Below are 54,173 nucleotides of genomic sequence, written 5' to 3'. Positions count from 1 at the left end.
ACACAGCGTGATCTCTCATTGGCCTATTCGCCTGGTGTCGCCGTTCCGGTCAAGGCGATCGCCGCCGATCCCGCCACTGCCTACGACTACACGACGCGCGGCAACATGGTGGCCGTCATTTCCAACGGTACAGCCATTCTCGGTCTCGGTAATCTCGGCGCTTTGGCGTCCAAGCCGGTCATGGAAGGCAAGTCGGTGCTTTTCAAGCGTTTCGCCGATGTCGATTCCATCGATCTTGAAGTCGATACCGAGAATGTCGACGAGTTCATCAATTGCGTCCGCTTCCTCGGCCCGTCCTTCGGCGGCATCAACCTCGAAGATATCAAGGCGCCGGACTGTTTCATCATCGAGCAGCGCCTGCGCGAGCTGATGGACATCCCGGTCTTTCACGACGACCAGCACGGCACCGCGATCATCGCCGCCGCCGGCCTGATCAACGCGCTGGAGCTGACCGGCCGCGACCTGAAGACCACCAAGCTCGTCTGCAATGGTGCGGGTGCCGCCGCGATCGCCTGCGTCGAACTCATCAAGGCGATGGGCTTTGCGCCCGAGAATATCGTGCTCTGCGACACTAAGGGCGTGATCTACCAGGGCCGCACCGAGGGCATGAACCAGTGGAAGTCGGCCCATGCCGTTAAGACCAAGGCCCGCACGCTGAAGGAAGCGATGAAGGGTGCCGACGTTGTCTTCGGCCTGTCGCAGAAGGGTGCCTTCTCGGAAGACATGATCCGCTCCATGGCCGATCGGCCGATCATCTTCGCGATGGCGAACCCGGATCCTGAAATCACCCCGGAAGAAGTCGCCCGCATCCGCGACGACGCGATCATGGCGACCGGGCGCTCGGATTATCCGAACCAAGTGAATAACGTCCTCGGCTTCCCCTATATCTTCCGCGGCGCGCTCGATGTTCGCGCCACGACGATCAACGACGACATGAAGATTGCCGCCGTCAAGGCGCTCGCCAGTCTCGCCCGCGAGGATGTGCCCGACGATGTCGTTGCCGCTTATCAGGGCAATCGCCCGCGCTTCGGCGCGCAGTACATCATCCCGGTCCCCTTCGATCCGCGGTTGATCTCGGCGATCCCGGCCGCCGTTGCGGAGGCTGCGATTGAAAGCGGCGTGGCCCGCAAGGTCATCACCGATATGGAAGGCTATCGCCGCGAGCTCTCCGCCCGCCGCGATCCGATCGCCTCGACGCTGGCAAGCCTCTACGAGCGCGTCCGCCGCCGTCCGAAGCGTGTGGTCTTTGCCGAGGCGGAAGAAGAGCAGGTGATGCGCGCAGCACTCTCCTATGCCAACCAGCAGCTCGGCACGGCAATCCTGCTTGGCCGCGAGGACCTGATCAAGGCAACGGCCGAGCGCGCCGGCATCGATCTCAACCGTCCCGGTCTGGAAATCGTCAACGCCCGCATCTCGACCCGCGTCGAAGCCTATATCGACTATCTCTATGCCCGCCTGCAGCGGAAGGGCTACCTCCACCGCGATGCACAGCGCCTGATCCACAACGACCGCAACCATTTCGCGGCAACCATGGTGGCGCTCGGCGATGCCGACGGCATGGTAACGGGCATTACCCGCAATTACTCTACCGCGCTGGAAGACGTCCGCCGCTGCATCGACGAGAAGCCCGGGCACCGGGTTATCGGCGTATCGCTGGTGCTCGCCCGTGGCCGCACCGTCTTCGTTGCGGATACCGCCGTCCATGACATGCCGACGGCAGAGGAACTTGCCGATATCGCCGAGGAAGCCGCTGGCCTCGCCCGCCGCATGGGCTACCAGCCGCGCGTCGCCATGCTCGCCTATTCCACCTTCGGCCACCCCTCGGGCGAACGATCCGAGCGTGTGCGCGAAGCGGTCAAGATCCTCGACAAGCGCCGGGTTGATTTCGAGTATGACGGCGAAATGTCGGCGGACGTGGCGCTGAATCGCAAGGCGATGGAGCAGTATCCGTTCTGCCGCCTGTCCGGCCCGGCCAATGTGCTCGTCATGCCAGCCTTCCACTCGGCCTCCATCAGCACCAAGATGCTGCAGGAACTCGGCGGCTCCACCGTCATCGGCCCGATCCTCGTCGGCCTCGACAAGGCCGTCCAGATCACCTCGATGGGCGCCAAGGACAGCGACATCGTCAACATGGCGGCAATTGCCGCCTATGCGGCCGGGTCGTAAAGCGAACAGCAATGACAAGGCGGAATAGGCATGTCCGCTTTGTCATCAGTCTGTCCTCAACCCGCGAACATGATCAGGTTGCCATCGGGATCGCGCACGATGAAAGTGCGCGCGCCCCAAGGCTCCGTTTTCAGGCTCTGATAAAATGGAACGCCGGCCGCCGTATATTCCAGAAATAATGCCTTCACGTCGTCGACAGTGATCGTTGCCGAGAGCGCATCGATTTCTTGGCGCCGAAATTCAACGCTGAAGGCTGGGCTATCGACGTGCCTGATATTCAGCTTCGCAGCATCGCGGGCGACCTGGGCATAGAAGGGCGGATTGCCGTAGGCGAAGGTGGTTTCGAATTTCAGCTTATGGGCATAAAATGAAAGCGATAAATCGATGTCCCTCACGAACAGCTGAGGCTGTGAATCGATCATTCGAGGCGTTGATGCAGATTGCTGCTTGGCTGCTGAACTCATTTCGCTAAGTCCCTCTTTCAGCGCGGCCCAGCTTTCAAAGCCCTCCATGGCGGCAACCAGCTCTTGAGCATCAACCAGCTTGAACTCGGCGTTGAGGATAGCCTTGTCGTCAAGGTGCCTGAAGCGCGGGAGCCAATATCCAATTTCCGCAGCAACAGGATAATAGCGATCCTGATGCCAGCGTTTGAACTGCTTGGCTTTTTTCTTGAGGTTTTCGAAATTGGGCATGGCGCAACGTTGAAGATCGTAGGCGGGCATAGCCCAGCCGGCACCATGCCGATGCGCCCTACTGAAACGCTGACTTCAGGATGAATGTCCAACCGGGCGCCGTCAAGAGTGACGGCGCCTGCCCACTGCTATCAGCTCGCAAAACGTCCGGCGTCAGCGCCGTAGTAGTTCAGATAGCGGTCCGAGATGCTGGAGATCGGCAGGACGATCAGCACGTCGGTGGTGTTGAAGGCGTGGTCGACGACGGCGGTCGAGCCGACCATGGCGCCGAGGCGCAGATAGCCCTTGATCAGCGGCGGGAGCGCCATCAGCGCCTTCTTCGGATTCACCGCTTCCGGCGGCATCAGGTCCATGGCGCGTGCCATATGCGGCAGGGCATCGACAGCCCACTCGTCCTTGGCAACGACCGTGTGGTGCAGGAAGGAAAGCGCCAGTGCATGGCTTTCCGGATAAACGCCCGGAAACGATGCGCAACCGAACATCGCGCTGACGCCATGCTTCAGGGCGTAGGCCCAGTTGCCCTGCCAGAGAAGCTCGACCGTGCGCTTGGTGCGGTAGGCGGGCAGCACGCAGGAGCGGCCGAGTTCCATGAACTTCTTGTCGGGGTGGCGGGCGAGCAGGTCGCCGATGGCGAATTCGGAAGCCGAGTAAAAGCCACCATTCGCCATTGCGACGTCCTGCCGCAGCAGGCGGTAGGTGCCGACGATCTGGTCTTCGCTGTCGCCCTCGATCGAGCGGTCGAGAACGAGCAGGTGGTCGCAGAAGGCGTCATAGGCATCGACATCGCGCTCGCGGCGCATCGTCTCAGCCGGAAGCTGCGCGCCCATTTCCTCGACAAAAACGCGGTAGCGGACATGCTGCGAAGCGTCGATTTCGCTTGCAGTGCGGGCCAGCCGGGTTTCGAGGTTGCCGATGCGGCCGAGAACGTCGCTTTCTTTCGGCGGGGCCGAAGTTGCAGGCCGTGTGGCCTCCACCAATGTCTCACGATTCAAGGTGTCGATATCCATTGACGATTCTCCCGTTGCCGGCTCATGAGCTGCCATAAAACACTAATGTGCGACAGGAAAGTGACATCAATGTTACGGAAAAATGCAGCTGGTGTCACTCATCATCAGAGTGCTTCGGCGCGTCTTGCGGAGAGCGCGGCGACGGCCTGAACCTCGGTCAGTAGCCGGATGGGATCGATGGGCTTGATCATGACGCGGTTGGCCCCGGCGAGCAGAACTGCGCGGCGCGACTCGTCCCGCTTGTCGGCCGTCAGCACGATGACGGGCACCGGCAGCAGATCGAGCCGGCGCTCGTGACCGCGCAGGCGGCCGATCATGTCAACGCCTTCGCCACCCGGCATGGTCAGGTCGCTGATGATGATATCAGGCCTGCTGCCATTCTCCGACAGGGCGCCATCGAGCAGCGCTTCGAAGTCCTCGACATGGCGGACGGTGTGGCCGCCCTTCTCCAGCATCGCACGCACAAGCATCGCGTTGATCGGATCGTCTTCGCCAAGCAGGATATTCAGTCCGTGCTGCTGGCTGGCTTCCGGGATCGAGGCGCTGAAGCCTGGCTGATTGTCGTTCAGAGCGTCGCGCTTTTCCATGCCGCGCATGCGGCCGCGCAGTACGTCGATCAACGACTGCTCGCGCAGCGGCCGGATCAGCCAGGCGTCGAAGAGATCGAGCGCATGGGAATTGCGTTCTTCCGGATTGACGAGCAGGATCTTGCGCAGGCCGAGCACTGCAATGTCGGCGCGATCGGCAAGGTGGCTGGAGAACTCGGCCGATAGCCGATGATCGATGATGATGTCGGTCGGGCGTTGTCCGCGGCCGGCCATGTAAAGCAGCGTTTCGCGGGCGGTCTCGCCGTCTTCGACGAGGTGGCAATCGCCGCCGAGTGCGGTCACCGTCTCGGCAATCGCGGCCCGCGCCGCACCTGCCGGTGCGAGCAGCAGCACGGTGTTTCCTGCCAGCAGCCCCTTGCGCCGTCCGCGGCTTTCGTCGGTCATGCCGGCCGGGAAGCGGATGGTGAATTCGCTGCCTTTGCCTTTTTCGCTGGCAACCGTCAGCGAGCCGCCGAATTCGCGCATGATGCGGGCGGAGATCGTCAGCCCAAGCCCCGTGCCGCCGCTCTTTTCCATCATCGTTCCTCCCTGTTCGAATTCGGCAAAGATCCGCGACTGCTCCTCCGCAGTCATGCCGGGTCCGGTGTCGGTTACGGTGATGACGAGTTCGTCGTCCGTCAGGGCGGCGCGGATGAAGACGCCGCCGGCCTGGGTGAATTTCACCGCGTTGCCGATGACGTTGAACAGTACCTGGCGAAGGCGGGCCGGATCGAAGCTCATGAATTCCGGAACATCCGAAGACACTGTCGCGCCGATCTCGATATCCTTCTCATGGGCGCGATGTGCCAGCATTTCGACGACGCTTTCCAGCAATTGCCGGAGCGATTCCGATCGCGGCCGCAGCTGAAAACGGCCGACTTCGATGGTCGAGAAATCGAGCAGGTCTTCAACCAGCTGCGTTAGCGCATGGCCGGATTGGCGGATGCCGCCGATATAGTTCTGCTGCTCCTGCGTCATCTGCGCCTGGGTGAGCAGATGCGTCATGCCGAGAATGCCGGATAGCGGCGTGCGGATTTCATGGCTGACGGTGGCAAGCAGACGCGACTTTGCCGCGCTGTTGTATTCCGCCTTCTGCCGCGCCTCTTCGCGGGCCTGTGCCGTCAGGCGCTCGGCGGTCACGTCCCGGGCAACGCTCTGGATCAGCAGATTGCCGCTCGTGGGGTCGCGGGTGACGACGTCGTTCCAGACGAAGATGCGCTGTCCCTCGGGCGTCGAGATCTCGACGTCGAAGCGATGCGGTTCGGCGCCGGGGCGGAAGGCGATGCCGATTTCCTCGCAGGTCTGTCCTTCCGGTTTCAGCCGCCCGGTGAGACGCCGGAACGTCGCGTTGGCGCCAAGAATGCGCCGGTCGATGCTGCGGGTAACGGTGATATCGCCAAGCACGTCGTGGATATTGGCAAAGAGGTCTGCTGCCTCGCTTGCCGGCGCGCGTTCGTGTCCGGTCTTCGTTGCCAGACGGGAATTCGTTCTGCGGCTCGACGTTGCCGCATAGGCGATCAAAACGACAGCAATGAAGGCAAGTCCGGCGGACAGAAACAGAAAGCCGCCCGCCTGTCCGAGAAAAATGAGGAGGCAGGCCGCAATCAGACCGGCGCCACCGAGCCAATATGACACAATGCTGCGAAGCGGCCGCTTCCAGTGTTCGGGCAGTGCGTCAGCCTTGGCTTGCAGGTTATCATCCGCCGTCCGCATTGCCTGCGGTTTGGCGGGACCGAATGCAGCGGTCAATCTTTCCTGCAGTTGAGCCAAGCTTTGCATGAATGCTGGCTAACATGGGCGCTCTTCCGAATGCCTTCAGGAAAAAGCTAAAATCTTAGCTTTCGGCCTTTTTCGGTTGCAGCAACTCGTCAAGAATCACGCATCCCGCGCCGACGGTGATAAAACTATCGGCAAGATTGAAAACTGCGAACGACCATGTTTCGGTATGAAACAGGATGTAATCGATCACGTGCCCGTAGAGAAAGCGGTCGAAGAGGTTGCCGAGCGCGCCGGCAATGATCAGCGCGAAGCCGGTATGCGCGATCCAGCGGTCCTTCGCTGTGCGGTGCCACATCCAAATCACGAAGATGACAATGATCAGGCGCATTCCCACGATGAACCAGCCGTCCATACCCGAGAGCATCGAGAAGGCGACACCGAGATTGTAGGTTCTATAGAGCGCCAGCATCGGAATGACCGGAACCATCTCCTGCAGCGGCAGATAGTGGTCGACGGCGATCTTCACGGCCTGATCGAGGATCACCGCCACCACGATGAACAGAAGGATCGGCAGCGGGCGTGAAAAGAGGGCCGGGCGCAGGAGCGTCTGTTCGGTCATTTTGCCTCGGATAATGAGAGAAGGTGGCGCCGGGCCTCGAAGAGCATCACGGCGCTGGCAACGGCAAGATTGAGCGAGTCGGCGAGGCCCTGCTGCGGAATGCGGGCGAGAGCATCGGCCTGGCTGGCAAGCTGATCGGGAAGGCCGGATTGCTCGTTGCCCATCAGGATAACAACGGGCTTCTTCTTGTAGTCGATCGTGCGGTAGTCCACCGATCCGGCAAGATGCGTTGCGACCACCGAAACACCGGCCGTCTTCTTCCAGGCAATGAAGTCCTCTGGCGAAGCGCGGGTGACCGGCACGGCAAAGACCGAGCCCATGGTGGCGCGCACGGTCTCCAGCGAGAAAGGATCAGTCGTTTCACCGACAAGGATGACGCCGGAGGCGCCTGCCGCATCGGCGGTGCGAATGATCGTGCCGAGATTGCCGGGATCGCGGACGCGGTCGAGTGCGATCCAGGTTTCGCCCTGCTGGGGATGGATATCACGCAACGGCTTCCAGCGGGTCTCGAAGATGCCGACGACCATTTGCGGATTGTCGCGGCGCGTGACAGAGGAAAGCACTTTCTCGCTCACCTCGAGCACCAGCCCGCCCGAGGCGACGGTCTTTGCCGCCATCTGCTCGACCAGAGGCTTGCCCTTCGTGGCCTTGGCATAGACCAGGGTGCGGATTGTCCAGCCGAGCTCGATCGCGTCGATCACCAGCTTCAGGCCCTCGGCCATGAAGGTGCCGCTCTGCTCGCGGGTCTTCTTGTCGCTGAGCGCCTTGATGTCCTTGATGATCGGATTGGCAAGCGAGGTGACTTCCTTCACCTGGCCGACCCGGCGGGGTCCGCGATCGTGGTATTCGTTCATTTCGGCACCCAGCGCGAGAAGAGAGACGTAGAAAGCGCGCGGCCCGGCGTCTTGCCGTCGAGACCGCCTTCGCGGATCACCAGTTCGCCGGATTCGACGACGCCACCGGCGCCGCGCATCGTTTCGCGCATCAGTTCATGGATCGAATAGAAGCTGGCGCGGATCGAGTAGGCAGTCAGCACTAGGCCGACGGCCTTCGGCGACAGGATGCCGCGGCAGATGTCAAGCATCAGAGGCAGATGCTCGAAGAGGTGCCAGACCTCGCCATTCGGCCCGCGGCCGAATTTCGGCGGATCCGTCAGGATGATGTCATAGGTGTTGCCGCGGCGTTCCTCGCGCAGGATGAACTTCATCGCGTCTTCGCAGATCCAGCGGATCGGCAGCTTTTCCATCCGTCCGAGCGCTTGGTTCTCACGCGCCCAGCCGATTGCCTTCTTCGAGGCATCGACATGGGTGACTTCGGCACCGGCTGCAGCCGCCACCAGCGAGGCGACACCGGTATAGCCAAAGAGGTTCAGCACCTTGAGCGGCCTGCCGGCCTGCTCGACCTGTTCCTTCATCCAGGCCCAATGGACGATCTGCTCCGGAAATACGCCGACATGCCGGAACGACGTGAAGCGGCCGAAGAAATCGACGCCGAGCAAATGGAGTGGCCAGGTTTCGCCGAGCGCGTCCTTCGGAAAACGCCAGCGGCCGGTGCCTTCTTCATCGACGTCACCGGTGAAGGCGGCATCGACCTTTTCCCAGACGTGCTGGGGGAGTGACGGCTGCCACAGCGCCTGTCCCTCGGGGCGGATGATGCGATAGGGCCCGTATTGTTCGAGCTTCTGGCCGTTGCCGCTGTCGATCAGGTGGAAATCGCCGGCACCCAGCGATTCCAGAATGACAGGCACGCGCTCAGCCGACCGGTCGCCCGCCCGCGTCTGCAATGGCCGTTCGATAGCAGCGCTCGTGGCGGCTTCGCGCACTGTCTCGCGGGCAGCCGCGGGCTTTGCCGGGCGGTTGGGGCGCTCGTCGTTACGGCGGTGGCCGGAGGAACCGGAAGGCGTCTTTGCGCCCGGCCGGCGTTCTTTTTGTTTCAACGTGGTGTTCCGCGTCTTCAATTCGATAGAGCCCGTGCAAATAGCATTCCGTTTCACCTTGGCAAAGCGCTTTCCCGCTGTGATAAGTTTAGCGATCCGAAATGGGAGGATTTCGAATGGATATGACCGGAGAGGAACGCATCAATGCTCCGCGCGATGCCGTATGGGCCGCGCTCAATGATCCAGACATCCTCAAGCGCTGCATTCCGGGCTGTCAGGTGCTGGAGATGACCTCACCGACCGAGTTGGCCGCGACGGTCAAGATCAAGATCGGCCCGGTCTCGGCCACCTTCAACGGCGAGGTGACCCTGTCCAATATCAACGCGCCTGAAAGCTATACGATCTCCGGCGAAGGCAAGGGCGGCATCGCAGGCTTTGCCAAAGGCGGCGCCGATGTCGTGTTGAAGGAAGACGGCAGCGAAACCATCCTGCAATATGCGGCAAAAGCGCAGGTCGGCGGAAAGCTTGCGCAACTTGGCGCCCGGCTGGTGGACTCCACCTCGCAGAAACTGGCGCAGCAATTCTTCGCCGATTTCAATGCGGCAGTCTCGGAAAAGGCAGCGATCTGAGCCTCGGGCCATTGGCGGCTTGCGATGTCTAAGCTAAGCCTGAAGCATGAACGTGACGATCAGGACCCCGCAGCCTTCGGATCGCGAAGAGCTGGCCGACATTTATCTCCAGGTTCGCCGCCAGACCTTCACCTGGGTCGATCCGTACAAGTTCCGGCACGAGGATTTTGCGGCTCACACGCAAGGCGAACTCGTCTGGCTCGCCGAGGCGACCGATGGCACGATCGCCGGTTTTATGACGCTCTGGGCAGCCGACGATTTCATTCACATGCTCTATATCCGCAAGGAATGGCGGGGCAGGGGCGTCGGCACAGCGCTGCTTGCCGCACTTCCGGACTGGCCACGGCATAAATACCGGCTGAAGTGCCTGGTCAACAATGCCCAGGCGAAAGCTTTCTATCTATCCAGGGGCTTCGCCGTTACCAGCGGAGGTAGGTCGTCGGAAGGCGAGTATGAGGAACTGACCTTCGATCCGCCGCGCTGATTATCGCGATGGAAGCTGGCCTGCGATCTCTTCGGCGCGCGCCTTGTGGCGATCCGCCTCGCCCTGCCAGCGCACGGCCTCCTTCGCTTCGTTGCGCGCCCGCTTGCGGTGCTTGCCCTGGCTGAACCACGTGACGGCAGAGCCTGCGAACATGCCGATGATCAGCGCGATGAAGATGAAGACGAAGAATGGTGCCGATAGCGACAGGACCTGATCCTCGGGCCGGAAGGGATTGAAGGCCAGCGTCACGATCTGCCGGTTGGCGACGCAGAAGATGATCAGGATGATGCCTAGCGGCAGCAAAATCAAAAGGTTGGTGATCTTCTTCGCCATGGATGGCCTCCGCGCATTATCAGCGCCGCGTTCAAACGGCGCTTTCAGACTTTATGCAGAATAGGAATCGGCGGGCGAACTTCAAGCGCGGTTTCGCCGCAGGGCAGGTCTCAGTCGTCCTGATCGGCCTGGCCGGGGTTCAGCCGTTCGCGCAGTTCCTTGCCGGTCTTGAAGAACGGAACCCACTTCTCTTCGACGAACACGGTGTCGCCGGTACGGGGGTTCCGGCCGGACCGCGACGGGCGGTTCTTGACAGAAAAGGCGCCGAAGCCGCGCAGTTCGACGCGGTTGCCCGCCGCCAGTGCATCGGTGATCTCGTCGAGAACGGCATTGACGATATTCTCGACGTCGCGGTGATAGAGATGCGGGTTGCGCGCGGCAACTATCTGCACCAGTTCCGACTTGATCACGGTCGCCCCCTTAAATTATTGATTTCTTATCAATCGCGGCCAAACTGCCAAACTGAAACGAGCCCGTCAAGGAGCAACTTTTGTGGCAGAATGCCCTCAAGCGCTTGGCTTTTGACGAGGTCGCCGTAACCAAGAAGCGTCGCGACCTTTGAAAGCGCACCGGCGAGCAGGAAAGGCGTGTTGCTCTTCTTGTCCCAATCGACCACGGGCAGGTCCTTGCTGACATTCCGCTTGGCAAGATAGTCGCGAATTTCGGGGTCGCCGCCGAGCTGATCGACAAGCTTGACCTTCAGCGCCTGGCGGCCTGTATAGATTGTTCCATCGGCAAGCTTAAGTACTTCATCGCGTGGCATTTTCCGGCGATCGGCAACGAGATCGACGAACCAGGCATAGCTGTCCTGGACCATGCTGTTGATCATTGCCTTGGCTTCCTCGCTGGTGTTGTGGAAGGGCGAGGGCTCGGCCTTCAAAGGCGAGGACTTGATCTCTTGTAGCGAGACGCCGAGCTTGTCGAGCAGCGGCTGGATCTGGGGGTACTGGAAGATGACGCCGATCGATCCGGTGATCGAGCTCTCGCCGGCGACGATCGTATCGCCTGCCGTGGCAATCATATAGCCGGCCGAAGCGGCCAGTGTTCTGACATCCGAAACGACAGGCTTCTTGGCTGAAATCGCCCTGATCGCCTTGAAGATCTTTTCGCCGCCATAGGTCGTGCCGCCTGGTGAGGAGATCGAGATGATCACGCCCTTGACCTGATCATTCTCCTCGATTTTCTTGAGCCGCTCCAGCAGCTCATCGTCGTCTGTAATCAGTCCTGAAATCGTCACATGGGCGATCTGCGGCCGGCTCTGCTCGATATCAGCACGGAAGAACTGGTACAGAGAGAAGCCGAGTGCGACGAGAAGCAGCGCTGCGGCGATGCGCCAGAAGCCGAGGCGCCGGCGAAGTTTGCGGCGGTCGGCGATCGTCGAGCTGTCCATAAGTCCTCCAGGGCCGGCGGCGGCCTCATTCACTGCGGCATGAGATAAGGCGGCATAGTGTTGTGAAAATGCCGGTTTACCTCGTTTTCATCCGTTTGTTGCTTGTTGCAGAAAAAAATCCATATTGGCAAGCTAATGTAATAATGCGAAACGATCTGTGATCGACGGTAGTAGTTCCTATATAGGAAGCCGATCAACAGACACGGACAGACCGATGCTCAACACCATCAACAGCGGCGGGGGGGCTGCAATTGCCAGACCCGAGCGCAATGCCTATGGCGCTGCGTTGCATCACTCCGCGCGCGTCCGCCGCCTGAAAGTGCTGCTGCCGGTTACCGCCGTCATCATCTCGCTGATCTTCATCGCCGTCTCTATGATCCGGGCCTATCTGCCGGAGAATATCAAGATCGAAGGCGCCAAGATCGAGAACGGCAAGGTCGTCATGGCGAAGCCTGCGATCTCGGGCCGCAATTCCGACGGCATCAATTACTCCATGCTCGCCGAGCGCGCGCTGCAGGATATCAAGAACCCCAGCCTCATCACGCTCGAGACGATCAAGGCAGCCGTTCCCGTCAGTGACGGCCTGGTCGCCAGCGTCGAGGCCTCTTCCGCAGATTATGACCGCGCGACGGACAAGCTGGCGCTGACTTCGCCATTCACCGTTATCATGAGCAATGGACTGAAAGCCGATTTCAAGTCTGCAAAGCTCGATATCAAGGGCGGCAGCATGTCGACTGATGATCCCGTTACCATCACGAAAGAGGGAACTTCGGTTGTTGCGAACTCCCTCAAGATGGCGGATAAGGGTCGCGTGATCACGTTCGAGGGGAAAGTTCGTATGAACGTTGATCCATCCGCCATCCGCAAACAGGGCACCTAACAGCCGGGTTATTTAATGACAAAAGATTGTCACTCTTCAGTACGTAAGTTTGGCGCAGCAGCAACCGGCGGCGCTCTGGCACTTCTGATGATCGCGGGAGCCGCGTTTGCGCAGGCGACCACCAGCCAGATGGATGGCCTCAAGCTCGACAAGAACGAGCCGATCCAGATCGAGAGCGACAAGCTCGAAATTCATGACCAGGAACACAAGGCCGATTTCACCGGCAACGTGAAGGTCGTGCAGGGCAAGACGACCCTGCAGGCCGGGCACATGACCGTGTTCTACAAGCCCAAGGCGGCAGCCGACGGACAGGCGACCGATGCAAAGGCGAAGCCGGATGCGGGTGCGGCGTCGATCTCGTCAGGCAATGCCGATATCGACCATATTCTGGTCAGCGACAAGGTATTCGTCAGCTCCGGAACGCAGACGGCGACGGCCGACAACGGTGCCTTCGACATGGCAGCTCAGACCTTCGTTCTGAAGGGCGACAAAGTCGTTCTCTCCGATGGCCCGAACGTCTTCACCGGCTGCCAGCTTACCGTTCACATGGAGACCGGGCAGGCGCAACTGGATAGCTGCGGGGGCCGCGTCCAGATCCAGCTTGATCCGAAGTCCCAGAAGAAGAACTGATCCGGCCCTCTCGTGAAACTTTTCTCGCTTCCCAAAATGTTCGGCCAGTCCGCGCCGCAGGCCGCGGACGGTTCCGCCGGAGACAAGAGCCGTTACCAGGGCACGCTGATTGCGCGCGGTCTGACCAAGACCTATAGCACCCGGCGCGTTGTCAACGGCGTGTCGCTGGTGGTTCGCCGCGGCGAGGCTGTGGGTCTTCTTGGGCCGAACGGCGCGGGCAAGACGACCTGCTTTTACATGATCACCGGCCTGGTGCCTGTCGACGAAGGTACGATCGAGATCGACGGCAACGACGTCACGACGATGCCGATGTATCGCCGTTCGCGCCTGGGTGTCGGCTACCTGCCGCAGGAAGCCTCGATTTTCCGCGGCCTGACGGTCGAGGAAAATATCCGCGCCGTTCTTGAAGTGCACGAGAAGAACAAGGCAGCGCGCGAAAAGAAGCTCGACGAGCTGCTCGAAGAATTCCATATCTCCAAGCTCCGCAAGGCTGCAGCAGTGTCGCTGTCCGGCGGTGAGCGCCGACGCCTGGAAATCGCCCGCGCGCTGGCGACCGACCCGACCTTCATGCTGCTGGACGAGCCCTTCGCCGGCGTCGATCCGATCTCTGTTTCCGATATTCAGAACCTCGTGCATCATTTGACGGCTCGCGGCATCGGCGTGCTGATCACCGACCACAATGTTCGCGAAACGCTGGGCCTGATCGACCGCGCCTATATCATCCATGCCGGTGAAGTGCTGACGCATGGCCGCGCGAATGACATCGTCAACAATCCCGAGGTTCGCCGCCTCTATCTTGGTGACAATTTCAGCCTTTGATTGGATTGAAGCCGGCGGAAATTCACCTTCCGCCATACTTGCGCTTGACCAAATAGAATAAAAAAGCAATTTTTGGGCCAACTGGATATCCGCGGCCCGAAATTCTTGTTTCGACGCGGTTTCCCGGAGGAAATGAACGGGAGTTTCGCGTCCGCCATGGCCCTGTCAGCCAATCTTTTCCTGCGACAGAACCAATCCCTCGTCATGACGCCGCAGCTGATGCAGTCCATTCAGTTGCTGCAGATGACGCATTTCGAACTCGTCCAGTTCATCGCCCAGGAAGTCGAAAAGAACCCGCTGCTGGAATTTCCGTCAAATGACGCGGAAACGGGCAGCGACCGTGACGGCGAAGATGAGGGGCACGCGCCGCATCAGGCCGAAGACGGCGATAGCGGCGACGCGCTCTCCGGCGACTGGTACGACAATGGCAGCGAGGGCCGTGTCAGCCATCTCGGCGACGAACTCGACGCCAATTATTCCAACGTCTTTCAGGATGACGGTGCGCCGCAGCGCGCCGATGCGCCGGAACTTCTCAGCCAATGGAAATCGATGCCGGGCGGCTCCGAGGGCGAGGGCTATGATCTCGATGACTTCGTTGCCGGTCAGGTCTCGCTGCGGGACCACATCATTCAGCAGATCCCTTTCATTCTGACTGACGCTGCGGACCGGCTGATCGGTCAGCATCTTCTCGATCAGCTGGATGAGGCCGGCTACTTTCAGGGCGATATTGCCGAAGCCGCCGAACGCCTCGGTGCTGCAATGGCCGACGCCGAACGGGTATTGGCCGAACTGCAGACGCTCGATCCTCCCGGCGTTTTCGCCCGCAATCTCGCTGAATGTCTGGCAATCCAGCTTCGTCAGAAAGATCGCTTCGATCCGGCGATGGAAGCCTTCGTCTCCAATCTCGAGCTTCTGGCGCGCCGCGATTTTGCGACCCTGAAGCGTCTTTGCGGCGTGGATGAGGAAGATCTCCTCGATATGCTGACAGAGATCCGCCAGCTGAACCCAAAGCCGGGCAGCGGCTTTGAGGCGGGCGCTTCAGAAGCGATCATGCCCGACGTCGTCGTGCGGCCATCGTCCGATGGCAGCTGGCTGGTGGAGCTCAATCCGGACACGCTGCCCCGCGTGCTTGTCAGCCAGGCTTATTTTGCGAATGTCACCAAGAATGGCGACGATCACGCCTTCCTCTCGGAATGTCTGCAGAATGCCAATTGGCTGACACGCAGCCTCGACCAGCGCGCCAAGACCATCATGAAGGTCGCGACCGAGATCGTCCGCCAGCAGGACGCCTTCCTGCTGCATGGCGTCGATCATCTGCGCCCGCTCAACCTGAAGACCGTAGCCGACGCCATCAAGATGCATGAATCGACCGTCAGCCGCGTGACGTCGAACAAGTACATGCTGACGCCGCGCGGTCTCTTCGAGCTCAAATATTTCTTCACGGTATCGATCAGTGCGGTGGAGGGTGGCGATGGTCATTCGGCCGAGGCGGTACGCCACAAGATCCGCGCGCTGATCATGCAGGAAAGCCCGGAAGCAGTGCTTTCCGATGACGATATCGTCGACATGCTGAAAAAGGGCGGCGTCGATCTGGCGCGCCGCACCGTCGCCAAGTACCGCGAAGCGATGAATATTGCCTCTTCGGTTCAGCGCCGGCGCGAAAAGCGCGCGCTGGCAAAGGTTGCCGGCTTCTAGGCGGACTCCCGCGGTTGGCGTTGACTTTTTGGTAACCTGCCTTTATTAGCCCGCCGCAATTGGCGCTGTGAAACAGCGTTCAGACTTATCCCCATCATCCTCAGGGCGCTTGAAGCACGAGACTTAAGCCGATCTTGCTTGAGTTTGCGTGAAGTGCTTGGATGAGAGGTAGGCTTGGCGTAAACTGGTACCGCAAACCACTATAAGAAGGGAAACTCCATGAGTGTGCGTGTATCCGGTAAACATATGGAAATTGGTGACTCGTTCCGTCAAAAGATCGAGGAGCAAATGGCCATGGCCGTCACGAAATACTTCGACGGGGGATATTCTGGTCAGGTGATCGTTGAGAAGTCGAGCTCGCGCTTCTCTGCGGATTGCAAGCTTCATCTCGATAGTGGGGTGGTGCTGCATGCTGCAGGAGAAGCAATGGATCCGCAGGTCGCATTCGATGCCGCCTCGGAACGCATCGAGAAGCGCCTTCGCCGCTACAAGCGGAAGCTGAAAGATCATCATGCCGGAAATCATCTGAACGGTTTTGCGGAAGTCGCCTATACGGTCATGGACGGCGTTCCTGACCACGAAGAAGAGGTTCCCGACGATTTTGCCCCGGCTATCGTAGCCGAGAGCACGAAGCAGCTGAAGACCATGTCCGTTGCGACCGCCGTGATGGCGCTCGACATGACGGACGAGCCGCTGCTTCTGTTCCGCAGCCCGGGCAAGGAACAGTTAAACATCGTTTACCGCAGGCATGACGGTAATATTGGCTGGATCGACGCAGCCAATATCAAGAGCTGAGATCGGGCGATGAGCGGCGCGTTGCGCCGCTCTTCCAATCACCCGGCTTTGGCGACAGAAGGAAAAAGAAATGGCATTGGCAGACCTGCTGCACCAAGATGCGATTATTCCCGCCCTCAAGGTAAATTCCAAGAAACAGCTGCTTCAGGAATTGGCGGCAAAGGCCAGCAAGATTACCGGCCTTTCCGAACGGGAAATCTTCGACGTCGTATTGCAGCGTGAGCGCCTGGGCTCGACGGGCGTCGGCAACGGCATTGCAATCCCGCATGGGAAAATTGCCAGCGTCCGCTCAATCGTCGGTGTCTTCGCAAGGCTCGAAAGCCCGGTCGATTTCGAAGCGCTGGACGATCAGCCCGTCGATCTCGTCTTCCTGCTGCTCGCTCCCGAAGGCGCGGGCGCCGACCATCTGAAGGCGCTGTCGCGTATCGCCCGTGTGCTGCGTGACCAGGATCTGGTTGCCAAGCTTCGCGCGACGGACTCTGCCTCGGCGATCTATGCTTTCCTCAACGAAGAGCAGGCCTCGAACGCCGCCTGAGATTTTCAAGTGTAGAAATGAAAGAGGCGCCCGGGATGACCGGGCGCCTCTTCTCGTTTGAGATGGGATAGCTCTCAGAACTCTTCCCAATTGTCCTGTGCGACTGCAGCCGAGCCATGGGCGACTGCGGCACGGCGCGGCGCCGGAGCGCGATAGGCCGGGGCAGGGGCCGCGGGAGCACGCATATGCTGGGCCGTTGCCCTGAGTGCCGCACTGTTTGCCTGGCCGGAGACGCGGAAGCGCAGCACGAGCGCCTTCAGTGTCTGTGCCTCGTCGTTGAGCGTGACACTGGCTGCGGTCGCTTCTTCCACCATCGCGGCGTTCTGCTGGGTCACCTGGTCCATCTGGTTCATGGCCTGGTTGACCTCCTTCAGTCCGATCGCCTGCTCGCTGGCAGAGGCGGAAATCTGGCGGATGAGCTCGTTGATGCTCATCACCTGATCGGCGATCTTGTGCAGCGTGCCACCGGCACGGCCGACGAGATCGACACCTTCCTTGACCTGGACGGCCGAGGTGTTGATGAGCGTCTTGATTTCCTTCGCAGCACTCGCTGAGCGCTGCGCCAGCTCGCGGACTTCCTGCGCGACGACCGCAAAGCCCTTGCCGGCCTCACCGGCACGCGCGGCTTCGACACCGGCGTTCAGAGCCAGAAGGTTCGTCTGGAAGGCGATCTCGTCGATGACGCCGATGATGCGCGACACTTCGGTCGAAGACTGCTCGATGCCCTGCATCGAAGCGATTGCCTTCTGCACGACTTCGCCGGACTTCTCGGCGTCCTCGCAGGCCAGGTTGACATTCTCGGCAGCAGTCCGGGCGTTCTCAGCGCTCGAATTGACCTGTGCAGTCAGCTCGTTCAGCGCAGCTGCGGTCTCTTCCAGGCTTGCGGCCTGCTGCTCCGTGCGCTTGGCAAGATCGGAGGCACTGTTGCTGATCTCGCTGGTGCCAGAGCCGATGTTGCCGACGCTGAGGTTCATCGTATTGATCGTTTCTTCGAGGCTGGCGAGTGCAGCGTTGAAGTCCTGCTTCAGCTTTGCATATTCGCCAGGGAACTCGTCGTTGATCCGGTGGCCGAGATTGCCCTGCGACAATTCGGAGAGACCGGCGCCGACGATGGCAACGATCTGGCGCTGGAGCGCGACCGACTGCTGGCGCTCGCTTTCGGAGCGGCTGCGTTCGGACTCAGCGGCACTGCGCTGGCTGTCGGCCTCGGATTCGAGGCGGCGCGTATCGGCAAGCGCAAAGCGGAAGCCCTCGAGTGCCTTGGCGACCGAACCGATTTCATCGGCACGCTCCTGACCGGCCACGGGCTGCTCGTATTGGCCATCGCTGAGCTTCTTGACGCCGGCGACCAGCTGGCCGAGCGGCTTCTGCACGAGAGAGCGGACGGCGAAATAGAGGGCCAGCATCACGGCGCCGAGCACCACGATGCCGCCGATGATCATCATGAAGGTCTGATCCTGCACCGGAGCATTGATGGCGCTGTGCGGCACGTCCACGAGGACGACCCAGGTGGCGTTGAGATCGGGAACGGCGAAAGGATAGACGACGCGATCGAAGGGCTCATAGCCGTCGAGCGAGAGATTCTTGACAACGCCAGGCTTCATCGAGCTCAGGGCGGACTTGACCTGGGCCGAACCCTCAGCGTCGCCGTAGGGCTTCGACATCAGCTCCTTCGTCGGCGCGACGATCCAGTTGCCGTTCTGGGCAACGAGCGTCACACGGCCGGAGCCGAAAGGATGCAGGGCCTGCAGCTTGTCGGTCAGCGATTTCAGCGAGATATCGACGCCTTCGACACCGATCATCTTGCCGCCGGAAACGACGGGATAAGCGATCGAGGTCAGCAGCGTCGGGACATCCGTGCCTTCAGCAAGGTAAGGCGTGGTGATGGCACCCTTGCCGCTTTCGGCAGCGAGCTTCCACCATTCGGCCGTGTAGTCGTTGTCGAAGGTCGAGAACTGGATCGCACCATCCTTGGTCTTTGACCAGTAGGGCGTGAACGCGCCAGTCTTGTTGGTGCCCTCGTCGAGCTTGTCTGCAATCTCGGTGGTCTTGCCGTCGAAGGCGCCGAGCTGTTCGCAGAACCAGCTGCCGAACGCGAAGGCGTTCTTCTCGAGATTGGCCTTCAGGATATTGATGATGCCCTTGCGGTCGAAGTTGCCACCTTCGTGGCCGCGGCCGACAACGCCGGACATCGAGCGCGCAGCGCTCGCCAGTTCGCCGACATTGGCGGCGATTTCGTTGGCGATAGCTTTTGCCTCAAGATTCGCCTGGTCCATCGTCAGCGTCTGCACGCGGCTGCGCGTCTGATCGATGAGGAAAAAGTTTGATACAAAAAGGACGAGCGCGATGGCGACGCCGGTGATGACAATGAGTTTTGCGGCAAGCGACTTCATGCGGAAGATGAACATGGTGCCTCGGCGGGGCGACTTGCCGGACGAACATTTCCGGCACAGGCGAGGGTGAGCCGCACCGTCATGGAGCAGCCGTGCAAAAGTCCAGGCGCCGTTAAAATTGAAGCCTGACGATCGCCGGAAAGATCGCCAGAAATCTCTTAAATTTGAATGAAACTGTACGAATTGAACCCCTGAATTGCCTTGGCAGCACAGGGTTTTTGTAGAGTGTATCGGAAACAGAAAAGTCTATAGCTTGTTTGCGACTTCGGCGCTGAGCGGGATCGACGGCTGGGCTCCCGCCTTGAGGCAGGCAAGGGATCCGGCAACGGCGGCGCGGCGCAGTGACGTGTCAAAATCGAGACCGTCGTCGAGGCTTGCGGCGAAATAGCCGCAGAAGGTATCGCCGGCACCGACGGTATCGACGGGCTCGATTTTCAGTCCTTTCGCCCGGACGAGCTCGCCATCGCGAATGGCAATTACGCCATCGGCGCCAAGTGTGACGATCAGCGTCTGTCCGGTTTCGCCGTGAAGGCGCTTCAAGGCGGCCTCGCGATCGCAAGCGGTCATGCCTTCCTGTCCGGCCAGAAGCTCGAATTCCGTCTCGTTGGCAATGACGATATCTGCTAGCCGCCCAAGGCGCGGCGCGTCGGCAATCAGCGGTGCGAGATTGAGTACGCTGCGGATGCCCTTCTTGCGGGCCGCATCAAGAGCCTTCTCGACGGCGGCCGGGGGAACCTCGAGCTGCAGCATGAGAATGTCTTTGGGTTGCATTGCCGCAACCGCGGCCTCAGCATCTTCGGGGCTGACGGTGCCATTGGCGCCGGGAACGACCGCGATCATGTTTTCGCCGTCGCCGCCCACGAGGATCAGGGCGGTGCCGGTTGGGCCGTCCACATGATTGACCTTGGAAAGTCCGGTACCGGCATCGCTAAGAAGCGCGATCGCGGGGGCGGCGAACTCATCCTTGCCGACTGCGCCGGCCATATTGACGGTGCTGCCCGCACGGCGCGCAGCAAGAGCCTGGTTGGCACCCTTGCCGCCGGCAGCAGTCGCAAAGCCTGTTCCAGCGACCGTTTCGCCCGGCTTCGGCAGGCGCGCGGTGGTGGCGATGAGGTCCATGTTGATGGAGCCGAACACAGTGATCATGGTAGATGTCCCGTCCTTTAATTGGCGCGACACTGCCCGAAGGGCTCACTCCTCGTCAACCACCCTGAGCTTGAGAAGGCCTGTCCGGCTCTCGACCGATTTCGCTGCTGGCTGGTCTTCGCGCTCTGGTTTGCCGGTATCGCCCGTCGCCTCGAATTCCAGAGCCTCGATCTTCGAACCGCGCTTGGTCAGCTTGTCGGCGGAGGTGACGATCATGTCGACATCCTTCTGCGCCATGGCGAAATGCCCTTGCAGCTTGCGCACACGCTCATCGAGGCGGCCGAGATCGTCCATGAGGTTTGCGACTTCACCCTGGATCACATGCGCCTGCGCGCGCATACGCTGGTCCTTGAGAACCGCCTGGATCACCTGGATCGACAGCATCAGCAGGGAAGGAGACACGATGACGATCCGGGCGCGATGCGCCTTCTGGATGATCGGCTCGAAATTCTCGTGGACCTCGGCAAAGATTGATTCCGAGGGCACGAACATGAAGGCCGTATCCTGGGTCTCGCCCTGGATCAAATATTTTTCCGAGATATCGCGGATATGCACTTCCATATCGCGCCGGAACTGCTGCGAGGCGATCTTGGTGGCATCCGGTCCGCCGGCGTCGCGAATGGCGTTCCAGGCTTCGAGCGGAAACTTGGCGTCGATGACGAGCGGCGGTGCACCATTCGGCATCTTCACGGTGCAGTCCGGCCGGGAGCCGTTGGACAGCGTCTGCTGGAAGGCGTAGGCGCCCATCGGCAGCCCATCGGCAACAATCGTCTCCATTCGCGATTGGCCGAAGGCACCGCGTGTCTGCTTGTTGGAAAGGATGGCCTGCAGGCCGACGACGTCCTTGGCCAGCATCTGGATGTTGTTCTGCGCAACGTCGATGACGGCCAGCCGCTCCTGCAGCTTCTGCAGGTTTTCGTGGGTCGATTTCGTCTGTTCGGTGATCGTGTGGCTGACCCGCTGCGACATGCCATCCAGACGCTGGTTGATCGCCTGATTGAGCTCTGCCTGGCGCGTGCCGAACACTTCCGCCATGGTCGAAATGCGGCCCTGCATCTCCGCCTGGATTTTCAAAAGCTCCGACATGCGCATATCGGCTTCCGCCGATCGGATCGCCGCTTCCTCATTCTGCTCGCGCCGCAAGTTGCTGCTTCTAAACAGCAAGAACACGAGGACTACGACCATGGCGGCGATGGCGCCGCCTGCGATGGCGAGAATGGCCGGATTGACGGCGGCAAGCGAGATGGTGAGCGAGTCGGCAGAATTGTTCATCCGGCCACCATAGCAAACTTCAAACCATTGACCAGATCAAAACGTGAACGAATTCACAGGTAGCTTTGGTATGATCAAAAGGCCGCAGTCCACTTTGGGAGAGGGACGACAAATCGTGGCCATGCTTAACGATTGCTCAACCATATTTTAGAAATGTCTCTGCCGAAACAGATCCTTACCGCGCATCGCGCAGACAGAGAACATCATGAGCAGCCAGCAATCGCAATCCGACCTCAAGCAGCGCCTCGACTTCATCGAGCTCGACGATGCTGCGCGCAAGACGATGAGCGAGATCAGGCCTGTCATCAGTTCGCTGGTCGGCGGTGCGCTCGACAAGTTCTATCAGAAGATCGCCAAGACCCCGGCCGTTGCCGGCTTCTTCTCCGACAAATCCCATATGGGCCACGCCAAGAAGGCGCAGGAGAACCATTGGGCCAATCTGGCTGGTGGCAATTTCGACGAAACCTACGTGAAGGGTGTCACCGCAGTCGGCCGCACTCACGCCCGCATCGGCCTGGAGCCGCGGTGGTATATCGGTGGCTACGCGATCGTCATGTCCGAGCTCGTTAAGGGCATCATGGACAAGCAGTGGCCGTCGATGTTCGGCCGCCAGCAGGGCAAGGTACTGGCCGAGAAGCTTTCCGCCGTCATCAAGGCCGGGATGCTGGATATGGACTATTCGATCTCCGTCTATCTCGAGGCATTGGAAGAAAAGCGCCGCAAGCTGGAGGAGGACCGCGCCAAAGCGGAGGCCGACCAGGCCATGGCGCTCGACCATCTGCGCCGCGGCTTGGAAGCGCTCTCTGCCGGCGACCTCGATGCCAAGCTGCCTACCGACCTTCCGGGCAATTTCAAGCATATGGCCGACGACTACAATCGCGCCGTCGCCGCGCTGCGCACGTCATTCGGCTCGGTTCGCAGCAGTTCGGCTGAAATCCTGCGGGGCACGGACACGATCTCCAAGGCTGCCGACGATCTGGCGCTTCGCACCGCACAGCAGGCTGCGGGCGTCGAAGAGAGCTCGGCGGCGCTCCAGCAGCTGTCCGTCAGCGTCGGGCTGACCGCCGCCAATGCCGAGAAGGCCTCGGATGCGGTGCGCGAAACACAGCAGCGTGCGAAGAATTCCGGCGAGCTTGTGAATAGCGCCGTTTCCGCCATGGCCGGCATCGAGAAGTCGTCGGATGAAATCGCCAAGATTATCGGCGTCATCGACGAGATCGCCTTCCAGACCAATCTTCTGGCGCTGAATGCCGGTGTCGAAGCTGCACGCGCAGGCGAGGCAGGCAAGGGCTTCGCGGTCGTCGCCCAGGAAGTCCGCCAGCTTGCCCAGCGCACTGCGGAAGCGGCAAAGGAGATCAAGAACCTGATCTCGCAGAGCTCTGCACAGGTGGACCAAGGCGTCGGCATCGTCAGCAGCACCGGCGAAGCACTGGGCGACATGATCAGCCGCATCGACATGATCAATCATGTGGTCGCTGAAATCGCCGCCGCCGCTCGCGACCAGGCGACTGGCGTAAACGAGGTCAGCGTTGCCATCCGCAACATGGATACGATCACCCAGCAGAATTCCGGCATGGTCGAGCACACCTCGGCCGAGACCCGCCGCCTGCGCGGCGAAGTCAACAATCTGATGGAGCTGCTGCAGCGCTTCGGTACCCGGATGGAAATGCGCAGCAGCGCTCCTAGCCGCCGTGCAGCCTGAGACGAATACGGCAATTTTCCGGAGGCGCGCATAAAAAAGCGCCTCCGGCACTTCCGGGATAATTCCCTCGCTTAAAAAGATAGGTTATGGGAACGCCATGACCATCAAGCCACTTATCATTCTTCCCGATCCCGTTCTCCGCCAGGCTTCCAAGCCGATCGAGCGCGTCGATGACGAGCTGAAGCGTCTCGCCGACGATATGCTGGAGACCATGTACGACGCCCCCGGTATCGGCCTTGCCGCGATCCAGATCGGCGTTCCGCGCCGCATGCTGGTTATCGACGTGGCGCGCGAAGGCGAAGACAAGCAGCCGCAGGTGTTCATAAATCCGGAGATCCTCAAGTCTTCGGAAGAGCGTTCCGTCTATGAGGAAGGCTGCTTGTCCATCCCGGATTATTACGCCGAGGTCGAGCGCCCTGCCGTCATCAAGCTGAAATATCTCGACCGTGACGGCAAGGAACAGACCATCGACGCCGACGGCCTGCTGGCCACCTGCCTGCAGCACGAGATCGATCACCTCAACGGTGTGCTGTTCATCGACCATATCTCGCGGCTGAAACGCGAAATGGTTATCAAGAAGTTCACCAAGGCCGCCAAGTCCAAGGTCCTCTGAAGGTCGTTGAAAAATAGGCGATCGAACACCATGATATCGCTGATATCATAGAAGGCGTCCGTGGGTGACTTGCTGATCCGAAATCTCGACGATGCTTTGAAGCGCGAGCTTCAAGAACGTGCGCGCGCCAATGGGCGCAGCCTCCGGATGAGGCTATCATGCGTCTTCGCAAATCGCTGGGCACCGCAGATCAGCAGAACCAGCTGGCTGGCGAGTGGCTCCGATCGCTTCTTTCTGAAGATACGTGGAGCGATGACGAGCTTGCCGACATCGAGGCAGCAAGGCGGGGGCTCGATCACGAGCCGCTCGCGTTTGGCAAATGAACATCCTGCTCGATACCAACGTTCTCTCTGAGCTTGAGGGACGGATGTACAGCGAGCGGCTGCTGAATTGGTTGAACGGATACAAGCCGGAAGAGCTCTTCATCAGTGCTATCAGTATAGCCGAGATACAGTATGGCCTTGCGCGGCTTCCTGAAGGACGGCGGCGCGCCGCCTTGACCGAGGCATATGCGAAGATCGAAGCTGGCTTTGCAGGTCGCATAGCGGCGTTCACTATTGACGCGGCTCATCGGTGTGGACTGCTCAGGGCCGAGCGGGAGAAATCGGGACGGCCGATAGAAACGAAGGACGCCATGATCGCGGCGATCTGCCTTTCCAACCGCGTTGCGCTGGCCACCCGCAACATAAAAGACTTCGAGGGGCTTGATCTCAAGCTCGTAAACCCGTTTGAAGACGGCTGATCGGTAAACGGCGGAATAGAATGTCACTTCGCATCATCTTCATGGGGACGCCCGAATTTTCCGTTCCGACGTTGCGCACGCTCGTCGACGCCGGGCATCGGATCGTTGCCGTCTACAGCCAGCCGCCGAGGCCGGGCGGCCGCCGTGGGCTCGACCTCCAGAAATCGCCAGTCCACCAAGCTGCCGAACTGCTGGGCTTGCCGGTCTTCACGCCTGTGAATTTTAGGGGTCCGGAAGAGCGCGAGAAATTCCGCGCCCTCGACGCAGATGTTGCTGTGGTCGTTGCCTACGGCCTTCTATTGCCTGAAGCGATCCTGACGGGCACGCGCGACGGCTGCTACAACGGGCATGCCTCGCTTTTGCCGCGTTGGCGTGGTGCGGCGCCGATCCAGCGGGCGATCATGGCTGGCGATACCAAGACCGGCATGATGGTGATGAAGATGGACAAGGGGCTGGATACCGGTCCCGTCGCGCTCACCCGCGAGGTCGAGATCGGCCCGAACATGACGGCCGGCGAGTTGCATGACAAACTGATGCAAACAGGCGCCAAGGCGATCGGCGAGGCGATGGTCGCGCTCGAATCCGGAAACCTGCCGCTGACCCCGCAGCCGGAAGACGGCGTGCTCTATGCGAGCAAGATCGACAAGGGTGAAACCCGAATCGATTTCGCCAGGGCTGCGGCCGACGTTCACAACCACATCCGCGGTCTGGCGCCGTTTCCCGGCGCATGGTTCGAGCTTGAGATCGGCGGCAAGCTGGAGCGCGTCAAGGTTCTCGGGTCTGAACTTGCCGAAGGCAATGGCCAGGCAGGCGAATTGCTGAGCGATGATCTGATCGTGGCCTGCGCGAGCGGCGCTGTCCGGTTGACCAGGCTTCAGAAGGCCGGCGGTAAACCTCTGCCTGCGGCCGACTTTCTGCGCGGCACGCCACTTTCGTCCGGCACAAGGCTCGCCTGATGCCGCGCTACCGGATGACCGTCGAATATGACGGGGCGCCCTATGTCGGTTGGCAGCGCCAGGACAACGGCCCGTCGGTCCAGGGCGCTATCGAGGCGGCGATCCTGTCACTGAGCGGCGAGACGGTTTCCGTACGGGGCGCAGGACGCACCGATTCCGGCGTCCATGCGCTCGGTCAGGTAATTCACGCGGATTTCTCCAGGGAATGGGCTGACTTCAAGCTTCAGAACGCATTGAACGCGCATCTGAGATTGGCCGGCGAGCGGGTGTCGATCATCGATGTCCGGGCCGTGCCCGAATTCTTCGATGCCCGTTTTTCGGCGCTTCGCCGTCACTATCTCTACCGGATCATCACCCGCCGCGCGCAGCTTGCGATCGAAGCGGGGAAGGCCTGGTGGGTGCCGAAGACACTCGACCATGAAGCGATGCATGAAGCGGCACAGAGGCTGGTCGGCAACCACGATTTCTCGACATTCCGGTCGGCTCACTGCCAGGCCAATAGCCCGGTGCGCACCCTGGACAGGCTGGATGTCACGCGCACAGGCGATCTGATCGAGATACGGGCGACGGCGCAGAGCTTTCTCCACAACCAGATCCGCTCCTTCGCCGGAACGCTGAAGCTGGCGGGTGAAGGCAAGTGGACGCCGGATGACGTGCAGGCAGCCCTCGAAGCTCGCGACCGCAAGGCTTGCGGGCCGGTAGCGCCGCCGGATGGGCTTTATTTCATGCAGGTCGATTATCCGGACGTGATTCCGGACAGACGCAAGGGAGCAGATAGCGATGACGGTGACAATCTATCATAACCCCGCCTGCGGAACCTCGCGCAATACTCTGGCTATGATCCGTCAATCAGGCGAGGAGCCCGTTGTCATCGAATATCTGAAGACGCCCCTTTCGCGGCACGAGCTTGCGGCGCTGATTACGAAAATGGGTGTTTCTGTGCGCGATCTGCTGCGCGAGAAAGGCACGCCTTACAGCGAATTGGGCCTTGGCGACCAATCCCTGTCCGACGGTCAGTTGCTCGATGCGATGGTAGAGCATCCAATCCTGATGAACCGGCCGATCGTCGTGGCGGCAAAAGGCGCAGCGCTTTGCCGCCCTTCGGAATTGGTGCTGGATCTTCTTCCCAATCCGGATATCGGCCTATTTACCAAGGAAGATGGCGAGGTCGTGCCCGCGCGGGGTCAGGCGGGATAGATCCCGAGAAACTTCTGAAGATATTCGGCAAGCATCATCGTCGGCACCAGCAGCGCCAGCGTCAGCGCCCCGACCATTAGCCCGTGTCCATGGAAGATCATCCGCAGGATGCGCGCCAGAATGAAGACCTGCGCGATCATCAGAATCAGCAGCAGGATCGAGACGACGCTCACCGTTCCCGGAATGAAGAAGACCAGAGCCAGCAGCAGCCCGTTGATGTAGGACAGCGGCACGCCCAGCCAGTTGACGCTGACGACGACTGCGGCAAAGCGGTTGCCCATCTTGAAGATCAGCAGCAAAAGCCCGGCCAGCACCAGCGGCGCGAACCAGTTCGCCACCTCCACCATTCCAAGACGGAGGTAAAAGGGCAGCCCGACATCGTAATGCGGTGGCATGGTCTGCAGGAAGGCCTGGCGCCACCAGAGCCAGGAAATGCCCATTGGCGGAAGGCACCAGACCATTGCCCAGAACGAACGGTTCACGCCCCTGTCGGAGACATCGAGGAAGCGGAAGCCGCGCGGATCCATACGGATCAGCAGCCAGAGCCCGGCCAGATAATATTGGACTTCCCTAAGCCCCGGCATTCTCGAACCAGCGCTCGATGAAGGTTTCGTAGATGACTGTCAGCGTCTCCAGATCGGCGACGGAAACGCGCTCATCGACCATATGCATGGTCTGGCCGACGAGGCCGAATTCAACCACGGGGCAATAGTCCTTGATGAACCGCGCATCCGACGTGCCGCCTGTCGTAGACAGCTTCGGCGCCTTGCCGGTGACGCTCTCGACGGCGGAAGACAGAGACGCGATCAGCGCGTTGTTGCGGGTCAAGAAGACATGGCTGGGACGATCAGCCCAGACGATCTCGTAGCGAACAGCATCACGGCCAGGGCGCAATGCGCCCTCGGCAGCGGCGGCATCGAGACGGCTGATGATTTCGGCCCGCAGCGTGTCGGCGGTCCAGGTGTCGTTGAAGCGGATGTTGAAGCTCGCCGTCGCTTTCGCGGGAATGACGTTGGTTGCCGGATTGCCGACATCAACCGTCGTCACTTCGAGATTGGAGGCCTGGAAGCTTTCAGTGCCGGTGTCGAACGGCGGATCCATCAGTGCCGTCGTCAGCTGCAGCAGGCCGCGAACCGGATTATCGGCGAGATGCGGATAGGCTGCGTGGCCCTGGACGCCGTGAACGGTGATCTTGCCCGACAGCGACCCGCGCCGGCCGATCTTGATCATGTCGCCGAGCGCATCCGGATTGGTCGGTTCGCCGACGACGCAGGCATCCCAGTGCTCGCCGCGTTCCGCCGCCCATTGCAGCAGCTTGGTCGTGCCGTTGATCGAAGGTCCCTCTTCGTCACCGGTGATCAGGAAAGAGATCGAGCCCTTGGGCGCGCCGTGCTTTTCGATATGGCGTGCAACAGCCGCAACGAAGCAGGCAATGCCACCCTTCATATCCACCGCGCCGCGGCCGAACATCTCGCCACCGGCGATCTCGGCGGCAAAGGGAGGGTGTGTCCAGGCGGCCTCATCACCAACCGGAACAATATCGGTATGGCCGGCAAACATCAGGTGCGGGCCATCGTTTCCGATGCGCGCATAGAGGTTTTCGACATCGGGTGTTCCAGCCTCTGTCGCCATCACCTTGTCGACCGTGAAGCCGAGCGGCGACAGCATGGCATCGAGCGCCGAAAGCGCACCGCCTTCAGCCGGCGTGACGGACGGGCAGCGGATGAGTGTCTGGAGATTGGCGACGGGATTGGTAGCGGTCATGACGGTCGAATTATCCGGCGGGGATGGCAAAGAAATGGCGAGGCGAATGCCGCCTCGCGTTAAAAAGAGCGCCGTCTGTTTACCGGATCGATGTCCGGCTGTCACTTCAAGCTTAGTCGCGTAGCAGCTCGTTGATGCCGGTCTTCGAGCGGGTCTGCTCGTCGACTCGCTTGACGATCACGGCGCAGTAGAGATGCGGCGCCGGCAGGCCGTTCGCCATGGTCTTGTTGCCCGAGGGCATCGAGCCTGCGACGACGACCGAATAGGGCGGCACTTCGCCGTATGTGACTTCGCCGGTGGCGCGATCGACAATCTTGGTGGACTTGCCGATATAGACGCCCATGCCGAGCACCGAGCCCTCACGGATGATGCAGCCTTCGACGACTTCCGAACGGGCGCCGATGAAGCAGTTGTCCTCGATGATCGTCGGGCCGGCCTGCATCGGCTCCAGCACGCCGCCGATGCCGACGCCGCCGGAAAGATGCACATGCTTGCCGATCTGCGCGCAGGAGCCGACCGTCGCCCAGGTATCGACCATCGTGCCTTCGCCGACATAGGCGCCGAGGTTGACGAAGGAGGGCATGAGCACGACGTTCTTGGCGATATAGGCCGAGCGGCGGACGATGCAGTTCGGAACGGCGCGGAAGCCGGCGTCACGATACTGGTTCTCGCCCCAGCCTTCGAACTTCGAGGGGACCTTGTCCCACCAGGTCGAGTTGCCCGAGCCACCCTTGACGACTTCCATGTCGTTCAGGCGGAAAGAGAGCAGTACGGCCTTCTTGAGCCACTGATTGACCGTCCAGGCGCCGTCAGCGCCGCGTTCGGCGACGCGTGCCTTGCCGCCATCGAGCAGTTCGAGCGCAGCTTCGACCGCATCGCGGATTTCGCCCTTGGTCGAGAGGCTGACGCTGTCGCGGTTGTCGAAGGCCGCTTCGATGGTCTTTTCGAGGGATGCAAGATCGGTGGCGCTCATGAGAATTCCTTAAACTTCGAACTTTATCCTGAAGGCTACAGGGCCTCCGGGAATTGTGATCGGCGGGATGCGATCTGCTCTATCGCATGGGCGCCCAAAATGGAATGATTTTTCGAACCAGATCGTTTCTGGATTCAAGGCGTTAAAGACGCGTTTGGTAAGGACTGAAAGGCATTTTTGAATGGCGAAGGGTAAGAATGGCAAGCTCCGGCGTAAGGATGGGGTCTGGGATCCGCTGAAGACCAGCGAAACGGACAAGGATCGCGCCCGCGCTGTACCGAAAACACCGCAAACGCTCTCTCCGTCCTATCGTCTTGCCTATGTCGACGAGGATTTCCTCTGCCGCGAGGAACTGCGGCCGATCCGCCTGCAGCTCGAGCTGCTGAAGCCGGAAATGCTGCTGGCCGAGCGCGGTATCAAATCCACAGTCGTGATGTTCGGCGGCGCCCGCATTCCAGCGCCCGGCCAGAGCGCGTGGGCGGCACGCAACGATGTGCAGCGGGTCAACCTGGAAGCTGCGTCGGTCTATTACGACGAGGCCCGCAAGTTCGCCCGTCTCTGCTCACGCTATTCGGCAGCGCATGATTTCCATGAATACGTGATCGTCACGGGCGGTGGACCGGGCGTGATGGAGGCCGGCAACCGCGGCGCTGCCGACGAAGGCGCACCGTCGATCGGCCTCAACATCGTCTTGCCGCACGAGCAGGCGCCGAACGTCTATGTGACGCCGGAGCTCAGCTTCAATTTTCACTACTTTGCGATCCGCAAGATGCACTTCATGGTGCGCGCCAAGGCGATCGCCGTGTTTCCCGGCGGTTTCGGCACGCTCGATGAATTCTTCGAGTGCCTGACGCTAATCCAGACCGGCCGCATGGAAAAGATGCCGCTGATCCTGTTCGGCGAAAAGTTCTGGCGGACGATCGTCAATTTCGAGGCGCTTGCGGAATTTGGGACGATCGCGCCTGACGACGTCAAGCTCATCAGTTTCGTGGAAACTGCCGATCAGGCCTGGAAAATCATCCAGGATTTCTACGAACCGCATGAATAAGAAAACCCGCCGCGTGAGCGGCGGGGCTTCCTGTTTCCTCCCTTAGAGGAAAGGGCGATCGGGCATGTCGTCGATCGAGATGAAGCCATCCTTGTTGGTATCCAGGCGGGTGAAGAGCCGGGTCATCGCATCTTCGGCTTCCTGCTTGGAAATCTGGCCATTCTCGTCCTTGTCGACGCGCCGCATCATCGAGGCGAACATCATGTCGCCGCCGTGGCGCTTGCCCCAGCGGTGGCCGTCCGGTCCGCCATTCTGGCCCTTGCCGTCGTTCTGTGCCATCTGCCGATCGTCGCCGCCATCCTTCTTGGCGTCCTTGTGTGCATCGCGCCAGGCCTTGAGCTGCGCCTGATGATATTCGCGAATTTCGCCCGGCGTCAGGCTGCCGTCATTGTTCTTGTCGGCGGCTGCGAAGATCTTGTCGACGCCGTCGATCGCTTCCTGCTTCGAGATCTTGCTGTCCTTGTTCTCGTCGAACTGCTTCAGCATGCGCACGAAGGCGATCTCGCGGAAAGCGGCGCCACGCGGCCCGCCCATCATCTCGCGATGGTGCTGCGGCCCATCGGGGCGATGGCCGGGAGCAGCAAAGCTCGCGCCTGCGGCACCGGCGATCAAAACGGCGGAGAGGCCTGCCAGGATAAGCTTGTTGCGGTACATGAGACTTCCTTTCGGTTCGTATCCCTTCACGACCAAAAGGTAAGGCTGCGGTTCCGGAAAACCCAATTAAACCTAGGTAAGCTGGATGAAACTTTCGTAAGTCAGCCGGTAATCTTGGCCAGGAATGCGGTCAGATCATCGGTCACGAAATCGATGTGATCCTCCTCGCCGCTGGTCTTTTCCCACCATTCGACAACCGTGTCTTCAAGGTTGTTCGGCACCAGGAGAACGGTGCTCATCCCAAGCGCCTTCGGCACAACGAGATTGCGCGGCAGGTCCTCGAACATCGCAGCCTTCTTCGTCTCCACCCGCTTCAAGGCCGTGAACTTGTCATAGGTCGCCTGCGCCGGCTTCGGCACGAAATCGGCGGCGACGATATCGAAGATGTCGTCGAAATGCTCAAGAATGCCGAGCGCACCCGCCGCCATCTCGGCATGCTTGACGCTGCCATTGGTGAAGATGAACTTGCGCCCCGGCAGCGCCTTGATTGCCTCTCCGAGCTCCGGATGCGGCGACAGCGTCGTATAGTCGATCGCGTGCGCCTTCTCCAGAAAGTCGTTCGGATCGATGCCGTGATGGATCATCAGACCCTGCAACGTGGTGCCATGATCGTAATAATACTGCTTCTGCAGCTTGCGCGCCTCATCCCGCTCCATCTGCAACAGCGCCGACACATAGGCCGTCATGTTCTTGTCGATCTGCGCGAAGAGATTGATGTGATGCGGGTAGAGCGTGTTGTCGAGGTCGAAGACCCACTCGCTCACATGCTCGAAGTCGGATTTTTCAGGGGTGCGATCGATCTTTGTCATGCGCGTCTTATGGCATGAGCCCGGGATCATCGACAATCGAAAATAGACGCCCGATTTCGGGCGGACGGCGGTTCGACGGGGTGGTAGAAAGGCTTCATGCTGTTCGATCTGCCCGATGATGACGCGCTTTACGACGCGCTGATTGCCCGAAGCTCCGATTACGAGGGGCTCGCCTATGCCTGCGTGAAGACGACCGGCGTCTTCTGCCGGCTGACCTGCCCGGCGCGAAAGCCGAAGCGGGAGAACACGCTCTTTTGCGGCTCGATCTCGGCCTGCATGCAATCGGGCTTCCGGCCTTGCCAGCGGTGCAGGCCGTTGGAGCAGGCGGGGCGGGAGCCTGTTGTCGACGATCTCCTGAAGGCGCTCGACCGTGATCCCTCCGCGCGCTGGACGGAGGAGCGCCTCGCCGATCTCGGCTACGATCTGTCGACGGTGCGCCGCGCCTTCAAGCGCGCGCTGGGGATGACCTTTCTCGATATTGCCCGCTACCGCAGGCTCGGGCAGGCCGCCAGGCAAATCGCCGATGGCTGCCGCATTATCGACGCACAGCTGGATGCAGGCTATGAATCGGCCAGCAGTTTTCGCGCCGCCTTTCACCGGATGATCGGCATGGCGCCTATTATCGTCCAGAACCGCGCGCTGCTCTTTGCCGATCTCTTCGATACACCGCTCGGGCCGATGATTGCGGTTGCCGATCAGACGCATGTGCATCTCCTCGAATTTCATGACCGCAAGGCGCTGCCGAAGGAGCTGGAAAGCCTGCAGCGCAAGACGCGCTCCACCGTTGCCGCCGGGCGTACGCCGGCAATCGAACGGATCGAGGCGGAGATGAAAGCCTATTTCGCGGGGCGGCTGAGGGAGTTCGAAACGCCGCTTGCCCTTGCCTTTGGAACAGCTTTCGAGCGGGAGATATGGTCGAGGCTGATGCGCATCCCGGTGGGCGAGACGCGCGCTTACGGCGACATCGCCCGCGACATGGACAATCCGCAAGTCGTAAGGGCCGTCGGCCGCGCGAATGGCGCTAACCAGATTGCCGTCGTCATCCCTTGCCACCGGCTGATCGGCGCGGATGGATCGCTGACCGGCTATGGCGGCGGTCTCTGGCGCAAGCAGTGGCTGTTGAAACACGAAGCAGAAATGCGGGCAACAAGGCCCGAAATGGAGGAAGCATCATGAACCAGGCGGATAAGGCAAAGGCATTCGAAGCGCTGCACCGGAAGGGAACGCCAGTCGTTCTTTACAATATCTGGGATGCCGGAACGGCAAAGGCCGTTACCGAAGGCGGCGCCAAGGCGCTGGCGACCGGCAGCTGGTCGGTGGCTGCGGCGCAGGGCTATGCGGACGGGCAGAAGCTGCCCATGGACGTGCTGATTGCCACGGCCCGGTCGATTGCCGCTTCGAGCGATCTGCCACTCTCCGTCGATTTCGAAGGCGCCTATTCGGAAGAGCCGGATGGCGTTGCCGCCAATGTTGCCAAGGTCATCGATACCGGGGCTATCGGCATCAACTTCGAGGATCAGGTGGTCGGCGGCAAGGGGCTGCATTCCCCGGAAACGCAGGCGGCCAAGATCAGCGCGATCCGCGCCATGGCCGATGCCCGCGGCATTCCGTTTTTCATCAATGCCCGCACGGATCTTTTCCTGGCAGAGAGCGATTCGTCGAAACACGCCGCTCTTGCCGATGAGGCAATCGAGCGCGGCAAGGCCTATGCGGCGGCCGGTGCCCGCGGGTTCTTCGTGCCGGGCCTTGCGGATGCCAGGCTGATCGAAAAGATCTGCGCTGCATCGCCGCTGCCTGTGAACATCATGATGCGGGCCGGCGTGCCTGACGTGAAGACGCTGGCAAGCCTCGGCGTCGGCCGGGTCAGCTACGGACCCGGGCCCTATCGGGCAATGATGGAAAAGTTGAAGGAAGCCGCGGCAGCGGTTTATGCCGCCGCGCCTTGACCGGTGATCAGGGCACGATCAGCGTGCCCGCACCATGTTCGGTGAAGATTTCGAGCAGGACGGAATGGGCCGTCTTGCCGTTCAGGATGACGACGCCCTGAACGCCCGCCTTGATGGCGTCGATGCAGGTCTCGACCTTCGGGATCATGCCGCCGGAGATCGTACCGTCGGCGATCAGCGCATGCGCCTGGGCGACGGAGAGTTCCTTGATCAGGTTGCCCTGCTTGTCGAGGACGCCCGGGACGTCTGTCAGGAACAGCAGGCGGGTGGCGTTCAGCGCACCGGCGATCGCACCTGCAAACGTATCGGCGTTGATATTGTAGGTCGCGCCGTCACGGCCAGGCGCGACCGGCGCGATGACCGGGATCATCTCGGAGCGGGCGAGCAGGTCGAGCAGCGTGCGGTCCACTTCGACGACTTCGCCGACGAAGCCGAGATCGAGAACGCGCTCGATGTTGGAATCCGGGTCCTTGATCTTCTTCTGCGCCTTTTCGGCGAAGACCATGTTGCCGTCCTTGCCGCAAAGGCCGATCGCCCATTCGCCTGTCTGGTTGATGAGGGCGACGATCTCCTTATTGATCGAGCCCGCGAGAACCATTTCCACGATCTCGACGGTCTTCGCGTCAGTGACGCGCAGCCCGCCTTCGAACTTGGATTCGATGCCCATCTTGGTGAGCATGGCGCCGATCTGCGGGCCGCCGCCATGGACGACGATCGGGTTGACGCCGGATTGCTTGAGCAGCGCGATATCGCTGGCGAAGGCTTTGCCAAGCTCGGGATTGCCCATGGCGTGACCGCCATATTTCACGACGATCGTCTTGTTCTCGTAGCGCTGCATGAAAGGCAGCGCCTGCGCCAGAAGATGCGCCTGCATTTCGCTTTCGGACTGGTTCATGGCTTACCCCGCAGAATGGATCGCGGGCCTTTTATCTCAAGTTTTTGACAGATGGAATAATGCGTTGCGCATTAGTTTGACGGCCTCTTGTCAATTTTGCGCCCGTCCCTCTATGTAAGGATATATTAAGGAGAGCGGCAGCGGCATGACCGGCGATGAACTCGCAAGACTGATTGGCCGCGTGGCGATGTCCGACCGGCAGGCCTTCGTCGCCCTTTACAGGGAAACGAGCCCGAAACTTTTCTCCATATGCCTGCGTATCTTGAAAGACAGGGCGGAAGCCGAAGAGGCGCTGCAGGAGATCTATGTAAAGATCTGGCAGCGTGCCAAGGTTTTCGCCTCGTCGCAGGGCGCACCCACTGCCTGGCTTGCGGCAATAGCGCGCAACCAGGCGATCGATACCATGCGCGCCCGAAAGCCCGTCAGCGACGAGCTCGATAGTGCCTATGATCTTGCCGACTCCGCACTTGATCCGGAAAAGCAAGCTGTGATGAGTGATGAAGGAAGGCGGATTGACACCTGCATGGAAGAGTTGGAAGCTGACAGGGCGACGTCGGTTAGGCGGGCCTATGTCGAAGGACTGAGCTACCAGGAACTTGCCGACCAATTCGGCGTTCCGCTCAACACCATGCGGACATGGCTGCGGCGCAGCCTTTTGAAGCTGAGAGAGTGCATGGAACGATGACATCGCCCGATCAAAGCAAGGGAGGCCGCTCTCGCGACGAAGTGCTCGCAGGCGAGTATGTGCTTGGCGTTCTCTCTTACCAGGATCGGCGGGTTGTCGAAGAGCGCATGCGCCGTGACCGCCAGTTTGCGGCAATCGTCAGCCGCTGGGAAACCAATCTTTCCGCTTTCAACGACGAGTATGAGACAGTTGCGCCGAGCCGCGAAACCTTCAAGCAGGTCGAAGCCCGTCTCTTTGGCGATCCCGCGCACGCGCCGTCTTTCTCGCGCGGTCTGTGGAATTCGGCGGTCTTCTGGCGTTCGCTGACTTTCGCCTCGCTGGTCGTTGCCGCCGGGGCGATCATCTTCGCATCCGGCATCGTACCGCCGCCACAGGGGGCGGCACCATTGGTTGCGGAACTGTCGGCAGCCGGCAGTCAAGTCAATCTTCTGGCGTCGTATCAGGCCGATACCGGCCACCTGCGCATTATACCGGTCGCCGCGGGCAAGCCGGAAGAAAAGTCGCTGCAGCTCTGGCTCGTTCCGGGCAGCGGCGGGCCGCAGTCGCTTGGCGTATTCCAGCCGGGCGAGGGCGGTGAGCTGGTCATCCCGGCAAACCTGCGCAGCCAGATCGGCGAGGGCGCGACCTTCGCCGTCAGCCTCGAGCCGTTCGGCGGCTCATCGACGGGCGCTCCGACCGGACCGGTTGTTGCCAGCGGCGCGGCACACCGCCCGTAAAATTCTTTCCTGTCTCCGAAACTCTTTTTCGCTGCTGCCCGTAGCTTCAATGACCGGGCAGCACGAGGCATCAGGCCAGTGTCCTGCAGCCGGCGTCGAGGAGAACAATCATGATCACGTCCGCTTTGCGCACCATCGCGCTTGCCACTGCCGTGTCCGCAATCGCCTTTGCAGCGCAGGCCAAGAATCCGATGGTCGGTGGTGCTGCGATGTACCCCACCAAGAACATCGTCGAAAACGCAGTGCATTCCAAGGATCACACCACGCTGGTTGCCGCGGTCAAGGCGGCGGGCCTGGTCTCGACGCTTGAGGGCAAGGGCCCGTTCACGGTGTTTGCGCCCACCAACGAAGCCTTCGCAGCTCTTCCAGCCGGCACCGTCGATACGCTGCTGAAGCCCGAAAACAAGGCGCAGCTCACCAAGGTTCTCACCTGCCACGTCGTCGCGGCCGACGCGATGTCGAAGACAGTCGCCAAGATGATCAAGGATGATGGCGGCGAGCACGACATCAAGACGGTCGGTGGCTGCATCATCAAGGCCAAGGAAAGCATGGGCAAGATCACGCTGACCGATGAAAACGGCGGCGTCGCTCATGTGACCATCGCCGACGTCAAGCAGTCGAACGGCGTGATCCACGTCATCGACAAGGTGCTTCTGCCGAAGATGTAAATGATTGCAGGCAGGAGAATGTGGGGAGGCGCCTTTCGAGGCGCCTCTTTCATTTCCAGTTGCTGATTTCCACCGTTTCAGCGATCGCCTGCCTGAGATCATCGAGGCCCTCGGCCTTTTCGGACGAGGTCGCGACCACGAACGGGTAGGCGGCAGGCCGCTTCTTGATCTTCTCGAGCGTCTCCGCGAGCAACTTCGCGACCGCCGGTGGCTTGATCTTGTCGGTCTTGGTTAGGACGATCTGATAGGAGACGGCAGCCTTGTCGAGCAGCGTCAGCACGTCTTCGTCGTTCTTCTTGATACCGTGACGGCTGTCGATCAGCACATAGACGCGCTTCAGCGTGGCGCGGCCACGCAGATAGTCGAAGACCAGCTTCGTCCAGGCGTCGACATGATCCTTCGGTGCCTGGGCATATCCGTAGCCCGGCATGTCGACGAGCGCCATCGGCGGCATGTCGCCTTCGGCGCCGGAATAGCCGTCCGGAACGAAATAATTGAGTTCCTGGGTCCGTCCCGGCGTGTTCGAGGTGCGCGCCAGCCCCTTGTGCCCGACCAGCGCATTGATCAGCGACGACTTGCCGACATTCGAGCGTCCGGCAAAGGCGATTTCGAATGGGCCTTCCGGCGGCAGGAATTTCATGGAGGGCACGCCACGGATGAAGATCCAGGGCCGCCCGAAGAGGGGCTTATCGTTCTTTTCTGTCATGGGCTGCCTTATAGATCATTTCTGCCGCCAAGAAAAAGCCCCGCCGGAGCGGGGCTTTTCTAAGTCTACTTGGATGGCGCCGGTTTTCGTTTGAAGACGCCCTTCAGATTGTCGAAGAGCTCGATCTTCACGCCGTGGCGCTTCATGATCACCGACTGCTGGATCACCGAGAGCGTGTTGTTCCAGGCCCAGTAGATGACGAGACCGGCCGGGAAGCTCGCCAGCATGAACATGAATACCAGCGGCATCCAGGTGAAGATCATGGCCTGGGTCGGATCCGGCGGCGTCGGGTTCATGCGCATCTGCAGGAACATCGTGATGCCCATGATCAGCGGCCAGACACCCAGATGCAGCAGGGTCGGCGCCTCGAAGGGAAGCAGGCCGAAAAGATTGACGATCGAGGTCGGATCGGGAGCCGAAAGGTCCTTGATCCAGCCGAAGAACGGCGCGTGGCGCATTTCGATGGTGATGTAGATCACCTTGTAGAGCGAGAAGAAGATCGGGATCTGCAGCGCGATCGGCCAGCAACCAGCGACAGGATTGATCTTCTCGTCCTTGTAGAGCTGCATCATTGCCTGCTGCAGACCCATACGGTCGTCGCCGAATTTGGCCTTCAGCTCCTCCATCTTCGGCTGCATGCGCTTCATGTTTGCCATCGAAGCGTACTGCTTGCTGGCGAGCGGGAAGAACAATGCCTTGACGACGATAGTGGTCAGAAGGATCGCCACGCCGAAATTGCCGAAGTAACGGAAGAAGAAGTCCATCAGTTTGAACATCGGCTTCGTCAGGAAGTAGAACCAGCCCCAGTCGATCAGGCGATCGAAGCGCGGAATCTCGTAGGAGGCCTCATAGCCGTCGATAACCGGAACTTCCTTGGCGCCGGCGAAGACGAGGCTCTTCAGCTCGACGGACTGGCCGGGAGCGATGCTGACGGCGTCTTCCTTGTAGTCAGCCTGATAGCTCGGCTGCGTGCCCGGATAGTAGGCGAAGCGCGCTTCATAAGCGGACTTCTGCGGCGGAACGATCGTCGCTGCCCAATATTTGTCGGTGATGCCGAGCCAGCCGCCGGTGGACTTGGCAGGCGTAACGGCTTCCTTTTCGACAGCCGTGTACTTGCTCTCAACCAGACCGTCTTCGCCGATAACGCCGATGAAGCCTTCATGCAGAACATAGACCGAAGGCGTGGTCGGCTTGTTGTAGCGCGTGACGCGGCCGTAGGAAGAGATTGCCGCTGCATTCGTGCCACTGTTCGTCACCTTGTCGGCGATGGTGAACATGTAGCGCTCATCGACCGAGATCGTGCGAGCGAAGGTCAGGCCTTTGTCGTTCGTATAGGTGAGCGTAACGGGCGTCTTTTCCGTCAGCTTTGCGCCTTCCGGTGCCGTCCACACGGTCGATGCGCCCGGAACCGTACCGGTCTGATCGCTGCCGACGTAACCCAGTTCGGCAAAGTAGCCGTCCTTGGTTTCAGCCGGCGAGAACAGCGTGATGATCGGGCTGCTCTTGTCGACGGTCTCGTGATAGCCCTTGAGCTTGAGGTCGTCGAGGCGGGCGCCCGTCAGGTTGATGGTGCCCGAGAGAGCTGCGGTATCGATTGCGACACGCGGCGACTTGGCGAGCGCTTCTTCGCGCGTCGCGACCGTTGCCACCTGGCCGCTCGGAGCGGCACCGCTGGTCTGAGCCGGCTGTGCGCCACCTGCTGCAGGCGTCTGCGTCTGCTCGGTGGTCTGCTGTGCCTTCTGAGCTTCCTGCGCCTTGCGCTGCGCCTCGATGCGCGGATTCATATAGAGGAACTGCCAGCCAAGAACGATCAGCACCGAAAGAGCGATCGCAATGAAATAATTGCGGTTGTTTTGCATCATACGTTCCTGGAGCGGTCTTCATTCGACCGCTTTTGTTTCGGCTTGTTTTCAACGCGGGCTTTGAGCTCCGCAGTCAATTGTTGGAAAGATGCCTTCAAGACATCCCTTCTCGCGACAACCACATAGTCGTGTCCGGCTTGCATTGCAAACCCTGCATGAAGCCGCACCGCCTCTTTAAGACGCCGCCGCATGCGGTTTCTTTCGACTGCGTTGCCGTGTTTCTTGGTGACTGTGAAGCCGACGCGGGCTTCGGTGTCGGGTTCCTTGCGGTCGAGTACCTCGAGCAGGAAGAAGCCGCCCCTGCGCTTTTCGCCTACGCGAACAGCAAGAAACTGCGGGCGGCTTTTCAGCCGCCCGACAGTCATTTCTTCTTGTTCTTTTTTTGTCGTCAATTCGCCCGCCATCTCTTATCGGGCAATTCCGGCCTTAAGCCGAAAGACGATTGCGGCCACGTCCGCGGCGAGCGGCGATAACCTTGCGGCCACCGGCAGTAGCCATACGTGCACGGAAACCGTGGCGGCGCTTGCGGACAAGCTTGGATGGTTGGTAAGTACGCTTCATTTATTTTAATACCGCGGAGTGCGGCCCTTCTTACGTTTTGCAAAGTGCAAGGAGCGTTATTTTTGCGAACGGGCGAGGCCAAAAGACCTATAGTGACCGGACGTGCGGCGGCTTATAGGGACGGTCGCCAAAAAAGTCAATTATAGCCGGAAAAATCGTCCACGCGGCCTGCCCGCTAAAGCGCCAATGTGCAAAAAGTCGCATCAGGGTGTTAACGACTACGGCAATACCCCATGAGGTTGAATTTTGCCGAAGTTCTTCTGGGGCGGCCACGATTTCCCATTGGTTCGGTCTTGCTGATTGCAATTTTTGCGAAAAATCTGCTGTGAGCCCGAATAATAGGGATAATTTCTTGTAGTCGTAATAGCTAAAATCCGAAACATAACTTTAAGAAATTTCGCCGATATTTTGGTCATTCGGCTGGGAATTTGCTTTCCAGTCTCTCTTCACCCCCTAGGGAGACTATACTTTGAAAATTCGTGGAAAGATCAATTTGCTTGTCAGCGTTATGGCTGGCGTTGCGCTGGTCATCGGCGCGACGGCATTGTTCGCTATGAACGAGTATAACAACAAGCTGACCGCCTATGAAAGCGCTTCCAGCCGCGCTTATGCCGGCGAGCGTCTCAATCGTTTCGTCACGGCAACCGTGATGGAAGCCCGTGGCATTTATGCTTCCAAGGAGATCAAGGACGTCGCTCCTTTTGCCAAAGGCATCAACACCGATCTCGACGAGATCGACAAGGTGATCGCTGGCTGGGCGCCGCTGGTTCCTGAGAGCCAGAAGGATAGCTTCGGCAAGCTCGTCGATCGGTCCAAGGAATTCCGCGCCTTCCGCACCGAGACTGCACGTCTCGGCACCGAAGTCGGCCCTGCAGCCGCAAACGATCAGGGCAATAACGACGCCAACCGCGCCAACCGCAAGGCCTTCCAGGCCGAGATCGACGCAATCGTCAAGACCGACAAGGCCGAACTCGATGCCGTCGATGACGAGATCGAGGCTTTCCGCAACTCTGTCTTCTGGCTTGTGCTTGCGATCACCACGATCGGTATCGCTGCGGGCGTCGGCCTTGGCTTCTATATCGGCACCAGCCACCTCAGCCGCCCGATCAAGAAAGTGACGACCGCGATCAAGGAAGTCGCCGACGGCAATTTCGAAGCCGAAGTGCCCTATGCAGGCCGCCAGGATGAAATCGGCGACATGGCCGCGGCCGTTGCCGTCTTCAAGGAAAACGGCCTCGCCATCAAGCGCCTCAACGCCCAGGAAACGGCGATGCGCGCCAAGAGCGATGACCTGCAGTCGAGCATGTCCGTCGTCGTTGCCTCCGCTGCCGCGGGTGATTTCAGCCGCCGCATCGACAAGGACTACGAGGACGAGAGCCTCAACCATTTCGCAGGCAACATCAACTCGCTGCTCTCCAGCGTCGACACCGGTGTCAACGAAACCCGCCGCGTCATTGCAAGCCTTGCCGATGGTGACCTGACGCAGACGATGCGCGGTGAGTTCCAGGGCGCCTTCGCCGAACTGGAGCAGAACGTCAACAGCACCTTCGTGACGCTGCAGACAACGATGCGCGAAGTTCGCGAAACGACCGAAGCCATCAACGGCAACACCAATGAACTGCGCGTTGCGACCGACGACCTGTCGAAGCGTACCGAGCAGCAGGCTGCCGCACTGGAGGAAACCTCTGCCGCACTCGACGAGATCACGGCGGTTGTCCAGAATTCGACCGAGCGTGCCCAGGAAGCCAGCGTCATGGTCTCCGAAGCCAAGGACAAGTCAGGTGCATCCGGTGTCGTCGTCCGCAATGCGGTCGATGCCATGGGCCGCATCGAGCAGGCATCCCGCGAGATCAGCCAGATCATCAACGTCATCGACGAGATCGCCTTCCAGACCAACCTGCTGGCGCTCAACGCAGGCGTTGAGGCAGCGCGTGCCGGCGAGGCCGGTAAGGGCTTTGCGGTTGTCGCTCAGGAAGTCCGCGAGCTGGCTCAGCGTTCGGCAACCGCTGCCAAGGACATCAAGGCGCTCATCACCAAGTCGGGCGATGAAGTCAATGTCGGCGTCAAGCTGGTGCAGGCGACGGGCGAGGCGCTGTCGGAAATCGAAACCCGCGTCATCGCCATCAACGATCACATCCATTCGATCGCAACCGCGGCGAAGGAACAGTCGACCGGCCTCAAGGAGGTCAACACCGCCGTAAACCAGATGGACCAGGTGACGCAGCAGAATGCGGCAATGGTCGAGGAAACCTCTGCCGCGACCCACAAGCTCTCCGCCGAAGCCGATGGTCTCGTCCGCCTCATCTCGCGCTTCAAGGTCTCCAACGCCCCCGCACCGCAGATGGCCGTTGCCCGCCGCGAAGAACATCGCCCGGTCGCCTCGCCCGCGCGCCGCGCTATGAACACCGTCGCCCGCGCCTTCAACGGCAATGCGGCGGTCGCAGAGCAGAGCTGGGAAGAGTTTTGATCTCCGAATCCAGAGCTTTCTAATCGGAAACGCCGCCTTCGGGCGGCGTTTTCTTTTGTGACGACTTGCCGCGCCTCGCGAAGATTTGAAAGCGGATTGTAAACCGTCTATTATAAGTCTCTGCCTCGCAGGCGCTTGCGCCCAACGGAAACAGCGATGCCAGTGCAAGACCAAAGCGAAATGCCAGTGAATATGACGGCTGCGGGCGGCGAACGCCCTGCAGGGTGGTTTGGCGGGCTCTCCGGCAAGCTGCTCTGGATGACCGTGCTTTTCATCATGCTGGCCGAAGTTCTGATCTTCTTCCCGTCGGTCGCCAGCATGCGTATCCGCTGGCTTGACGACAAGCTCAACACCGCTGCTGCCGCCGCCATCGTCATCGATGGCCTTCAGCCCGTCGAGCTGCCGCGCATGCTCCAGAAGGAAACCCTGGAGGCAACGGGCACCAAGGCGATCGTCCTTCGCAAGGACGGCACCTCGCGGCTTCTGGCCATGACGGAGATGCCGACCTCCGTCGATGAGCAGTACGATCTGACGAAAGTCACTCCCGTAAACGCCATCTGCGATGCGCTCGATACGCTGATCTTCGGCGGCAACCGGATGATTCGCGTCTATGGCCCGGTCGGCGATACCGCGACGGGCGTCGAAGTGGTGATGAAGGACAGGGCGTTGCGCAATGCGATGTTCGTCTATGCACGAAACGTTCTGCTTCTGTCGGTCCTGATCTCGCTATTCACCGCGACGCTGGTTTTCTTCGTCATCAACCGCATCCTGATCCGCCCGATCCGCAATCTGAGCGGCAGCATGCAGCAGTTTTCGACGGATCCGGAAAACCCTCACAACGTCTTTGTCGGCGATGGCGGACGGGACGAGCTGGCGGTCGCCGGCCGTCATCTGACGGCGATGCAGATCGAATTGCAGAAGACCTTGAAGCAGCAGAAGAACCTCGCAGCGCTCGGCCTTGCCGTCTCCAAGATCAATCATGACATGCGCAACATTCTGGCCTCGGCGCAGCTGATGTCCGACCGTCTCGTCGATGTCGACGATCCGATGGTGAAGAGTTTTGCGCCGAAGCTGCTCAGAACGATCGACCGCGCCGTCGGCTACACGACCGAAGTGCTGTCTTATGGCCAGACGACCGAATCGGCGCCGCGCCGACGCCGCATCCGGCTGCTGGAATTAACCCAGGACGTTCGTGACATGCTGGCCATCGACCCGGCCAGCGGCATCGAATTTCTGGAGCAGATGCCCACCGACATCGAGATCGACGGCGACAACGAACAGCTCTTCCGGGTGATCCACAATCTCTGCCGCAATGCGCTGCAGGCGTTGATGATGCCGGGCGAACTCGGTGCCGATGGCGTCAAGCGCATCACCGTCTCCGCGCAACGCGTCGGCAGCGTGGTCAGCATCATCATCGACGATACCGGTCCTGGCATGCCGCTGAAAGCTCGTCAGAACCTTTTCACCGCCTTCCGCGGTTCGGCCCGCTCCGGCGGCACCGGCCTCGGTTTGGCGATTGCTCGTGAGCTTGTGCTTGCCCACGGCGGCACCATTGCCCTTGTGGAAAAGCCCTCAGCGGGCACGCAGTTCCGCATCGAAGTGCCGGATCGCCCGGTTTCGCTGGAAGATTACCGCATCCGCAGCCACGCTGAAAAGTAAAGCAAAATTCACAGATCAGCTCTGCAGATCGAAAGTCGCGATTTTTTCACAAAGCCTATTGCATTCCCCCGGAGGAGGCTTTAGAGGATCGCCACGCAAGCGGTTCAGCCGCTTCGAGACGCACCCGTAGCTCAGCTGGATAGAGCACCAGACTACGAATCTGGGGGTCAGGAGTTCGAATCTCTTCGGGTGCGCCACTCATTTTCTTTCCTTGAAAATCATCGAGTAGCCTAGCTTCGCGCAACCTTGCGCGGCTATCTGCGTCTGGCGCCGGATTGTCCGGAGGCAGGCAGGAGTGAATGCGATGAAGGCAAGAATGTTGGTTGCGGTGTCGGTTGCTGGAGCGGCAGCCTTGCTTTCCGGTTGCGTCGATCGGGCCAACTCTCCGGTTCTTTATCCCGTCGGTACGCCGGTCAATCCATCCTTCGTCGCGCATACGATGTGCATGGGCGAAGGCAATGCCGCCTATGACGAATCCATGCGGCTCTACAAAGAGCGCTCGCAGATCAGCGGCCAATACGACCAGGGCGAGGGCGAGGCCGTGTCGCGTAGCGCTGCCCGGCGGGCCTATACCGCCTGTGCTTCGTCCGAAGGCTATCGCGCCGTCTACGATCAGTAAGGCGCTACACGCTTCCTCTCGACACTAGGAGCGGGCTCCACCGGCGCCCGATCGCACTGTGGCTGAAAAAGCAGCTGCGGCGGCATCAGACATATTGCCTCCGGCGAGCTGCCTGCCCATGTAAAGCTGGCACGGAACGAGATCGTTCCGCCTGCAGGAGGCTGACGCCGCCGGCGCTGTCATCAGGCGCCAGGGAGCACGTCGCCAGCTCAGCGACTTCGCTTGTTTTTACGCATCCATACGAGAGGAAAGACCATGTCCGTTCTGAATGCTGCGCAATCCGGCACCTTCAAGATCGGCGGCGATCTCGAGGTCAACCGTCTGGGCTTCGGCGCCATGCGCGTCACCGGCCGGGGTATCTGGGGTGAACCTGCCGATCACGCCGAATCCATCCGCACACTGAAGCGTCTTCCAGAGCTTGGCGTCAATTTCATCGATACGGCCGATTCCTATGGGCCCGACGTTTCAGAATGGCTGATCAAGGAAGCCTTGCATCCCTATAGCCACGGCTCGGTCATCGCCACGAAGGGTGGCTTGACCCGCCATGGTCCGGACATCTGGCTGCCGCTCGGCCGCCCAGAGTATCTGATCCAGCAGGTGCACAAGAGCCTGCGCAATCTCGGTGTCGAACAGATCGATCTCTGGCAGCTGCACCGCATCGACCCGAAGGTGCCGGCCGGCGAGCAATTCGATACGATCAAGTCGCTGCAGGCCGCCGGGCTGATCCGGCATGCGGGATTGAGCGAGGTTTCGGTGGCCGATATCCAGGCTGCATCGAAATACTTCAAGGTCGCAACGGTCCAGAACCGCTACAACCTCGTCGATCGCACCAGCGAGGACGTGCTCGATTATGCCGAAAAACACAATATCGGCTTCATCCCGTGGTATCCGCTGGCTGCAGGCGATCTGGCAAAACCCGGCTCGCTGCTGGATACGATCGCCAGGAAGCACAATGCCGCGCCGAGCCAGATCGCGCTCGATTGGGTGCTGAAGCGCAGCCCAGTGATGCTCCCGATCCCTGGCACCTCCAAGGTCAAGCATCTGGAAGAAAACGTCGCAGCTGTCCGAATAACGCTGTCCGAGGAGGAATTCACCGCCCTCGACGCGGAAGGCAGGAAGCTCTTCAAGGCCGCTTGACGTCATCATCGGGACGCGGCGGCAATTAGGCTGCCGTGTCCTTCTTCACGATCAAACTCTGCGCAGATATTTGACCATATGATTAAAATTGCTGCAAAATGAGGCGTATTCTCAAGATTGACACACTTAGTCATGCGCTTTTTGCATTGCTGCGTTGCGGTATTATCCCTATTCCTGACCAAATGAATGGGCTATCTATATCTCCGTAAGCAGCGCACTCCTCCTCCCAGCGCTCTTACGCCGACTGGTAACACTCCTCCTCCCAGTTGCCAGTCAAGATCAAGAGCTCGGTGCACCTCCTCCCGCACCGAGCTCTTTTCTATTTCAGCCCTTTCAATTCGCACCGAAGATTAGTCGCCGATCCTGGCCACGCCGGTCTCGCCGTTGTCGCGGGTCCACTTCACCTTGCCAGCACCCGCCCGTTCGAGCTGAAAGCACATCGGTGCGCCCTTGTACCAGGTCTGGAACTTCTGGCAGAGCTGGTCCGATTGGATCCACCACTTGCCGGTATCGCTGGGCTTGAAATAGCGCCCAAGGCCGATCGCCTTGCCGCTGCCGTCCACTGCGCCGGATGTGTGGTAGTTGAGCGGCAGTTCGCCGCCGAGCGGCGTCGCGAGATAGATCGTCCTGCCGATGATGTCGCGGCGGATATCGTCTTCGGCGAGGCGTTCCGCGCGGGCGAGGGACGGAAGCAGCAGGGTCATCGAAGCAAGGGCGATAAGAACGGCTTTCATGGCGTCCATCCGATTTGTCCCGGGGTCAGAGGCAATAACGGCAAAGCCGGGCGCAAAGTTTCACCATGTCCACGATCGCTGCCTTATTTGACTCCGCTCCTGCCGGCGTCTTATTTGGGCGCCAGCCGCATTGCCGGTATTCGAAGAGGAGAATGCATGCTGGGCGGCTCGGGAGCCATGCGCAGGGCGCTTGCGGCGGTAATGCTGTCGGCCTTTGTCTTGTCGGGATGCGGTGGCCGCGCGACCGGCGTCATGACGCCTGTCGGATCCGTTCAGCCTGGCACATCGCAGGTTAATCTGCTGGTCGCCACGACGCGCGCGCCGGATACCGATCCCGGCGTGCTGTTCTCCGGCGAGCGCGGCACCGGTCTGATGGTCAATGCCGTTGATGTCTCGATTCCGCCGGAGGCCAACCGCAAGGTGGGCCAGGTTCAGTGGCCGACGCGCCTGCCCGCCGATCCCCTCCGCAATTTCGTGACCGTCTCCGTCGATCCGCTGCAGGGCGAGAAGGCAGGCGAGGGATGGCTGAAGGGCCACATGCCGAAGAGCCGCCGCGTGCTGATCTTCGTGCACGGCTTCAACAACCTCTACGAAGATGCCGTCTACCGCTTTGCCCAGATCGTCCACGATTCGCATGCGGATGTGGCGCCGGTGGTCTTTACCTGGCCCTCCCGCGGTTCGATCTTCGATTACAATTACGACAAGGAAAGCACCAACTATTCGCGCGATGCGCTGGAGGAGCTGCTGCGGCGCACGGCCGATAACCCCGCCGTCAGCGACGTCACCATCATGGCCCACTCGATGGGAACCTGGCTGACCGTCGAGGCGCTCCGGCAGATGGCGATCCGCGACGGGAAAGTCGCGTCGAAGATCAACAACGTCATCCTGGCCTCTCCCGATCTCGATGTAGACGTCTTCGGCCGCCAGTTCGCCAGCCTCGGCAAGGAGAAGCCGCATTTCACCATCTTCGTGTCGCGCGATGACCGGGCACTGGCGCTCTCGCGGCGGATCTCCGGCAATGTCGATCGCCTCGGGCAGATCGACCCGTCGGTGGAGCCCTATCGCAGCAAGCTGGAAGCCGCCGGCATCACCGTGCTCGACCTGACCAAGCTGAAGGGCGGCGACCGGCTGAACCACGGAAAGTTTGCAGAAAGCCCTGAAGTCGTGAAGCTGATCGGCGATCGCCTGATTGCAGGTCAGGCCATCACCGACTCGAATGTCGGTCTCGGCGAGGCCGTCGGAGCTGTTGCGATCGGTGCCGCGCAGACCGTCGGCAGCGCCGCCAGTGTTGCCGTCAGCACGCCGATTGCGATCTTCGATCCGCGCACCCGGCGCAACTATGATGCGCAGCTGAAGCGTCTTGGCCAGTCGGTGGAAAACACGGCAGGCTCAGTGGGCGACAGCGTCGGGGCAGGGCTGCCGAGCCAGTGAAAATTTCCATAGGCAAGGTCCGCGATCTGATATATCACGTCGATTGACGGTGGCTGCAGGCGGCCCCGCTATGATGGATGACGCGATGACTGAAGACGTGAAGCCAACAGTTGCAGTGATTGGCGCGGGCGTGATCGGCGCCTCGATTGCCTTCGAGCTTCAGAGACGCGGGTTTCAGGTCACGCTGATCGACAAGGGCGAACCGGGCCGCGGCACGTCCTACGGCAACATGGCGAGCATTGCGCTCGATTTTGCTGCCGGGTCCGGCCCCGCCACCTGGAAGAAGATCCCCCGCTGGCTTCTTGATCCTGAAGGCCCGGTCTGGCTCCGTCCATCCTACGCCCCGAAGATGCTGCCATGGTTCCTGCGCTTCATCGCCGCCGGACGGCCGTCGCGTCTGCGCGAGATCGAGGATGCCGGAATGCTGCTGACCGGACGCGCGCTCGCCGATACCCGCGCCATGCTTTCGGCAATCGGCGCCCCCGAACTGATGACCGATGAAGGCTGCCTCGCGATCTACGAGACCGAGTCGGAGTTTGCCGGTGATCGCGGCCATATCGAGATGATGCAGCGCTATGGCTTCGAGTTCGAAGTGCTGAATGGCGGCGCGATCCAGCATTATGAGCCGGCGCTGTCGTCAAAGGTCGCCAAGGCGGTATTGCTGCCGGACAACAAATCGATCCGCGAGCCCTACCAGCTCGTCGTCAAGCTGTCGGCTGCCGCAGAGGCAGCCGGCGCGCGGTTCCTGTCGGGTAGCGTGCGCAGCATCGAGCGCAAGCCGGAGGGAACGTCGGCCGTTATCCTCGAAAGCGGCGGCCGCATCGAGGTTGATGCCGTTATCGTTGCCGCCGGTGTTCACACCCGCGATCTCGCTGCAAAGCTTGGAGAACCGATCCCGCTGGAAACCGAGCGCGGCTACCACACGCAGATCATGAAGCCCGGCATTGCCATGCGCTATTCGGTGATCTGGCCGCATCGCGCCTTCATGGTCACGCCGACGGCAGGCGGCATCCGCGTCGGCGGCAATGTCGAGCTCGCAGGCCTTGATGCCGCCCCCGATTTCCGCCGCCCACGGGTTCTCGTGCGCCATGCGCAGCGCGTGCTGCCCGGCTTGAAGGTCGAGGATACCAGCGAGTGGATGGGCCATCGCCCCGCACTGCCTGATACCATCCCGATCATATCGGCCTCGTCGAAGGTGCCGGGTGTTTTCTATGCCACCGGACACGGCCATCTTGGCCTGACGCTTGCCGCCACGACGGCGCAGCTGATTGGCGATATGGTCTCGGGCACGAAGCCGGCGATCGACATGACGCCGTTCCGCATCGATAGATACTGATTTGCACGACGAGCCGGTCTGGCTCGCTTTGGAAGGACGAGACGGATGAGATGGAAGCGCACGATCCAGCTTCTGGATGTTCATTGTGAGGGTGAAATCGGCAAGGTCGCGATTGGCGGCGTGCCGAAGATTCCTGGCGAAACGGTCGCGGCTCAGCTGCACTGGCTGAACACCGATCCGAAGGGTACCGAGCTGCGACGCTTTCTCTGCCTTGAGCCGCGCGGCGCGCCGATCGGCTCGGTCAACCTTCTGCTCCCCGCCAAGCATCCGGATGCCGATGCGGCCTTCATCATCCTGCAGCCCGATCAGGCGCATGCAAGCTCGGGTTCGAACTCGATCTGCGTGACGACGGCCCTGCTGGAATCCGGCATCGTCGAGATGAAGGAGCCGGAAACGGTGGTGACGCTCGAGACCGCCGCCGGTCTGGTCAAGGCGGTTGCGACCTGCCGCGACGGTCGCTGCGAGAAGGTCCGCCTGACCATGGTCCCGGCCTTCGTTCACGAGCTCGATGTCGACGTCGAGACGCCGGAATGGGGCACGATCAAGGTCGATCTCTGCTATGGCGGCATTTTCTATGCGCTGGTCGATGTCGGTCAGATCGGCTCGAAGATCGAGAAGTCGAATGCCGCCGAGCTGGTACGCGCCGGCATGGTTCTCAAGGACATCATCAACCGCGACATCAAGGTCGTTCACCCCGAAATCCCCGCGATCTCGGGCGTTGCTTATGTGATGTTCCGCGATATCGAGCCGGATGGCGCGGTGCGCACCTGCACGACCATGTGGCCCGGCCGCGCCGACCGCTCGCCCTGCGGCACCGGCAGCTCGGCAAACCTGACGACACTGCATGCCCGCGGCAAGGCAAAGCCCGGCGACATCTTCACGTCGCGTTCGATCATCGGTTCGGAATTCGAAGTCGGCCTGCAGTCGGTCACCGAAGTCGCCGGACGCCCGGCAATCATCCCGACCATCACCGGCCGCGGCTTCACCTTCGGCCTCTCCCAGGTTGCCCTCGACCCATTCGATCCGCATCCGGGCGGTTTTGCCCTGACGGATGTTTGGGGTCCTCAGGCGGGTGAGATTTAGGTTTAGTAATCGAAGGGTTCGACCTTCGGCTTGCCGCCTTCACCAGCGGCATGCGGATAGATCACGCCCTTGCGCAGGATGATATTGGCATAAAGCCGGGGTTCGCTGGTCTGGATGAGGGCGTGGGCGGCGCGGACGCGGCCGTAGAAGTCCTGGCCGATGAGCGGTATGACCGGCTGGTGCGGTTCGTGTCTGGCGCAGCAGTCGATCATCTCTTCGTGCACAGGATCGAGCTTGTCGCGCTCGGCCTTCACCGTCGAGCGGAAGATGGCTTCGGGCACGAAATCGTCGATCGGCAGCACGCTGAGCACGGCATCAAGCACGGCGATCAGGCCATGGCCATCGAGGCGGATCAGCCGGCGCGCGTGTTCGACGCCTGGATAGTTGCCGTCGACGATGGCGATTTCGTCGCCGTGGCCCATGGCGCGCAGCGTCGACAGCAGTTCCGGACTCAAGAGCGGATCAAGCCCCTTCAGCATTTTCAATCTCCTTGAACAGCACGTTCTGGTCGGTGAGATAGCGCGCAAAGATCGGAAGGCTCGCCCCGCCGATTGCCCGCGCCTGCGACCCAACAGCGCCCTCGATGATCTCCGGCATGACGACTCCTTGGAGGTCGAGTTTTTCCGCCTCCCGGATGGTCGCGCGCACGATCCGTTCGCGCACCCAGCCGGGGAAGCCGCCATCGATCACGGCGGCGCTGAAATCTATGATCGATGCGGCGGCGACGATCCCCTGTGCCAGTGCCTTGGCGGAGTCCTGGATCCAGAGCTCCATCGCCTCGCCGAAATCGACCCAATCATCGGCGGAATACCAGAGTGGCTCGGGATCGATGCCGCGCTCGCGCAGCATGTTTTCGAGCACAAAGATCGAAGCGATTTCAAGAAGCTGCAGCGTCTCGCCATTCTTGCCGCGGACGGGCAGGGGGCCGATCGCGCCGGCGGTGCCGGTACGGCCGGAAAAGATCGCCGAATTCAGCACGATGCCGCCACCGATGAACGAGCCGATGAAGAAATAGACGAAATCCGGATAGGACGGTCCGACGCCGAAAACCAGTTCGGCGCCGCAGGCGCTGGTGGCGTCGTTCTGCAGGAAGACCGGATAGGAGACCCGCTTCGTGACTTCGGCCTGCAAATCCACGCCGCGCCAGACATCCATGGCGCCAGGCGGCGAGCCGACTTCCTCCGCCCAGTTCCAGAGCTCGAAGGGGGCGGCGATGCCGATGCCGGCGATGCGGCTGCGCTCTTTCGCATCCAGCCGGCTTTCGAGTTCGGCGATCCCCGAAACAATGAAATCGAGGAAGTCGCCGGGCAACGGATAGGCATAGGTCTTGTGCAGCTGCATGCGGATATTGCCGACGAAATCCATCAGCACCAGGTCGGCACTTCGCCGGCCCATCTTCACGCCGAAGGAGTAAACGGCATCCGGATTGAGATGCATGGGAATGGATGGCTGGCCGACGCGCCCGCGCACGGGAGCGCCGCGTGAGAGCAGCCCGTCCTTCTCCAGCTCCCGCATGATGACCGAGACGGTCTGGGCCGAAAGGCCGCTGCGGCGCGCGATATCGGCCTTCGACAGGGCGCCGTAAAGGCGCACCAGCGACAGCACGAGCCGCTCGTTGTAGGCGCGCACCCGGATCTGGTTCGCGCCCCCGGCGGGGTTCAGAATTGGCGGTGCGGCCGGCGCATGCGCCGGGCCTTCCAGGGACGACATTGGGCACTCCTCCCGATCATCGGCCTATGCCCTATTTTCAACCACCATGCCACATCGAATTAATAATTCAATTGGATTTATTTATTGACAAGCGATTTTCTTTTCGCTTTTAATCGCGATCGTGAACGGCATCGAACGGTCTTGGAGGAGGCTTCCGGCGAAATCCGAGGCGGCGTTCGTGCTTGAAAATACGGGTCCGGCCATCGTGGCGATCCGCTTAATCTCTGGGAGGAGTTCTCGTGAAGAAATCAGTTCTCGCTTTCGGCGCGCTCGCACTCGGCGTCGCCTTCTCGGCTCCGGCAATGGCTGCCGACGTTTCGGCCTGCCTCATCACCAAGACCGATACCAACCCCTTCTTCGTCAAGATGAAGGAAGGCGCGACTGCCAAGGCCAAGGAACTCGGCGTCACGCTGAAGTCCTACGCCGGCAAGATCGACGGTGACAGCGAAAGCCAGGTTGCCGCTATCGAAACCTGCATCGCCGATGGCGCCAAGGGTATCCTGATTGCTGCTTCCGACACCAAGGGCATCGTTCCCAACATCAAGAAGGCCCGCGATGCCGGCCTGCTCGTTATCGCGCTCGACACCCCGCTTGAGCCGATCGATTCCGCCGACATGACGTTTGCGACCGACAACCTGCTCGCCGGCAAGCTGATCGGCCAGTGGGCCAAGGAAACGCTGGGCGACAAGGCTGCAGACGCCAAGGTTGCATTCCTCGATCTGACCCCGTCCCAGCCATCCGTCGACGTTCTGCGCGACCAGGGCTTCATGATGGGCTTCGGTATCGATCCGAAGGATCCGAACAAGATCGGTGACGAAGATGACAAGCGCATCGTCGGCCACGACATCACCAACGGCAACGAAGAAGGCGGCCGCACCGCGATGGAAAACCTTCTCCAGAAGGATCCGACCATCAACGTCGTCCACACCATCAACGAACCGGCTGCTGCCGGCGCCTATGAAGCGCTGAAGGCTGTCGGCCGCGAGAAGGACGTGCTGATCGTCTCCGTCGACGGCGGTTGCCCAGGCGTCAAGAATGTTGCCGACGGCGTCATCGGCGCCACCTCGCAGCAGTACCCGCTGCAGATGGCCGCTCTCGGCATCGAAGCGATCAAGAAGTTCGCAGACTCCGGCGAAAAGCCGAAGCCGACCGAAGGCAAGAACTTTTTCGACACCGGCGTCACCCTCGTCACCGACAAGCCGGTCTCCGGCGTCAAGTCGATCGACACCAAGGAAGGCCTCGGCAAGTGCTGGGGTTGATCCCAGCCTAGCCTGAACCAAAACGCGGAGATGCCCAGCGGCATCTCCGCTCCCTGCTCATCTTTGACAGCGCGCCGAATTGGGTGCAGCTTAACCCACGTCTTGCCCGAAAGCGGCCGGACGCCCCCTTAGGGAGTGGGGTCACGCGGAGGATTTCCATGAGCGAGCCAACAACAGCCGCACCGCATCACGACTACGAAAAAGTTCTCAAGGACAGCTCGAAGGACGTCGCGTCTTTCGACACGGATGACAATTCGGTCCTGCAGAAATTCAGGCATTTCCTGCACTCGTCGCCTTCGGCCGTATCGCTGATCGTTCTTGTGCTTTCGCTGATCATCTTCGGTGCCCTCCTGGGTACGAAATTCTTCTCGGCCTTCTCGCTGACGCTGATCCTGCAGCAGGTGGCGATTACCGGCATCGTCGGCGCCGCGCAGACGCTTGTGATCATGACCGCCGGTATCGATCTGTCGGTCGGTGCGATCATGGTCCTGTCGTCGGTGGTCATGGGACAGTTCGTGTTCCGCTACGGCCTTCCGGTTGAGATCGCGGTGCTCTCAGGCTTTGCCGTCGGCGC

General features: G+C 60.7%; 56 protein-coding genes, 1 tRNA gene and 1 pseudogene (1 of these 58 running past the window's edge). 33 read left to right on the top strand and 25 right to left on the bottom strand.

What is annotated here, in order from left to right; all coding sequences use genetic code 11:
• On the top strand, positions 1–2,166 hold a 2,166-nt coding region (locus tag AC1DJO_RS10455), incomplete at its 5' end, for an NADP-dependent malic enzyme (protein WP_477970307.1).
• Positions 2,167–2,222: 56 nt separating this feature from the next.
• Here AC1DJO_RS10455 and AC1DJO_RS10450 read toward each other — a convergent pair.
• The 6 genes from AC1DJO_RS10450 to AC1DJO_RS10425 form a co-directional block, all read right to left on the bottom strand.
• Positions 2,223–2,858 carry a bleomycin resistance protein gene (locus AC1DJO_RS10450; RefSeq protein WP_477970331.1) on the bottom strand — a complete coding sequence of 212 codons (636 nt, stop codon included), beginning with the start codon at positions 2,856–2,858 and terminating at the stop codon, positions 2,223–2,225.
• Between the two features lie 131 nt (positions 2,859–2,989).
• Entirely contained in the window at positions 2,990–3,865 is an 876-nt protein-coding gene (gene olsB, locus AC1DJO_RS10445) for a l-ornithine N(alpha)-acyltransferase (protein ID WP_477970305.1), read from the bottom strand.
• A 104-nt stretch (positions 3,866–3,969) separates the two neighbouring features.
• Positions 3,970–6,231 (bottom strand): PAS domain-containing hybrid sensor histidine kinase/response regulator, encoded by a 2,262-nt coding sequence (locus AC1DJO_RS10440; RefSeq protein ID WP_477970303.1) that lies wholly within the window; start codon positions 6,229–6,231, stop codon positions 3,970–3,972.
• Between the two features lie 55 nt (positions 6,232–6,286).
• Positions 6,287–6,790 carry a signal peptidase II gene (lspA, locus tag AC1DJO_RS10435; RefSeq protein ID WP_310293286.1) on the bottom strand — a complete coding sequence of 168 codons (504 nt, stop codon included), beginning with the start codon at positions 6,788–6,790 and terminating at the stop codon, positions 6,287–6,289.
• The gene (locus tag AC1DJO_RS10430) at positions 6,787–7,644 is read right to left on the bottom strand and encodes a TrmH family RNA methyltransferase (RefSeq protein WP_477970300.1); all 858 of its coding nucleotides are present in this window, start codon (positions 7,642–7,644) and stop codon (positions 6,787–6,789) included. The genes lspA and AC1DJO_RS10430 overlap by 4 nt, the downstream gene beginning before the upstream one ends.
• Positions 7,641–8,726 carry a class I SAM-dependent methyltransferase gene (locus tag AC1DJO_RS10425; RefSeq protein WP_477970298.1) on the bottom strand — a complete coding sequence of 362 codons (1,086 nt, stop codon included), beginning with the start codon at positions 8,724–8,726 and terminating at the stop codon, positions 7,641–7,643. The genes AC1DJO_RS10430 and AC1DJO_RS10425 overlap by 4 nt, the downstream gene beginning before the upstream one ends.
• A 116-nt stretch (positions 8,727–8,842) precedes the next feature.
• Here AC1DJO_RS10425 and AC1DJO_RS10420 point away from each other — a divergent pair, with 116 nt between their 5' ends.
• The gene (locus tag AC1DJO_RS10420; protein WP_112385265.1) at positions 8,843–9,295 is read left to right on the top strand and encodes an SRPBCC family protein; all 453 of its coding nucleotides are present in this window, start codon (positions 8,843–8,845) and stop codon (positions 9,293–9,295) included.
• A 46-nt stretch (positions 9,296–9,341) separates the two neighbouring features.
• Positions 9,342–9,779 (top strand): N-acetyltransferase family protein, encoded by a 438-nt coding sequence (locus AC1DJO_RS10415; protein WP_477970296.1) that lies wholly within the window; start codon positions 9,342–9,344, stop codon positions 9,777–9,779.
• On the opposite strand, the gene AC1DJO_RS10410 is transcribed toward AC1DJO_RS10415, so the two are convergent.
• From AC1DJO_RS10410 to sppA, 3 genes are all read right to left on the bottom strand, one after another.
• Complete coding sequence (locus AC1DJO_RS10410; protein ID WP_477970294.1) at positions 9,780–10,112, bottom strand: LapA family protein; 333 nt, start codon at positions 10,110–10,112, stop codon at positions 9,780–9,782.
• A gap of 110 nt (positions 10,113–10,222) precedes the next feature.
• Positions 10,223–10,522 (bottom strand): integration host factor subunit beta, encoded by a 300-nt coding sequence (locus AC1DJO_RS10405; protein WP_018898213.1) that lies wholly within the window; start codon positions 10,520–10,522, stop codon positions 10,223–10,225.
• Between the two features lie 29 nt (positions 10,523–10,551).
• Positions 10,552–11,502, bottom strand: a complete 951-nt coding sequence (gene sppA, locus AC1DJO_RS10400) for a signal peptide peptidase SppA (RefSeq protein ID WP_477970292.1) — start codon at positions 11,500–11,502, stop codon at positions 10,552–10,554.
• A 214-nt stretch (positions 11,503–11,716) separates the two neighbouring features.
• Between sppA and lptC the strand changes: the two genes are divergently transcribed.
• The 6 genes from lptC (at position 11,717) to ptsN (ending at position 16,856) form a co-directional block, all read left to right on the top strand.
• On the top strand, positions 11,717–12,382 hold the full coding sequence (lptC, locus tag AC1DJO_RS10395; protein WP_112385269.1) for an LPS export ABC transporter periplasmic protein LptC: 666 nt from the start codon (positions 11,717–11,719) through the stop codon (positions 12,380–12,382).
• A 15-nt stretch (positions 12,383–12,397) separates the two neighbouring features.
• Positions 12,398–13,012, top strand: a complete 615-nt coding sequence (locus tag AC1DJO_RS10390) for an LptA/OstA family protein (protein ID WP_112385270.1) — start codon at positions 12,398–12,400, stop codon at positions 13,010–13,012.
• 36 nt (positions 13,013–13,048) lie between these two features.
• Positions 13,049–13,831, top strand: coding sequence for an LPS export ABC transporter ATP-binding protein (lptB, locus tag AC1DJO_RS10385; RefSeq protein ID WP_112385271.1), 783 nt, complete (start codon positions 13,049–13,051; stop codon positions 13,829–13,831).
• A 156-nt stretch (positions 13,832–13,987) separates the two neighbouring features.
• The gene (gene rpoN / locus AC1DJO_RS10380) at positions 13,988–15,526 is read left to right on the top strand and encodes an RNA polymerase factor sigma-54 (protein ID WP_477970290.1); all 1,539 of its coding nucleotides are present in this window, start codon (positions 13,988–13,990) and stop codon (positions 15,524–15,526) included.
• A 219-nt stretch (positions 15,527–15,745) separates the two neighbouring features.
• The gene (hpf, locus tag AC1DJO_RS10375; RefSeq protein ID WP_112385273.1) at positions 15,746–16,321 is read left to right on the top strand and encodes a ribosome hibernation-promoting factor, HPF/YfiA family; all 576 of its coding nucleotides are present in this window, start codon (positions 15,746–15,748) and stop codon (positions 16,319–16,321) included.
• 70 nt (positions 16,322–16,391) lie between these two features.
• Positions 16,392–16,856 carry a PTS IIA-like nitrogen regulatory protein PtsN gene (gene ptsN, locus AC1DJO_RS10370; protein WP_112385274.1) on the top strand — a complete coding sequence of 155 codons (465 nt, stop codon included), beginning with the start codon at positions 16,392–16,394 and terminating at the stop codon, positions 16,854–16,856.
• A 74-nt stretch (positions 16,857–16,930) separates the two neighbouring features.
• On the opposite strand, the gene AC1DJO_RS10365 is transcribed toward ptsN, so the two are convergent.
• The 3 genes from AC1DJO_RS10365 to AC1DJO_RS10355 all read right to left on the bottom strand — a co-directional run bounded on the left by AC1DJO_RS10365 (position 16,931) and on the right by AC1DJO_RS10355 (position 21,667).
• Entirely contained in the window at positions 16,931–19,264 is a 2,334-nt protein-coding gene (locus AC1DJO_RS10365) for a methyl-accepting chemotaxis protein (RefSeq protein ID WP_477970288.1), read from the bottom strand.
• Between the two features lie 231 nt (positions 19,265–19,495).
• Positions 19,496–20,395 carry a ribokinase gene (locus AC1DJO_RS10360; protein ID WP_477970286.1) on the bottom strand — a complete coding sequence of 300 codons (900 nt, stop codon included), beginning with the start codon at positions 20,393–20,395 and terminating at the stop codon, positions 19,496–19,498.
• A gap of 45 nt (positions 20,396–20,440) precedes the next feature.
• Positions 20,441–21,667, bottom strand: a complete 1,227-nt coding sequence (locus AC1DJO_RS10355) for a DNA recombination protein RmuC (protein WP_112385277.1) — start codon at positions 21,665–21,667, stop codon at positions 20,441–20,443.
• 205 nt (positions 21,668–21,872) lie between these two features.
• Here AC1DJO_RS10355 and AC1DJO_RS10350 point away from each other — a divergent pair, with 205 nt between their 5' ends.
• The 8 genes and pseudogenes from AC1DJO_RS10350 (at position 21,873) to arsC (ending at position 26,877) form a co-directional block, all read left to right on the top strand.
• A complete protein-coding gene (locus tag AC1DJO_RS10350) occupies positions 21,873–23,369 on the top strand; it encodes a methyl-accepting chemotaxis protein (protein ID WP_477970284.1) in 1,497 nt (498 codons plus the stop codon).
• Positions 23,370–23,466: 97 nt separating this feature from the next.
• Positions 23,467–23,982, top strand: coding sequence for a peptide deformylase (gene def, locus AC1DJO_RS10345; RefSeq protein WP_477970282.1), 516 nt, complete (start codon positions 23,467–23,469; stop codon positions 23,980–23,982).
• A gap of 60 nt (positions 23,983–24,042) precedes the next feature.
• Positions 24,043–24,117, top strand: a pseudogene (locus tag AC1DJO_RS10340) (FitA-like ribbon-helix-helix domain-containing protein); the annotation flags it as partial.
• A gap of 23 nt (positions 24,118–24,140) precedes the next feature.
• Positions 24,141–24,305, top strand: coding sequence for a hypothetical protein (locus tag AC1DJO_RS10335; RefSeq protein WP_477970332.1), 165 nt, complete (start codon positions 24,141–24,143; stop codon positions 24,303–24,305).
• A complete protein-coding gene (locus AC1DJO_RS10330; RefSeq protein WP_477970280.1) occupies positions 24,302–24,724 on the top strand; it encodes a PIN domain-containing protein in 423 nt (140 codons plus the stop codon). The genes AC1DJO_RS10335 and AC1DJO_RS10330 overlap by 4 nt, the downstream gene beginning before the upstream one ends.
• 20 nt (positions 24,725–24,744) lie before the next feature.
• Positions 24,745–25,680: a methionyl-tRNA formyltransferase gene (fmt, locus tag AC1DJO_RS10325; RefSeq protein WP_477970278.1), complete on the top strand. Its 936-nt coding sequence runs from the start codon at positions 24,745–24,747 to the stop codon at positions 25,678–25,680.
• Positions 25,680–26,483: a tRNA pseudouridine(38-40) synthase TruA gene (gene truA / locus AC1DJO_RS10320; RefSeq protein WP_477970276.1), complete on the top strand. Its 804-nt coding sequence runs from the start codon at positions 25,680–25,682 to the stop codon at positions 26,481–26,483. Before fmt ends, truA begins: the two co-directional genes overlap by 1 nt.
• Positions 26,461–26,877, top strand: a complete 417-nt coding sequence (arsC, locus tag AC1DJO_RS10315; protein WP_477970274.1) for an arsenate reductase (glutaredoxin) — start codon at positions 26,461–26,463, stop codon at positions 26,875–26,877. The genes truA and arsC overlap by 23 nt, the downstream gene beginning before the upstream one ends.
• Here arsC and AC1DJO_RS10310 read toward each other — a convergent pair.
• From AC1DJO_RS10310 to dapD, 3 genes are all read right to left on the bottom strand, one after another.
• Positions 26,865–27,461: a hypothetical protein gene (locus tag AC1DJO_RS10310; protein WP_112385285.1), complete on the bottom strand. Its 597-nt coding sequence runs from the start codon at positions 27,459–27,461 to the stop codon at positions 26,865–26,867. The genes arsC and AC1DJO_RS10310 overlap by 13 nt on opposite strands.
• Positions 27,448–28,641, bottom strand: a complete 1,194-nt coding sequence (gene dapE / locus AC1DJO_RS10305) for a succinyl-diaminopimelate desuccinylase (protein WP_477970272.1) — start codon at positions 28,639–28,641, stop codon at positions 27,448–27,450. Before dapE ends, AC1DJO_RS10310 begins: the two co-directional genes overlap by 14 nt.
• 112 nt (positions 28,642–28,753) lie before the next feature.
• Complete coding sequence (dapD, locus tag AC1DJO_RS10300; RefSeq protein ID WP_112538449.1) at positions 28,754–29,614, bottom strand: 2,3,4,5-tetrahydropyridine-2,6-dicarboxylate N-succinyltransferase; 861 nt, start codon at positions 29,612–29,614, stop codon at positions 28,754–28,756.
• 181 nt (positions 29,615–29,795) lie between these two features.
• Between dapD and AC1DJO_RS10295 the strand changes: the two genes are divergently transcribed.
• Positions 29,796–30,662: an LOG family protein gene (locus AC1DJO_RS10295; RefSeq protein WP_477970270.1), complete on the top strand. Its 867-nt coding sequence runs from the start codon at positions 29,796–29,798 to the stop codon at positions 30,660–30,662.
• Between the two features lie 42 nt (positions 30,663–30,704).
• Here AC1DJO_RS10295 and AC1DJO_RS10290 read toward each other — a convergent pair whose 3' ends face one another.
• Together AC1DJO_RS10290 and AC1DJO_RS10285 are read right to left on the bottom strand one after the other, a co-directional pair.
• Positions 30,705–31,316 carry an EF-hand domain-containing protein gene (locus AC1DJO_RS10290; RefSeq protein ID WP_477970268.1) on the bottom strand — a complete coding sequence of 204 codons (612 nt, stop codon included), beginning with the start codon at positions 31,314–31,316 and terminating at the stop codon, positions 30,705–30,707.
• 101 nt (positions 31,317–31,417) lie between these two features.
• Positions 31,418–32,125 (bottom strand): pyrimidine 5'-nucleotidase, encoded by a 708-nt coding sequence (locus AC1DJO_RS10285; protein WP_112385290.1) that lies wholly within the window; start codon positions 32,123–32,125, stop codon positions 31,418–31,420.
• 96 nt (positions 32,126–32,221) lie between these two features.
• On the opposite strand from AC1DJO_RS10285, the gene AC1DJO_RS10280 reads away from it, so the two are divergent.
• Both AC1DJO_RS10280 and AC1DJO_RS10275 read left to right on the top strand, forming a co-directional pair.
• A complete protein-coding gene (locus tag AC1DJO_RS10280; RefSeq protein WP_477970266.1) occupies positions 32,222–33,301 on the top strand; it encodes a bifunctional transcriptional activator/DNA repair enzyme AdaA in 1,080 nt (359 codons plus the stop codon).
• Complete coding sequence (locus tag AC1DJO_RS10275; RefSeq protein WP_477970264.1) at positions 33,298–34,071, top strand: isocitrate lyase/PEP mutase family protein; 774 nt, start codon at positions 33,298–33,300, stop codon at positions 34,069–34,071. The genes AC1DJO_RS10280 and AC1DJO_RS10275 overlap by 4 nt, the downstream gene beginning before the upstream one ends.
• Before the next feature lie 7 nt (positions 34,072–34,078).
• Here AC1DJO_RS10275 and argB read toward each other — a convergent pair whose 3' ends face one another.
• Positions 34,079–34,966 carry an acetylglutamate kinase gene (argB, locus tag AC1DJO_RS10270; protein WP_112514072.1) on the bottom strand — a complete coding sequence of 296 codons (888 nt, stop codon included), beginning with the start codon at positions 34,964–34,966 and terminating at the stop codon, positions 34,079–34,081.
• 145 nt (positions 34,967–35,111) lie between these two features.
• On the opposite strand from argB, the gene AC1DJO_RS10265 reads away from it, so the two are divergent.
• The 3 genes from AC1DJO_RS10265 to AC1DJO_RS10255 all read left to right on the top strand — a co-directional run bounded on the left by AC1DJO_RS10265 (position 35,112) and on the right by AC1DJO_RS10255 (position 37,035).
• Entirely contained in the window at positions 35,112–35,651 is a 540-nt protein-coding gene (locus AC1DJO_RS10265; protein ID WP_112385294.1) for a sigma-70 family RNA polymerase sigma factor, read from the top strand.
• Entirely contained in the window at positions 35,648–36,367 is a 720-nt protein-coding gene (locus tag AC1DJO_RS10260) for an anti-sigma factor (RefSeq protein WP_477947107.1), read from the top strand. The genes AC1DJO_RS10265 and AC1DJO_RS10260 overlap by 4 nt, the downstream gene beginning before the upstream one ends.
• Positions 36,368–36,477: 110 nt before the next feature.
• Positions 36,478–37,035: a fasciclin domain-containing protein gene (locus AC1DJO_RS10255; protein ID WP_112444477.1), complete on the top strand. Its 558-nt coding sequence runs from the start codon at positions 36,478–36,480 to the stop codon at positions 37,033–37,035.
• A gap of 49 nt (positions 37,036–37,084) precedes the next feature.
• Here the strand turns inward: AC1DJO_RS10255 and yihA are convergent, their stop codons facing one another.
• The 4 genes from yihA to rpmH all read right to left on the bottom strand — a co-directional run bounded on the left by yihA (position 37,085) and on the right by rpmH (position 40,164).
• On the bottom strand, positions 37,085–37,741 hold the full coding sequence (yihA, locus tag AC1DJO_RS10250) for a ribosome biogenesis GTP-binding protein YihA/YsxC (protein ID WP_112385297.1): 657 nt from the start codon (positions 37,739–37,741) through the stop codon (positions 37,085–37,087).
• A 65-nt stretch (positions 37,742–37,806) separates the two neighbouring features.
• Positions 37,807–39,600: a membrane protein insertase YidC gene (gene yidC / locus AC1DJO_RS10245; protein WP_112444503.1), complete on the bottom strand. Its 1,794-nt coding sequence runs from the start codon at positions 39,598–39,600 to the stop codon at positions 37,807–37,809.
• Positions 39,600–40,007, bottom strand: a complete 408-nt coding sequence (gene rnpA / locus AC1DJO_RS10240; RefSeq protein ID WP_477970262.1) for a ribonuclease P protein component — start codon at positions 40,005–40,007, stop codon at positions 39,600–39,602. The genes yidC and rnpA overlap by 1 nt, the downstream gene beginning before the upstream one ends.
• A 22-nt stretch (positions 40,008–40,029) precedes the next feature.
• The gene (gene rpmH, locus AC1DJO_RS10235) at positions 40,030–40,164 is read right to left on the bottom strand and encodes a 50S ribosomal protein L34 (RefSeq protein WP_112385299.1); all 135 of its coding nucleotides are present in this window, start codon (positions 40,162–40,164) and stop codon (positions 40,030–40,032) included.
• A 469-nt stretch (positions 40,165–40,633) separates the two neighbouring features.
• Between rpmH and AC1DJO_RS10230 the strand changes: the two genes are divergently transcribed.
• The 5 genes from AC1DJO_RS10230 (at position 40,634) to AC1DJO_RS10210 (ending at position 46,046) form a co-directional block, all read left to right on the top strand.
• Complete coding sequence (locus tag AC1DJO_RS10230) at positions 40,634–42,631, top strand: methyl-accepting chemotaxis protein (RefSeq protein WP_477970260.1); 1,998 nt, start codon at positions 40,634–40,636, stop codon at positions 42,629–42,631.
• A gap of 156 nt (positions 42,632–42,787) precedes the next feature.
• The gene (locus tag AC1DJO_RS10225) at positions 42,788–44,290 is read left to right on the top strand and encodes a sensor histidine kinase (RefSeq protein ID WP_112385301.1); all 1,503 of its coding nucleotides are present in this window, start codon (positions 42,788–42,790) and stop codon (positions 44,288–44,290) included.
• A 120-nt stretch (positions 44,291–44,410) separates the two neighbouring features.
• Positions 44,411–44,487: transfer RNA gene (locus AC1DJO_RS10220), tRNA-Arg, on the top strand.
• A 107-nt stretch (positions 44,488–44,594) separates the two neighbouring features.
• Positions 44,595–44,909 carry a hypothetical protein gene (locus AC1DJO_RS10215; RefSeq protein WP_112514067.1) on the top strand — a complete coding sequence of 105 codons (315 nt, stop codon included), beginning with the start codon at positions 44,595–44,597 and terminating at the stop codon, positions 44,907–44,909.
• Positions 44,910–45,164: 255 nt separating this feature from the next.
• The gene (locus AC1DJO_RS10210) at positions 45,165–46,046 is read left to right on the top strand and encodes an aldo/keto reductase (RefSeq protein WP_477970258.1); all 882 of its coding nucleotides are present in this window, start codon (positions 45,165–45,167) and stop codon (positions 46,044–46,046) included.
• Between the two features lie 350 nt (positions 46,047–46,396).
• Here AC1DJO_RS10210 and AC1DJO_RS10205 read toward each other — a convergent pair whose 3' ends face one another.
• Entirely contained in the window at positions 46,397–46,780 is a 384-nt protein-coding gene (locus AC1DJO_RS10205) for a hypothetical protein (RefSeq protein WP_477970256.1), read from the bottom strand.
• 177 nt (positions 46,781–46,957) lie between these two features.
• Between AC1DJO_RS10205 and AC1DJO_RS10200 the strand changes: the two genes are divergently transcribed.
• From AC1DJO_RS10200 to AC1DJO_RS10190, 3 genes are all read left to right on the top strand, one after another.
• On the top strand, positions 46,958–48,211 hold the full coding sequence (locus AC1DJO_RS10200) for an alpha/beta hydrolase (RefSeq protein WP_477970330.1): 1,254 nt from the start codon (positions 46,958–46,960) through the stop codon (positions 48,209–48,211).
• Between the two features lie 85 nt (positions 48,212–48,296).
• Entirely contained in the window at positions 48,297–49,547 is a 1,251-nt protein-coding gene (locus tag AC1DJO_RS10195; RefSeq protein ID WP_477970254.1) for an NAD(P)/FAD-dependent oxidoreductase, read from the top strand.
• Positions 49,548–49,592: 45 nt separating this feature from the next.
• Positions 49,593–50,630, top strand: a complete 1,038-nt coding sequence (locus AC1DJO_RS10190) for a proline racemase family protein (RefSeq protein ID WP_477947097.1) — start codon at positions 49,593–49,595, stop codon at positions 50,628–50,630.
• A gap of 2 nt (positions 50,631–50,632) precedes the next feature.
• Here AC1DJO_RS10190 and AC1DJO_RS10185 read toward each other — a convergent pair whose 3' ends face one another.
• Both AC1DJO_RS10185 and AC1DJO_RS10180 read right to left on the bottom strand, forming a co-directional pair.
• Positions 50,633–51,109: an RbsD/FucU family protein gene (locus AC1DJO_RS10185; RefSeq protein ID WP_477970252.1), complete on the bottom strand. Its 477-nt coding sequence runs from the start codon at positions 51,107–51,109 to the stop codon at positions 50,633–50,635.
• Positions 51,093–52,340, bottom strand: coding sequence for an ROK family transcriptional regulator (locus AC1DJO_RS10180; protein ID WP_477970250.1), 1,248 nt, complete (start codon positions 52,338–52,340; stop codon positions 51,093–51,095). Before AC1DJO_RS10180 ends, AC1DJO_RS10185 begins: the two co-directional genes overlap by 17 nt.
• A 239-nt stretch (positions 52,341–52,579) precedes the next feature.
• Between AC1DJO_RS10180 and AC1DJO_RS10175 the strand changes: the two genes are divergently transcribed.
• Entirely contained in the window at positions 52,580–53,599 is a 1,020-nt protein-coding gene (locus AC1DJO_RS10175) for a sugar ABC transporter substrate-binding protein (protein ID WP_112385308.1), read from the top strand.
• Between the two features lie 158 nt (positions 53,600–53,757).
• Positions 53,758–54,173, top strand: partial view of an ABC transporter permease gene (locus AC1DJO_RS10170; RefSeq protein ID WP_477970248.1) — the beginning only. 664 nt of this gene lie beyond the right edge of the window; 416 of the gene's 1,080 nt are visible here — the first part of the coding sequence; the start codon lies at positions 53,758–53,760; its stop codon lies beyond the right edge, outside the window.

The sequence above is a fragment of the Rhizobium sp. 05N430 genome (assembly GCF_056396985.1).
Note: the sequence above shows the minus strand (reverse complement) of the source record. Positions and strands in the feature narration are given on the sequence as shown.

Excerpts from the sequence above, each read along its gene's own strand:
- AC1DJO_RS10225 (WP_112385301.1), top strand. The coding sequence starts at position 42,788 with ATGCCAGTGCAAGACCAAAGCGAAATGCCAGTGAATATGACGGCTGCG.
- AC1DJO_RS10260 (WP_477947107.1), top strand. The coding sequence starts at position 35,648 with ATGACATCGCCCGATCAAAGCAAGGGAGGCCGCTCTCGCGACGAAGTG.
- AC1DJO_RS10265 (WP_112385294.1), top strand. The coding sequence starts at position 35,112 with ATGACCGGCGATGAACTCGCAAGACTGATTGGCCGCGTGGCGATGTCC.
- lptB (WP_112385271.1), top strand. The coding sequence starts at position 13,049 with ATGTTCGGCCAGTCCGCGCCGCAGGCCGCGGACGGTTCCGCCGGAGAC.
- rpmH (WP_112385299.1), bottom strand. The coding sequence starts at position 40,164 with ATGAAGCGTACTTACCAACCATCCAAGCTTGTCCGCAAGCGCCGCCAC.
- sppA (WP_477970292.1), bottom strand. The coding sequence starts at position 11,502 with ATGGACAGCTCGACGATCGCCGACCGCCGCAAACTTCGCCGGCGCCTC.
- yidC (WP_112444503.1), bottom strand. The coding sequence starts at position 39,600 with ATGCAAAACAACCGCAATTATTTCATTGCGATCGCTCTTTCGGTGCTG.
- AC1DJO_RS10190 (WP_477947097.1), top strand. The coding sequence starts at position 49,593 with ATGAGATGGAAGCGCACGATCCAGCTTCTGGATGTTCATTGTGAGGGT.
- AC1DJO_RS10280 (WP_477970266.1), top strand. The coding sequence starts at position 32,222 with ATGCTGTTCGATCTGCCCGATGATGACGCGCTTTACGACGCGCTGATT.
- rpoN (WP_477970290.1), top strand. The coding sequence starts at position 13,988 with ATGGCCCTGTCAGCCAATCTTTTCCTGCGACAGAACCAATCCCTCGTC.
- AC1DJO_RS10415 (WP_477970296.1), top strand. The coding sequence starts at position 9,342 with ATGAACGTGACGATCAGGACCCCGCAGCCTTCGGATCGCGAAGAGCTG.
- AC1DJO_RS10365 (WP_477970288.1), bottom strand. The coding sequence starts at position 19,264 with ATGTTCATCTTCCGCATGAAGTCGCTTGCCGCAAAACTCATTGTCATC.
- AC1DJO_RS10440 (WP_477970303.1), bottom strand. The coding sequence starts at position 6,231 with ATGCAAAGCTTGGCTCAACTGCAGGAAAGATTGACCGCTGCATTCGGT.
- olsB (WP_477970305.1), bottom strand. The coding sequence starts at position 3,865 with ATGGATATCGACACCTTGAATCGTGAGACATTGGTGGAGGCCACACGG.
- AC1DJO_RS10185 (WP_477970252.1), bottom strand. The coding sequence starts at position 51,109 with ATGCTGAAGGGGCTTGATCCGCTCTTGAGTCCGGAACTGCTGTCGACG.
- AC1DJO_RS10310 (WP_112385285.1), bottom strand. The coding sequence starts at position 27,461 with ATGCCGGGGCTTAGGGAAGTCCAATATTATCTGGCCGGGCTCTGGCTG.
- AC1DJO_RS10335 (WP_477970332.1), top strand. The coding sequence starts at position 24,141 with ATGCGTCTTCGCAAATCGCTGGGCACCGCAGATCAGCAGAACCAGCTG.
- AC1DJO_RS10285 (WP_112385290.1), bottom strand. The coding sequence starts at position 32,125 with ATGACAAAGATCGATCGCACCCCTGAAAAATCCGACTTCGAGCATGTG.
- AC1DJO_RS10255 (WP_112444477.1), top strand. The coding sequence starts at position 36,478 with ATGATCACGTCCGCTTTGCGCACCATCGCGCTTGCCACTGCCGTGTCC.
- AC1DJO_RS10295 (WP_477970270.1), top strand. The coding sequence starts at position 29,796 with ATGGCGAAGGGTAAGAATGGCAAGCTCCGGCGTAAGGATGGGGTCTGG.
- AC1DJO_RS10330 (WP_477970280.1), top strand. The coding sequence starts at position 24,302 with ATGAACATCCTGCTCGATACCAACGTTCTCTCTGAGCTTGAGGGACGG.
- def (WP_477970282.1), top strand. The coding sequence starts at position 23,467 with ATGACCATCAAGCCACTTATCATTCTTCCCGATCCCGTTCTCCGCCAG.
- lspA (WP_310293286.1), bottom strand. The coding sequence starts at position 6,790 with ATGACCGAACAGACGCTCCTGCGCCCGGCCCTCTTTTCACGCCCGCTG.
- AC1DJO_RS10180 (WP_477970250.1), bottom strand. The coding sequence starts at position 52,340 with ATGTCGTCCCTGGAAGGCCCGGCGCATGCGCCGGCCGCACCGCCAATT.
- fmt (WP_477970278.1), top strand. The coding sequence starts at position 24,745 with ATGTCACTTCGCATCATCTTCATGGGGACGCCCGAATTTTCCGTTCCG.
- truA (WP_477970276.1), top strand. The coding sequence starts at position 25,680 with ATGCCGCGCTACCGGATGACCGTCGAATATGACGGGGCGCCCTATGTC.
- AC1DJO_RS10195 (WP_477970254.1), top strand. The coding sequence starts at position 48,297 with ATGACTGAAGACGTGAAGCCAACAGTTGCAGTGATTGGCGCGGGCGTG.
- lptC (WP_112385269.1), top strand. The coding sequence starts at position 11,717 with ATGCTCAACACCATCAACAGCGGCGGGGGGGCTGCAATTGCCAGACCC.
- argB (WP_112514072.1), bottom strand. The coding sequence starts at position 34,966 with ATGAACCAGTCCGAAAGCGAAATGCAGGCGCATCTTCTGGCGCAGGCG.
- AC1DJO_RS10355 (WP_112385277.1), bottom strand. The coding sequence starts at position 21,667 with ATGAACAATTCTGCCGACTCGCTCACCATCTCGCTTGCCGCCGTCAAT.
- AC1DJO_RS10410 (WP_477970294.1), bottom strand. The coding sequence starts at position 10,112 with ATGGCGAAGAAGATCACCAACCTTTTGATTTTGCTGCCGCTAGGCATC.
- hpf (WP_112385273.1), top strand. The coding sequence starts at position 15,746 with ATGAGTGTGCGTGTATCCGGTAAACATATGGAAATTGGTGACTCGTTC.
- AC1DJO_RS10420 (WP_112385265.1), top strand. The coding sequence starts at position 8,843 with ATGGATATGACCGGAGAGGAACGCATCAATGCTCCGCGCGATGCCGTA.
- AC1DJO_RS10350 (WP_477970284.1), top strand. The coding sequence starts at position 21,873 with ATGAGCAGCCAGCAATCGCAATCCGACCTCAAGCAGCGCCTCGACTTC.
- AC1DJO_RS10360 (WP_477970286.1), bottom strand. The coding sequence starts at position 20,395 with ATGATCACTGTGTTCGGCTCCATCAACATGGACCTCATCGCCACCACC.
- dapD (WP_112538449.1), bottom strand. The coding sequence starts at position 29,614 with ATGAGCGCCACCGATCTTGCATCCCTCGAAAAGACCATCGAAGCGGCC.
- arsC (WP_477970274.1), top strand. The coding sequence starts at position 26,461 with ATGACGGTGACAATCTATCATAACCCCGCCTGCGGAACCTCGCGCAAT.
- AC1DJO_RS10205 (WP_477970256.1), bottom strand. The coding sequence starts at position 46,780 with ATGAAAGCCGTTCTTATCGCCCTTGCTTCGATGACCCTGCTGCTTCCG.
- AC1DJO_RS10275 (WP_477970264.1), top strand. The coding sequence starts at position 33,298 with ATGAACCAGGCGGATAAGGCAAAGGCATTCGAAGCGCTGCACCGGAAG.
- AC1DJO_RS10390 (WP_112385270.1), top strand. The coding sequence starts at position 12,398 with ATGACAAAAGATTGTCACTCTTCAGTACGTAAGTTTGGCGCAGCAGCA.
- AC1DJO_RS10430 (WP_477970300.1), bottom strand. The coding sequence starts at position 7,644 with ATGAACGAATACCACGATCGCGGACCCCGCCGGGTCGGCCAGGTGAAG.
- yihA (WP_112385297.1), bottom strand. The coding sequence starts at position 37,741 with ATGACAGAAAAGAACGATAAGCCCCTCTTCGGGCGGCCCTGGATCTTC.
- rnpA (WP_477970262.1), bottom strand. The coding sequence starts at position 40,007 with ATGGCGGGCGAATTGACGACAAAAAAAGAACAAGAAGAAATGACTGTC.
- ptsN (WP_112385274.1), top strand. The coding sequence starts at position 16,392 with ATGGCATTGGCAGACCTGCTGCACCAAGATGCGATTATTCCCGCCCTC.
- AC1DJO_RS10290 (WP_477970268.1), bottom strand. The coding sequence starts at position 31,316 with ATGTACCGCAACAAGCTTATCCTGGCAGGCCTCTCCGCCGTTTTGATC.
- AC1DJO_RS10200 (WP_477970330.1), top strand. The coding sequence starts at position 46,958 with ATGCGCAGGGCGCTTGCGGCGGTAATGCTGTCGGCCTTTGTCTTGTCG.
- AC1DJO_RS10210 (WP_477970258.1), top strand. The coding sequence starts at position 45,165 with ATGTCCGTTCTGAATGCTGCGCAATCCGGCACCTTCAAGATCGGCGGC.
- AC1DJO_RS10450 (WP_477970331.1), bottom strand. The coding sequence starts at position 2,858 with ATGCCCAATTTCGAAAACCTCAAGAAAAAAGCCAAGCAGTTCAAACGC.
- AC1DJO_RS10215 (WP_112514067.1), top strand. The coding sequence starts at position 44,595 with ATGAAGGCAAGAATGTTGGTTGCGGTGTCGGTTGCTGGAGCGGCAGCC.
- dapE (WP_477970272.1), bottom strand. The coding sequence starts at position 28,641 with ATGACCGCTACCAATCCCGTCGCCAATCTCCAGACACTCATCCGCTGC.